Origin of the sequence: Ralstonia sp. 1138 (assembly GCF_040544795.1) — a bacterium.
GTDB classification, from domain to species: Bacteria; Pseudomonadota; Gammaproteobacteria; order Burkholderiales; family Burkholderiaceae; genus Ralstonia; species Ralstonia flatus.
In genome coordinates, this window is the sequence record NZ_JBEPKQ010000001.1 from 227,827 (window position 1) to 285,497 (window position 57,671).

At 64.8% G+C, this 57,671-nt stretch carries 48 protein-coding genes (2 of these 48 only partly in view); 35 read left to right on the forward strand and 13 right to left on the reverse strand.

The annotated features are described in order from the left end of the window. The 4 genes from ABIC76_RS00990 to ABIC76_RS01005 all read left to right on the forward strand — a co-directional run. A protein-coding gene (locus tag ABIC76_RS00990; RefSeq protein ID WP_354532677.1) for an MFS transporter crosses the window boundary here: on the forward strand, nucleotides 1-1,238 show its 3' portion. Its footprint begins 148 nt before the window's first position; the window shows 1,238 of its 1,386 coding nt (coding positions 149-1,386); its start codon lies off the left edge, out of view; it ends in the stop codon at nucleotides 1,236-1,238. Between the two features lie 19 nt (nucleotides 1,239-1,257). Further along, a complete protein-coding gene (locus ABIC76_RS00995; protein ID WP_027679000.1) occupies nucleotides 1,258-2,091 on the forward strand; it encodes a shikimate dehydrogenase family protein in 834 nt (277 codons plus the stop codon). 3 nt (nucleotides 2,092-2,094) lie between these two features. After that, a complete protein-coding gene (locus ABIC76_RS01000) occupies nucleotides 2,095-3,285 on the forward strand; it encodes an MFS transporter (protein WP_354532678.1) in 1,191 nt (396 codons plus the stop codon). Between the two features lie 81 nt (nucleotides 3,286-3,366). Continuing rightward, nucleotides 3,367-4,440, forward strand: a complete 1,074-nt coding sequence (locus ABIC76_RS01005; RefSeq protein WP_102066339.1) for a 4-hydroxyphenylpyruvate dioxygenase family protein — start codon at nucleotides 3,367-3,369, stop codon at nucleotides 4,438-4,440. Between the two features lie 76 nt (nucleotides 4,441-4,516). Here the strand turns inward: ABIC76_RS01005 and ggt are convergent, their stop codons facing one another. Beyond that, nucleotides 4,517-6,247: a gamma-glutamyltransferase gene (gene ggt, locus ABIC76_RS01010; RefSeq protein ID WP_354532679.1), complete on the reverse strand. Its 1,731-nt coding sequence runs from the start codon at nucleotides 6,245-6,247 to the stop codon at nucleotides 4,517-4,519. A gap of 144 nt (nucleotides 6,248-6,391) precedes the next feature. After that, nucleotides 6,392-6,868 carry an Lrp/AsnC family transcriptional regulator gene (locus ABIC76_RS01015; protein ID WP_343547738.1) on the reverse strand — a complete coding sequence of 159 codons (477 nt, stop codon included), beginning with the start codon at nucleotides 6,866-6,868 and terminating at the stop codon, nucleotides 6,392-6,394. A gap of 110 nt (nucleotides 6,869-6,978) precedes the next feature. Between ABIC76_RS01015 and ABIC76_RS01020 the strand changes: the two genes are divergently transcribed. Then, complete coding sequence (locus tag ABIC76_RS01020; protein WP_354532680.1) at nucleotides 6,979-8,157, forward strand: cystathionine beta-lyase; 1,179 nt, start codon at nucleotides 6,979-6,981, stop codon at nucleotides 8,155-8,157. A gap of 11 nt (nucleotides 8,158-8,168) precedes the next feature. Here ABIC76_RS01020 and ABIC76_RS01025 read toward each other — a convergent pair whose 3' ends face one another. Further along, nucleotides 8,169-8,621 carry an Lrp/AsnC family transcriptional regulator gene (locus ABIC76_RS01025; protein WP_354532681.1) on the reverse strand — a complete coding sequence of 151 codons (453 nt, stop codon included), beginning with the start codon at nucleotides 8,619-8,621 and terminating at the stop codon, nucleotides 8,169-8,171. A gap of 134 nt (nucleotides 8,622-8,755) precedes the next feature. Here ABIC76_RS01025 and ABIC76_RS01030 point away from each other — a divergent pair, with 134 nt between their 5' ends. From ABIC76_RS01030 to ABIC76_RS01065, 8 genes are all read left to right on the forward strand, one after another. Continuing rightward, nucleotides 8,756-9,658, forward strand: a complete 903-nt coding sequence (locus ABIC76_RS01030) for a DMT family transporter (protein ID WP_354532682.1) — start codon at nucleotides 8,756-8,758, stop codon at nucleotides 9,656-9,658. 155 nt (nucleotides 9,659-9,813) lie between these two features. Beyond that, nucleotides 9,814-10,083, forward strand: a complete 270-nt coding sequence (locus ABIC76_RS01035) for an H-NS family nucleoid-associated regulatory protein (RefSeq protein WP_354532683.1) — start codon at nucleotides 9,814-9,816, stop codon at nucleotides 10,081-10,083. Between the two features lie 122 nt (nucleotides 10,084-10,205). Next, on the forward strand, nucleotides 10,206-10,724 hold the full coding sequence (locus ABIC76_RS01040) for a DNA-binding protein (protein WP_354532684.1): 519 nt from the start codon (nucleotides 10,206-10,208) through the stop codon (nucleotides 10,722-10,724). A 240-nt stretch (nucleotides 10,725-10,964) separates the two neighbouring features. Then, nucleotides 10,965-11,231, forward strand: coding sequence for a BufA1 family periplasmic bufferin-type metallophore (locus ABIC76_RS01045; RefSeq protein ID WP_027679010.1), 267 nt, complete (start codon nucleotides 10,965-10,967; stop codon nucleotides 11,229-11,231). Between the two features lie 22 nt (nucleotides 11,232-11,253). Further along, nucleotides 11,254-12,123: an MNIO family bufferin maturase gene (gene bufB / locus ABIC76_RS01050; RefSeq protein ID WP_102066364.1), complete on the forward strand. Its 870-nt coding sequence runs from the start codon at nucleotides 11,254-11,256 to the stop codon at nucleotides 12,121-12,123. Continuing rightward, complete coding sequence (locus tag ABIC76_RS01055) at nucleotides 12,110-12,868, forward strand: HvfC/BufC family peptide modification chaperone (RefSeq protein WP_354532685.1); 759 nt, start codon at nucleotides 12,110-12,112, stop codon at nucleotides 12,866-12,868. The genes bufB and ABIC76_RS01055 overlap by 14 nt, the downstream gene beginning before the upstream one ends. Continuing rightward, entirely contained in the window at nucleotides 12,865-13,335 is a 471-nt protein-coding gene (locus ABIC76_RS01060; protein ID WP_102066331.1) for a DoxX family protein, read from the forward strand. Before ABIC76_RS01055 ends, ABIC76_RS01060 begins: the two co-directional genes overlap by 4 nt. Before the next feature lie 61 nt (nucleotides 13,336-13,396). Continuing rightward, the gene (locus ABIC76_RS01065; RefSeq protein ID WP_102066330.1) at nucleotides 13,397-13,813 is read left to right on the forward strand and encodes a BON domain-containing protein; all 417 of its coding nucleotides are present in this window, start codon (nucleotides 13,397-13,399) and stop codon (nucleotides 13,811-13,813) included. Nucleotides 13,814-13,826: 13 nt separating this feature from the next. Here ABIC76_RS01065 and ABIC76_RS01070 read toward each other — a convergent pair whose 3' ends face one another. After that, on the reverse strand, nucleotides 13,827-14,249 hold the full coding sequence (locus tag ABIC76_RS01070; protein ID WP_102066329.1) for a hypothetical protein: 423 nt from the start codon (nucleotides 14,247-14,249) through the stop codon (nucleotides 13,827-13,829). Between the two features lie 97 nt (nucleotides 14,250-14,346). Here ABIC76_RS01070 and ABIC76_RS01075 point away from each other — a divergent pair, with 97 nt between their 5' ends. From ABIC76_RS01075 to ABIC76_RS01095, 5 genes are all read left to right on the forward strand, one after another. Continuing rightward, nucleotides 14,347-14,748, forward strand: coding sequence for a MerR family transcriptional regulator (locus ABIC76_RS01075; protein WP_051530863.1), 402 nt, complete (start codon nucleotides 14,347-14,349; stop codon nucleotides 14,746-14,748). 157 nt (nucleotides 14,749-14,905) lie between these two features. Next, the gene (locus tag ABIC76_RS01080; RefSeq protein WP_374220532.1) at nucleotides 14,906-16,276 is read left to right on the forward strand and encodes a TolC family protein; all 1,371 of its coding nucleotides are present in this window, start codon (nucleotides 14,906-14,908) and stop codon (nucleotides 16,274-16,276) included. Nucleotides 16,277-16,280: 4 nt separating this feature from the next. Further along, entirely contained in the window at nucleotides 16,281-17,429 is a 1,149-nt protein-coding gene (locus tag ABIC76_RS01085; protein WP_147217484.1) for an efflux RND transporter periplasmic adaptor subunit, read from the forward strand. A 2-nt stretch (nucleotides 17,430-17,431) separates the two neighbouring features. After that, nucleotides 17,432-20,527, forward strand: a complete 3,096-nt coding sequence (locus ABIC76_RS01090; RefSeq protein WP_354532686.1) for an efflux RND transporter permease subunit — start codon at nucleotides 17,432-17,434, stop codon at nucleotides 20,525-20,527. A 154-nt stretch (nucleotides 20,528-20,681) separates the two neighbouring features. Continuing rightward, entirely contained in the window at nucleotides 20,682-21,095 is a 414-nt protein-coding gene (locus ABIC76_RS01095; protein ID WP_354532687.1) for an Hpt domain-containing protein, read from the forward strand. Here ABIC76_RS01095 and ABIC76_RS01100 read toward each other — a convergent pair. After that, nucleotides 21,078-22,460, reverse strand: a complete 1,383-nt coding sequence (locus tag ABIC76_RS01100; RefSeq protein WP_354532688.1) for an APC family permease — start codon at nucleotides 22,458-22,460, stop codon at nucleotides 21,078-21,080. The two genes, ABIC76_RS01095 and ABIC76_RS01100, sit on opposite strands and share 18 nt — an antisense overlap. 341 nt (nucleotides 22,461-22,801) lie before the next feature. Here ABIC76_RS01100 and ABIC76_RS01105 point away from each other — a divergent pair, with 341 nt between their 5' ends. The 5 genes from ABIC76_RS01105 (at nucleotide 22,802) to ABIC76_RS01125 (ending at nucleotide 32,891) form a co-directional block, all read left to right on the forward strand. Then, nucleotides 22,802-24,457 (forward strand): OFA family MFS transporter, encoded by a 1,656-nt coding sequence (locus ABIC76_RS01105; protein ID WP_354532689.1) that lies wholly within the window; start codon nucleotides 22,802-22,804, stop codon nucleotides 24,455-24,457. 28 nt (nucleotides 24,458-24,485) lie between these two features. Beyond that, nucleotides 24,486-26,825, forward strand: a complete 2,340-nt coding sequence (locus ABIC76_RS01110; RefSeq protein WP_354532690.1) for an FdhF/YdeP family oxidoreductase — start codon at nucleotides 24,486-24,488, stop codon at nucleotides 26,823-26,825. Continuing rightward, nucleotides 26,825-27,070, forward strand: coding sequence for a MarR family transcriptional regulator (locus ABIC76_RS01115; protein WP_206274460.1), 246 nt, complete (start codon nucleotides 26,825-26,827; stop codon nucleotides 27,068-27,070). Before ABIC76_RS01110 ends, ABIC76_RS01115 begins: the two co-directional genes overlap by 1 nt. After that, a complete protein-coding gene (gene fdhD / locus ABIC76_RS01120; RefSeq protein WP_354532691.1) occupies nucleotides 27,067-27,882 on the forward strand; it encodes a formate dehydrogenase accessory sulfurtransferase FdhD in 816 nt (271 codons plus the stop codon). Before ABIC76_RS01115 ends, fdhD begins: the two co-directional genes overlap by 4 nt. 86 nt (nucleotides 27,883-27,968) lie before the next feature. Next, nucleotides 27,969-32,891: a tetratricopeptide repeat protein gene (locus ABIC76_RS01125; protein ID WP_354532692.1), complete on the forward strand. Its 4,923-nt coding sequence runs from the start codon at nucleotides 27,969-27,971 to the stop codon at nucleotides 32,889-32,891. Nucleotides 32,892-32,913: 22 nt separating this feature from the next. On the opposite strand, the gene ABIC76_RS01130 is transcribed toward ABIC76_RS01125, so the two are convergent. Beyond that, nucleotides 32,914-34,809, reverse strand: a complete 1,896-nt coding sequence (locus ABIC76_RS01130; RefSeq protein WP_027679025.1) for a potassium transporter Kup — start codon at nucleotides 34,807-34,809, stop codon at nucleotides 32,914-32,916. A gap of 350 nt (nucleotides 34,810-35,159) precedes the next feature. On the opposite strand from ABIC76_RS01130, the gene ABIC76_RS01135 reads away from it, so the two are divergent. Next, a complete protein-coding gene (locus ABIC76_RS01135; protein WP_027679026.1) occupies nucleotides 35,160-35,363 on the forward strand; it encodes a cold-shock protein in 204 nt (67 codons plus the stop codon). A 177-nt stretch (nucleotides 35,364-35,540) separates the two neighbouring features. Next, nucleotides 35,541-35,747 carry a cold-shock protein gene (locus tag ABIC76_RS01140; protein ID WP_024978714.1) on the forward strand — a complete coding sequence of 69 codons (207 nt, stop codon included), beginning with the start codon at nucleotides 35,541-35,543 and terminating at the stop codon, nucleotides 35,745-35,747. Between the two features lie 76 nt (nucleotides 35,748-35,823). Here ABIC76_RS01140 and ABIC76_RS01145 read toward each other — a convergent pair whose 3' ends face one another. Continuing rightward, on the reverse strand, nucleotides 35,824-37,347 hold the full coding sequence (locus ABIC76_RS01145; RefSeq protein ID WP_354532693.1) for a CoA-acylating methylmalonate-semialdehyde dehydrogenase: 1,524 nt from the start codon (nucleotides 37,345-37,347) through the stop codon (nucleotides 35,824-35,826). Between the two features lies 1 nt (nucleotide 37,348). Continuing rightward, entirely contained in the window at nucleotides 37,349-38,686 is a 1,338-nt protein-coding gene (gene aptA / locus ABIC76_RS01150; protein WP_316891207.1) for an omega-aminotransferase AptA, read from the reverse strand. A 155-nt stretch (nucleotides 38,687-38,841) separates the two neighbouring features. Here aptA and ABIC76_RS01155 point away from each other — a divergent pair, with 155 nt between their 5' ends. From ABIC76_RS01155 to ABIC76_RS01170, 4 genes are all read left to right on the forward strand, one after another. Beyond that, nucleotides 38,842-40,245 carry an aminotransferase-like domain-containing protein gene (locus ABIC76_RS01155; protein ID WP_316898115.1) on the forward strand — a complete coding sequence of 468 codons (1,404 nt, stop codon included), beginning with the start codon at nucleotides 38,842-38,844 and terminating at the stop codon, nucleotides 40,243-40,245. 194 nt (nucleotides 40,246-40,439) lie between these two features. Further along, nucleotides 40,440-41,183 (forward strand): acetoacetate decarboxylase, encoded by a 744-nt coding sequence (locus tag ABIC76_RS01160; RefSeq protein ID WP_354532694.1) that lies wholly within the window; start codon nucleotides 40,440-40,442, stop codon nucleotides 41,181-41,183. Between the two features lie 47 nt (nucleotides 41,184-41,230). Continuing rightward, entirely contained in the window at nucleotides 41,231-42,016 is a 786-nt protein-coding gene (locus ABIC76_RS01165; protein ID WP_045220069.1) for a 3-hydroxybutyrate dehydrogenase, read from the forward strand. 32 nt (nucleotides 42,017-42,048) lie between these two features. Further along, a complete protein-coding gene (locus tag ABIC76_RS01170) occupies nucleotides 42,049-43,311 on the forward strand; it encodes a DUF3734 domain-containing protein (protein WP_102066315.1) in 1,263 nt (420 codons plus the stop codon). Nucleotides 43,312-43,317: 6 nt separating this feature from the next. Here ABIC76_RS01170 and ABIC76_RS01175 read toward each other — a convergent pair whose 3' ends face one another. Both ABIC76_RS01175 and ABIC76_RS01180 read right to left on the reverse strand, forming a co-directional pair. Then, a complete protein-coding gene (locus ABIC76_RS01175) occupies nucleotides 43,318-45,429 on the reverse strand; it encodes a cation:proton antiporter (protein ID WP_102066361.1) in 2,112 nt (703 codons plus the stop codon). Further along, on the reverse strand, nucleotides 45,426-46,502 hold the full coding sequence (locus ABIC76_RS01180; protein WP_102066314.1) for an oxidoreductase: 1,077 nt from the start codon (nucleotides 46,500-46,502) through the stop codon (nucleotides 45,426-45,428). The genes ABIC76_RS01175 and ABIC76_RS01180 overlap by 4 nt, the downstream gene beginning before the upstream one ends. Before the next feature lie 268 nt (nucleotides 46,503-46,770). Between ABIC76_RS01180 and ABIC76_RS01185 the strand changes: the two genes are divergently transcribed. The 3 genes from ABIC76_RS01185 to speG are packed head-to-tail and all read left to right on the forward strand — an operon-like array spanning nucleotide 46,771 to nucleotide 50,654. Beyond that, the gene (locus tag ABIC76_RS01185) at nucleotides 46,771-48,891 is read left to right on the forward strand and encodes a TonB-dependent receptor (protein ID WP_102066313.1); all 2,121 of its coding nucleotides are present in this window, start codon (nucleotides 46,771-46,773) and stop codon (nucleotides 48,889-48,891) included. A 22-nt stretch (nucleotides 48,892-48,913) separates the two neighbouring features. Then, on the forward strand, nucleotides 48,914-50,056 hold the full coding sequence (locus ABIC76_RS01190; RefSeq protein WP_102066312.1) for a PepSY-associated TM helix domain-containing protein: 1,143 nt from the start codon (nucleotides 48,914-48,916) through the stop codon (nucleotides 50,054-50,056). Between the two features lie 55 nt (nucleotides 50,057-50,111). After that, complete coding sequence (gene speG / locus ABIC76_RS01195; RefSeq protein WP_102066311.1) at nucleotides 50,112-50,654, forward strand: spermidine N1-acetyltransferase; 543 nt, start codon at nucleotides 50,112-50,114, stop codon at nucleotides 50,652-50,654. Between the two features lie 17 nt (nucleotides 50,655-50,671). On the opposite strand, the gene ABIC76_RS01200 is transcribed toward speG, so the two are convergent. Beyond that, on the reverse strand, nucleotides 50,672-51,388 hold the full coding sequence (locus ABIC76_RS01200; protein ID WP_354532695.1) for an ArsR/SmtB family transcription factor: 717 nt from the start codon (nucleotides 51,386-51,388) through the stop codon (nucleotides 50,672-50,674). A gap of 86 nt (nucleotides 51,389-51,474) precedes the next feature. Between ABIC76_RS01200 and ABIC76_RS01205 the strand changes: the two genes are divergently transcribed. The 3 genes from ABIC76_RS01205 to ABIC76_RS01215 all read left to right on the forward strand — a co-directional run bounded on the left by ABIC76_RS01205 (nucleotide 51,475) and on the right by ABIC76_RS01215 (nucleotide 54,314). After that, nucleotides 51,475-52,614: a cytochrome P450 gene (locus tag ABIC76_RS01205; protein ID WP_354532696.1), complete on the forward strand. Its 1,140-nt coding sequence runs from the start codon at nucleotides 51,475-51,477 to the stop codon at nucleotides 52,612-52,614. 48 nt (nucleotides 52,615-52,662) lie between these two features. Then, a complete protein-coding gene (locus ABIC76_RS01210; protein WP_103519081.1) occupies nucleotides 52,663-53,007 on the forward strand; it encodes an antibiotic biosynthesis monooxygenase family protein in 345 nt (114 codons plus the stop codon). Nucleotides 53,008-53,159: 152 nt separating this feature from the next. Further along, a complete protein-coding gene (locus ABIC76_RS01215) occupies nucleotides 53,160-54,314 on the forward strand; it encodes a Gfo/Idh/MocA family protein (protein WP_354532697.1) in 1,155 nt (384 codons plus the stop codon). A gap of 59 nt (nucleotides 54,315-54,373) precedes the next feature. Here ABIC76_RS01215 and ABIC76_RS01220 read toward each other — a convergent pair whose 3' ends face one another. Both ABIC76_RS01220 and ABIC76_RS01225 read right to left on the reverse strand, forming a co-directional pair. Continuing rightward, a complete protein-coding gene (locus ABIC76_RS01220) occupies nucleotides 54,374-54,664 on the reverse strand; it encodes a hypothetical protein (protein WP_009240655.1) in 291 nt (96 codons plus the stop codon). A 170-nt stretch (nucleotides 54,665-54,834) separates the two neighbouring features. After that, nucleotides 54,835-57,671, reverse strand: partial view of a bifunctional cytochrome P450/NADPH--P450 reductase gene (locus ABIC76_RS01225; RefSeq protein WP_354532698.1) — the 3' portion only. Its footprint extends 403 nt past the window's final position; the window shows 2,837 of its 3,240 coding nt (coding positions 404-3,240); its start codon lies beyond the right edge, outside the window — the gene reads right to left on this strand; it ends in the stop codon at nucleotides 54,835-54,837.

Below are 57,671 nucleotides of genomic sequence, written 5' to 3' on the forward strand. Positions count from 1 at the left end.
CCAAGGGCGACCCCAAGACGGCCATCATCGCCTCGCTGGCCACGTACGGCGTGGGTTACATCGCGCGGCCCATTGGCGCATTCGTGCTGGGCCACATGGGCGACACGCACGGCCGCAAGAACGTGCTGCTCTGGTGCATGTTCCTGATGGGTTTTTCGACCATTGCCGTGGGCCTGCTGCCGACCTACGACCAGGTTGGGCTGTGGGCGCCCACGCTTCTGGTCATCATGCGGCTGATCCAGGGCTTTGCCGTGGCCGGTGAAATTTCCGGGGCCAGCTCGATGATCCTGGAGCATGCACCGTTTGGCCGGCGCGGGTTCTTTGCGAGCTTTACGCTGCAGGGCGTGCAGGCCGGGCAGATCCTGGCGGCCGCCGTGTTCCTGCCGCTGGCGCACTACATGCCCGCCGAGCAGTTCAACACCTGGGGCTGGCGCATTCCGTTCCTGCTGAGTTTCGTGGTCATCATCGCGGGCTACGTGATCCGCCGCGAGGTGCATGAGACGCCCGCCTTCACGGCAGAAAAAGAGCAGCAGGCGCGCCCGCGTTCGCCGGTGATCGACGCCTTCAAACACAGCACGCCCAACATGCTGCGCGTGGTCTGCATGGCCCTGATGAACGTCATTCCCGTGGTAGCGACCATCTTCGGCGCGGCCTATGCGGTGCAGCCGGCTTACGGCATCGGTTTCGCCAAAGACATCTACCTCTGGATTCCGGTGGTGGGCAACATCGTTGCCGTGCTGATCATTCCGTATGTTGGCGATCTGTCCGACCGCGTCGGCCGCAAGCCGCCCATCGTGATCGGTTCGCTGCTCGCCGGCCTGCTCGCGTTTGCCTATCTGTACGCCATCAGCATCAAGAACGTGCCGCTCGCATTTGCCATGTCGATTCTGATGTGGGGCGTGGTGTACCAGGGCTATAACGCGGTGTTCCCCAGCTTCTATCCGGAGCTGTTCCCAACGCGCACCCGTGTGTCGGCGATGGCGATTTCGCAGAACATCGGCACTGCCATCACCGCCATGCTGCCGGCCATCTTTACCGCCGTCGCGCCGCCGGGTTCCACCAACATCTGGCTGACCGTGGGCGCCATTGCCTTTGGCGTGACCGTGGTTGCCGCCGCAGCCGCCATGAGCGCACGCGAGACCTACCGCATCCACATGGATGACCTGGGCCAGCCCGCCGCCCAACCCGTCGACAAGGCAGAATACGCCCGCCAACGGGCCGGAGCCCTCGTCGCCTGAAACACGCCTTCCCTGAACCATGATTTCTGGAAAAACCACGCTCATCGCCCACATCGGCTACCCGACCGAGACGTTCAAGTCGCCGATGATTTACAACCCCTGGTTCGACCAGAAAGGCATCGACGCCGTTGTGGTGCCGATGGGGGTCAAGGCGGAGGACTACGCGCAGAGCTTCGAATCGATCTGCCGTTTCACCAACCTGCGCGGCGCGCTGATCACCATGCCGCACAAGGTGACGACGGTGGATCTGGTCGATGAAGTCACGCCGGCCGTGCGGATTGCCGGCGCCTGCAATGCTGTGCTCAAGCGCGACGACGGCACGTTGCTGGGCGACCAGTTCGACGGCGCCGGCTTCGTGCGCGGCGTGCAGCGCAAGGGGCGTCAGCTGGAAGGCGCGCGTGTACTGCTTTCGGGGGCCGGTGGTGTCGGCTCGGCGATTGCGGCTTCGCTCGCGGCTGCGGGTGTCGGCGAGCTTGCCTTGTACGACACGCGCGCAGAATCAGCCGAATCGCTGGGCCGACGTTTGCGCGAGCATTACCCCGCGCTGGTGGTGCGCACCGGCTCGAATGATCCGGACGGCTTCGATGTGGTCGTCAACGCCACGCCGGTCGGCATGAAGGAAGACGATCCGCTGCCCTTCGATGTGGCCCGCATCGCGCCGAGCTGCTTTGTCGGCGAAGTCGTCATGAAGTCCGAATACACGCCGCTGCTGCGTGCCGCGCTCGACAAGGGTTGCGACGTCCAGGTCGGCACCGACATGCTGTTCGAGATGATTCCCGCGTATCTGGAGTTCTTCGGCTTCGGCACCGCCACCGCAGATGAACTGCGGCGCAGCGCCGCCATCGCCTATTGACCGATGACGCGTCGCCCTTTGAGCTTTGCCCTGCTGCTGCCGTTGCTGCTATCGGCACAGCCGGTCGCGACCGACAGTTACCTCCCCACCCTGCCCGCCATCGCCCAGACGCTGGGATCGGCCAGCACGAGCCTCACGGTCTTCGCGCTGGCCTTTGGCATTGGGCAGTTGCCGATGGGCAGCCTGGCTGACCGGTTTGGCCGGCGTCAGGTGCTGCTGATCGGGCTTGCGTGCTACGCCGCAGCGGCGCTGGCAGGCGCACTGGCGACAACCGCTTTCATGCTGACCGCCGCACGTGCCCTGCAGGGTTTCTCGATGGCGGCCATCCTGGTGTGCGCACGCGCTGCCGTACGCGATCTGCATCCGGCACGCGAGGGGCCACACGTCTTGGCGCGGGGGCTTACCGGATTGGGCTTCGTGGCGTTGGTGGCCCCGGTTCTCGGGGCCTTTGTCGCACAGCACGCGGGTTGGCGCTGGGTGCTGGCGGGCATGAGCCTTTATGCAATCGTGCTGTGGGCGATGTGCTGGTACGGCTTTGCCGAAACCCGGCAGGAGACCGGCAGCGAGTCAGGCGGCGTGCGGGAGATTTTCTCCAGCGCGGATTTTCGCGCCTGGGGACTGCTGGCGGCCTCGACCTATGCCGGCATCTTCTGCTTCCTGCTGCTCTCGCCGATGGTCTACATCGCGTACCTCGGCCTGTCGCCCGAGCTGTATGGCTGGATACCGGCCGGCGGCTCGCTCGTCTACATCCTGAGCACCACCGGGTGCCGGCGCCTGCTGCGTCGCCAAAGCCTTGTGCGGACGGTGCAGCAAGGCGCCACGCTCAGCCTGCTCGGCGCGGGCATCCAGGGCTTGGGCTGCTGGCTGCTTCCCGGGCACGCGTGGCCGCTGCTGCTCGGGCACGCCGTCTATTGCATGGGCCACGGCATTCACCAGCCGTGCGGCCAGGCAGGCGCAGTGGGCGAGCTGCCGCATCTTGCCGGGCGCGCGGTGTCATGGTCGGGTTTCATCATGATGCTGGCGGCCTTCTGCCTGGGGCAGACCGCAGCGGCCTTTGACGACGCATCGCACAGCTTGGGCGCCTGGCCCATGGTGGCGCCGATGATGCTTGCCGGCGGCGCGCTGGTGGTCATCGCGTTCCTCTGGCTGCCAAAGCTGCAGCATCGGGCGAATCCACAAAGGGCGGCCGCGTAGCGACTGGCGGTTGGGCATTGCCACGTGCGTGGTACACAATGCGGTGTCCTCATTCTTTGCTTCAGCCACAGGAGTTTCACCATGAGCCGCAACGCCGACCTGCCATTCAAGACCGCCGGCTTGGAGTTCATCGAATTCGCTACGCAAACACCGGCCGCGCTCGGCCAGGTATTCGCATCCCTCGGCTTCAAGGCCATCGCGCGGCATGTGAGCAAGGACGTCACGCTGTACCGGCAAGGCGACATGAACTTCCTCGTCAACGCCGAGGCCGATTCCTTCGCGCACCGCTGGGCGGAGGAATATGGCGTGGGCATCTGCGCCATCGGTATTCGCGTCGACGATGCCCAGCACGCCTACGACCGCGCCGTCGAACTGGGCGCCTGGCCGGCCGAGGCCGAGCCGATCGGCCCGAGCGAACTGGTAATACCGGCCATCCAGGGCGTGGGCGATACGCACCTGTATTTTGTCGACCGCTGGCGCGGCAAGCACGGTACTCGGGGCGGCCTGGGCGACATCTCCATCTACGACATCGACTTCCGGCCGCTGGATGCCGCCACCGCGTATGAGGACTGGCACCACGCCGGCGTCGGCCTGGCGCGCGTCGACCACCTGACGCAAACCGTCGGCCCCGGCCGCCTGCAGGATTGGATCGATTTCTATCGCAACCAGCTCGGCTTCAGCGAAATCCACGAGCTGCACGCCAACTGGCATGTCGCGGCGGATTCACGCGTGATGGTGTCGTCGTGCGGCACGATCCGCATCCCGCTCTATGAGGAAGGCACGCACCGCGCGCACCTCATGCACGCCTACCTGCCCGACCACCCCGGCGAAGGCGTGCAGCACATCGCCCTGGCCACTGACGACATCCTGCGCACAGCGACCGCGCTGGCCGCCAACGGCCTCACCTTCGTCGAGCCACCCGAGCACTACTACGACACCGTCGATGCGCGGCTGCCCGGCCACGGATTGGATCTGGACGCCTTGCGCCGATACGGCATCCTCGTCGACGGCGAGATCGTCGACGGCGTGCCCAAATTGTTCCTGCAAACCTTCATCAAGCGCCATCCGGGCGAAATCTTCTTCGAGATCGTGCAACGGCGCGGGCACCACGGCTTTGGCGAGGGCAATCTGCCGGTGCTGACCGCGGCGGCCTGACCCGGAAAACGTCGCAAACAAAAAGCCCGCCAAATTTCGGCGGGCTTTTTTCGTACTGCGGGTAGTGCAATGCCGATCAATAACCGGCTGCCAGGCCCGTGTTGCGGCGCGGATCGTTCGCGCCATAGAAGCGGTTGTTGCCGACCGGCTTGCCGCCCAGCGACGGCGCACCCACGATGATCGCCGCCAGATGGTTGGCCGGCTGCGGCGCACCGAGGTTGTGGCCCATCGACGTCAGGATCTTGCGCGTATCTTCCGACAGGGCATACGGCTCGACGTTGGTCACATCCGGCAGCCATTGCTGATGGAAGCGCGGCATGTCGACGGCTTCCTGCACGTTCATGCCGTAGTCGATCGCGTTGATCATGGTCAGCATGACGGCCGTGATGATGCGGCTGCCGCCCGGCGTGCCCACCACCATGACGGGCTTGCCGTCCTTGGTGACGATGGTCGGGCTCATCGACGACAGCGGACGCTTGCCCGGGGCGATCGAGTTGGCTTCACCCTGCACCAGGCCGTACAGGTTCGGCACGCCGACCTTGGCGGTGAAGTCGTCCATCTCGTCGTTCAGGATCACGCCCGTCTTGGCGGCCGTGACCTTTGCACCAAACCAGTCGTTGAGCGTGTACGTGACCGACACCGCGTTGCCGTACTTGTCGGCAATCGAGTAGTGCGTCGTGTTGCTGCCTTCATGCGGCTCGACGCCCGGCTTGATGTCCTTCGACACGCCAGCCTTCTTCGGGTCGATCACCGCGCGGATCTTGGCCGCGTAGTCCTTGCTCAGCAGACGGTCCAGCGGGTTCTTCACGAAGTCCGGATCGCCCAGGTAGCTGTTGCGATCCACATAGGCGTGGCGCATGGCTTCGATCTGGTAATGCGTCGCCTGCGCGGAATGCCAGCCCAGGTCCTTCAGCGGATAGCCCTCCAGGATGTTCAGCATTTCGCAGATGATCACGCCGCCCGAACTCGGGGGCGGTGCCGACACCACGTGATAGCCGCGGTAATCGCACTCGACCGGCGCCAGCTCGCGCGTCTTGTAGCTGACGAGGTCTTCTTGCGTGATGAGGCCACCACCGGCCTTGCTCGATGCAGCAATGGCCTGCCCGACCCAGCCCTTGTAGAAGCCGTCGGTGCCCTTGTTGCTGATCTCCCGCAGCGTCTTGGCCAGATCGCGCTGCACCAGCTTCTCACCCACCTGGAACGGCTGGCCCTTGTTCAGGAAGATCGCGCCCGATGCGGCGTCTTCCTGGAAGTCCTTGGTGGAGGTGTGCAGCATGTCGACATCGCCCTGATCGAGGGTGAAACCCTTCTCGGCCAGCGCGATGGACGGCGCGATCAGTGCAGCGCGTTGCATGGTGCCGTACTTCTCGCGGGCGTATTCCATGCCGGACACGGTGCCCGGCACGCCCACGGCCAGATGGCCCTTGGTGGACGCGCCCTTGATGACGTTGCCGTCCTTGTCCAGGTACATGTTGGCGGTGGCGGCCTTCGGGGCGACTTCACGGAAGTCGAGGAAGGTCTTGCGGCCATCGGCCAGCTGGATGGTCATGAAACCGCCGCCACCGAGGTTGCCGGCAGCCGGATAGACCACGGCCAGGGCGTAGCCCACGGCCACGGCAGCGTCGACCGCGTTACCGCCGCGCTTGAGCACTTCCACGCCGACCTTGCTGGCCAGGTGCTGTGCCGAGACGACCATGCCGTTCTCTGCGGCCACGGGGGCGACAGACGCCGCGTGTGCGACAGTCGTGATGCTGATCGATGCGATTGCGGCGGCGATCCACCGCATGCCTGTTCTGGGATTCTGCATAGGAGCTCCTTTGGTACCTTCATGGACGCCGGTCGTGCCAGCGTACGTGTTATGGCGCGCGAACCTTATCAGGCACGGCGCTGCGGCACTATAGCCTCATCCCCGTATTGACGCATTGCGCAGGCGGTGGAACGGCACGCATCGCTAGCCCAGGGGCACTTCGAGCCCGACCTTCACCCGATTGAGCACCACGGCCGTGTGGTACCACTTGATGTTGTCGTTGTCGTCGAACAGGCGTCGCGCGAGGGCTTCGTACTCGGTCATCGTGGCCACGTTCAGGATGAGGACGAAATCGGCTTCGCCCGTCACGTAATAGCACTGCTGCACCTCGGGGCCGGAGAGTGCCTTCTTGAGCGCAGCCATCGCCGCGGTATTGGTGCGCTCGGCATGCACCTCAACGATCACGGTGATGGGTTTGCCCACCCGCTCGGGGTCGACCACCGCCACGTTGCCGACGATGATGCCCGCCTCCTCCATCCGCTTGATGCGCCGCTGCACGGCGGCGGTCGATAGATTGACCTGCTCCCCGATCACACGCAGCGGCGTGGTGTAGCACCGCTGCACAGCATTGAGGATGGCGATGTCGAAGGCGTCGAGTTCGAGCGATTTCTGAGGGGCCATGGCCGGGCTTTGGGCGAGAAATTTTTGCGTCTGGCTGGGCAGAATAGCGGAAATTGCTCTGCCGACGTGACATAGGATTTCGTCATCATTTCGTTCGCACAGGCCATCCAATGCATTGGCAATCCCAGCTCGTCAGCCCGGAAACACTCGCCCCTGGCGGCTTTCGTTCATTGGTGACACCGGTCTACCGCGGTTCAACCGTGCTGTTCGACAACGCGGCGCAGGTCGTGGACGACTGGCGCCATGCGCAGCACGGCTATACCTACGGCCTGTACGGCACGCCGACGGCCATCGAACTCGGCGCGCGGATTGCGCAACTGGAGCGCGCACGCCACAGCTTTATCGTCCCGGGCGGGCAGGCTGCCATTGCGCTCGTCTACCTGGCCTGCTGCGGCGCGGGCAGCCACGCGCTGGTGCCGTTCAGCGCGTACGGGCCCAACCGCAGCATGGCTGAGGGCCTGCTCAAACGCATGGGCATCGAAGTCGAAACCTACGACCCGCTCATCGGCGCGGCCATCGCGGGGCGCATCCGGCCAAATACCGCGCTGGTGTGGACCGAAAGCCCCGGCTCGGTCACGATGGAAATCCAGGACGTGCCGGCCATCGTGGCGGCGGCGCACGCGCGCGGCGTGCCGGTGGCGCTCGACAACACCTATACGGCGGGCGTGTATTTCGATGCCTTTGCGCACGGCGTGGATATCAGCATGCAGGCGCTGACGAAGTACGTAGGCGGCCACAGCGACCTGTTGCTTGGCTCCGTCTCCGTCAACTCAGAAGCGATGTTCGAGCGCGTGGGCAGCGCGTTTGCCGACCTGGGCATGGGCGCCTCGCCCGACGATTGCAGCCTCGCGCTGCGTGGCCTGCAAACGCTGGGGCTGCGGCTGGAGCGCCTGCAAGCCTCCACGCTGGCGGTGGCGCGCTGGCTCCATCTGCAGGATTGCATTGCCACCGTGCTGCATCCGGCGCTGCCGTCATGCCCGGGCCATGAACTCTGGAAGCGCGACTTTACCGGCGCAACGAGCGTGTTTTCGGTGGTCTTCCAGGAAAGCGTCTCGGCCGAGCAGGTCAACGCGTTCATCGATGCGCTGCGCATGTTCCGGATCGGCATGAGCTGGGGCGGCACGAACAGCCTGGTGATGCCTTATCCGGATCTGGCGCGGCCGAATCGCCACTACCGTGGCCGTCTGGTGCGGCTCAATGTCGGGCTGGAGGCACCGGAAGACCTGATTGCCGATCTGCGACAGGCCATGGCTCTTGCAGCCATCCAGGAGCCTGCTGTCGCCGCATAACGGCCGGCACGTCAGTCAGCGGGGGCAAACGGCGGCGCGCGCCGCTTCACCGTATGCGCCTTGACGATGGCGGTATTGGTTTCGGCGTGATAGGCCACGCGATCGAGAATCTCATCAAGCTGGTCGATCGAGCGCACGTACAGGCGTGCGATGAAGCAATCCTCGCCGGTGACCTTGTCGCATTCGCCGATCTCTGGAATCTCCTCGATCAGCTGCTGCACGATATGCAGCTTGCCCGGCATGGGCCGCACGCGCACGATGGCCTGCAGCGTGTAGCCCAGCGCCGCCGGGTCGATGTCGACGGTGTAATTGCGGATCACGCCTCGTTCTTCCAGCCGGCGCAGGCGTTCCGACACGCTCGGGGACGACAGCCCCACCTGCTCGGCCAGCTGCTTGAGCGAGATGCGGGAATCGGTCAGCAGGACGTCAAGAATGCGTTGGTCCAGGGCGTCAATCGCGTTCATTTTTTCTTCCGTGGTCCGGTCTGGCGTTTCGCCTTATTTCATGAGAAGCAACGTGGATTTTGCCTTAGAAAAGCAATGGAAGTCCGGTCATCCGCGTGCGATCCTTCTTGCATCCAACGCTCAAGGTGGTTCGCATGAACGATAAGACGCGCGGCACGGTCGAGATGACCGCCGCAATGATCATCTCCGGGACGATCGGCTGGTTTGTCGTCCGCTCCGGCCAGCCCGTGGCCGACGTTGTGTTCTGGCGCTGCGTGTTCGGCGCGCTGACGCTGCTGGTGGTATGCGCAGGGCTGGGGCTGTTGCGCGGCGCGATCACGTGGCGGCGCGCCGGCATTGCCGCGCTGGGCGGTGTGGCCATCGTCATCAACTGGCTGCTGTTGTTTGCGGCGTATCCGCGCGCGTCCATCTCGATTGCCACGGCGGTCTACAACACCCAGCCCTTCATGCTGGTCGGGCTGGGCGCGCTGTTCTTGTCGGAAAAGCTGACGGCGGCCAAGCTCACATGGCTGGCCCTCGCCTTTATTGGCGTGGTGTTGATTGTCCAAGTCGGCCCCGCCGCCAGCGCGGGGACGGATTACCTGACGGGCATTGCGATGGCGCTGGGCGCGGCGTTTGCCTACGCGGTGGCCGCGCTGCTGATCAAGAAGCTGGCCGGAACGCCGCCGCATCTGATTGCGCTCATCCAGGTGTGCGTCGGCGTGTTGATGCTGGCGCCGCTGGCCAACCTGTCGCATCCGCCAGCCGATGCCCATGCGTGGGTGATGCTGGTCACGGTGGGCGTGGTGCACACCGGGTTGATGTACATCCTGCTCTACGGCGCCATCCAGCGGCTGCCGACGCATCTGACGGGCTCGCTGTCGTTTATTTATCCAATCGTTGCGATCGCCGTGGACATTGTTGCGTTCGGACATCGATTGCAACTGGCGCAATTCCTGGGCGCCGCGGCGATCCTGCTGGCGGCGGCCGGCATGAATCTGGGGTGGTCGCCATATCGGTGGCTGCGGGCGCGGACCGAATCCGCCGTTTCCAAATAACGCAATACGCGCAATGGGCCACCCCACCGGCAACACGAATGGGCGGCCCAACTGCTGTTATTCTTGTGCGTTTTCCGCTGGCGCCGGCGCGCCCTGCGCCTGCCTCTCTCTCCCTTTGGCAGCCAGCGGACAGAAACCCCAAAGATACGTACAAGATGAAGGAAGGTCACCCGCCGGAGCCGGGTCGCGACACCGCGATCGCCTGGATCCTGGAACAGATGCAGATGTACGGCCTGTCTGTCGAAGACCTGCAGACGCATGGCTGCTTTGACGCGCCACCGCCGCCGCCCGCACCGCCTGCGCCCATCGGCCCCGTCTACATGAGCGCAGACGGCCAGCACTGGGACGGCTCGGGCGACATGCCGGACTGGCTGCAACGCGCCGTCAACGCCGGACAGAGCATCGAGCATTTCCGCGTGGGCTGACACGCAGACAGCGCAGGTACGCCGGTTGCGTGGTTGTGGGCGTAAGCGCTGCCGGTTCGCTGATCTGTGAGTTGATCCACTGCATTGCCGGCCGGCGCTCCAACCCAACGGAGGACGTCATCATGCCGGAACGCAAGACCGTAGAACGTGCGCGCGCCGACAAGCGCCACGGCAAGGCCGCCTCAACACAGGCAGGCAACTTCGTGAAGGAAGAGATGGATCACATCCGCGAAGGCAAGCACGGTGCGAAAAACACCAAGCAGGCCATTGCGATTGGACTCTCCAAGGCACGCCGCTCTGGCGTTGCCGTTAAGCCGCCGGGGGAAGGCAAGGCGTCAGCCGCCACCCGAAAGAAGGCGGAAAAGGACGTCAAGGCCGGCAGCAAGAAAAGCAGCCACGCCAGCGCCAGCAAGGAATCCACGACCAAGCGCAGCAAGACCACGACACGCACGCTGAAGAAGGAAGGCCATTCGGCGGCATCCAAGTCGTCATTGTCCAAGCAGGCGCATAGCGCGGCTTCGAAGCGTTCGACCAGCGAGCGCTCGGCGGCGGCCAAGAAAGGCGCCGCCACCAAGGGCGCGGCGGGCCGTTCCGCCGCCGCAAAGAAAGGGGCACGCACGCGCGCCTCGCACGCCCGGTAAATTTTTCCTGTCCAGCCTGAAGGCGGCCCATCGGGGTCGCCTTTTTTCTTGGCGGTTTGCCGCGCTTCCTCCCGTCCTAAAAAAAACTCAAAAAAATTTCTGTTCTCCGTGTCAGGAACGCAGCCATGCGCCGACGAAGGTGCACGGAACACATCTGCGCGATGCCGCAGTGCACCGTACGGCGAGGGATTTCGCCCTGCCAGCCGTTCAACGACACCTGTTCAATCAAGGAGAACACAAATGAAACAACACGCCATGATCGCCGCCGCTCTGGGTAGCCTGCTCGCGCTGGGCGCATTGTCGACGCCGGTGCAGGCCGCCGACGCTGCCGGCAAGGAAAAGTGCTACGGCGTCGCCAAGGCCGGCCAGAACGATTGCGCCAGCCCCGGCAGCGCCCACGCCTGCGCAGGCCAGTCGAAGATCGACAAAGACCCGATGTCGTGGAAGTACGTGCCGGCCGGCACCTGCGCGCAGATGGGCGGCACGATGCAGCCTGCGTCCAAGTAACGCGCGACGCCGGGTGACCGCCATGCAGACCGCTCTGCCAACCTGCGCCGGCGCAGGCCTGCGCGCACCGCACTTTCCCGCCCTGCTGCACGGGGAAGCCCGCTTCCCGTGGGCGGAGGTGCACAGCGAGAACTATCTGTATGGCGGCCCCGCACGTGCAGCGCTGCTGGCTGCGCGAGAGCACCAGCCGGTGAGCCTGCACGGCGTGGGCATGGGGCTCGGTAACGCAGATCGCTTGGACGTCGAACACGTACGCGCCATTGCTGCCCTGGCCGACGCCGTTGCGCCTGTCGCCATTTCCGAGCACCTGTGCTTCAACCGCAGCGGCGCACAGGTCGTCAACGATCTGCTGCCCCTGCCCTATTCCCGCGAATCGCTCGAGATCGTGTGCGCCAACGTCATGCGCGCACAGGACATCCTCAAGCGGCCGCTGCTGATCGAGAACATTGCCGCGTACATCGACTGCCGCACGCTGGTCGATGCCAACGACGCCGTCTCGGAAGGTGCATTCCTGACCGCCCTCGCCCGGCGCACGGGCTGCGGCATCTTGCTGGACCTGAACAATCTGTACGTCAACAGCGTCAACCACGGCGTGACGGTCGAATCGGTCCTCGCCGATATCGACCCTGCGCTGGTCGGCGAGATTCACCTGGCAGGCTTCAGCGTGGAAGACGGCATGCTGATCGACACGCATAGCGCGCCCGTCCATGCGCCCGTCTGGGCGTTGTACGACGCGTGGATTGCCAAGCACGGCCCGCGCCCGACGCTGATCGAATGGGACGCTGAACTGCCGCCCGTGGAGGTGTTGCTCGGCGAAGTGGCTCGCGCCCACGCGACGCTCGATCGCCACGCCAACGCCGTCATGCAGGAGCCAGGCCATGCGACTGCCTGACTGGGAAGCGCACCTCATTGGCGCACTGACGGCCTCCGCAACGAACGAAGAAACACACGGCATCGCCATCTACCGCAACGCGCGTCTGGCCATTCTGCGCAACGCGCTGGCGGGGGCCTACCCCGTCTGCCGCGCGCTCGTCGGCGAGGACTGCTTTGATGCACTCGTGCGCGACACGCTTGCCGTGCAGGCATCCACATCACCGAATCTGCATCACTACGGGAATGCGTTGCCGGACGTCATTGCGCAATCGCCATTGGCGCACAGCGTGCCCTATCTGGCCGATGTCGCGCGTCTGGAATGGGGCGTGCATTGGGCGCATTACGCCCCGGACGCGCACGTTGAAACGGCGGACGCCACGCTGCTCGCGCAGCCTGCGGACACCATCCGCGCGGGGCTGATCGAGGGGGCGCAGTGGGTGGCGTCGCGGTGGCCCGTGGTGTCGATCTGGCGCGCGCACCAGCCTGGCGAAACCATTGCGCTCAATGCAATCGACCTGGGCGTGGGCGAAGCCGCCGCGATTGCCGTGCGCGGGCACCGCGTTGACGTGTTCGATCTCGATCCCCCGACCGCCACCTTCCTCGCCGCTTGCGAAGCTGGGACCTCGCTTCAGGCCGCGCTCGAAACCACCCTGGCCGAGCGGCCGGATTTTGATCTGACTGCATGCCTGTCCGGCCTCTATCGCTCGGGGCTGCTCGCACTGTCTGCCTGCCCAACAACCGCGTCTACTGGAGACACGCCATGAACACCCTCACCACGACGTTTGCCCCGCTTACGCGCCTGCGCGCGTCGTTCGATCGGCTTGCCGGTCCGCAAAGCACGCTGTGTTCGGTCATTTTGTTGATCGCACGGGCGTATCTCTTTTACGTGTTCTTCCGCTCCGGCCTGACCAAGCTGCACGACTGGGACACGACGGTGCTGCTCTTCACCGAGGAATACAAAGTGCCGCTGTTGCCCCCCGCACTGGCAGCAGCGCTCGGCACGTTCGGCGAACTGGTTTTCCCTTCGCTGATGCTGGCCGGCGTCGTGCCGCGGCTGGCGGCTGCCGGGCTGTTCTTCGTCAACGTGGTGGCGGCGGTGTCTTACTGGGCCAATCTGTCGGCATCGGCCATCGAATTTCATTTTGTGTGGGGCGTGCTGATTGCGCTCGCGGCAACGGTGGGACCGGGTTGGCTGGCGGCGCAGACGCTCTGGCAGCGCCGCACGCGTTAAGCAGATTGGGTGGGCGGCGGGCTTATCATGTCGGCTTGTCGCCCTCTCTTCAGGAGCATCGATGCGCTTCCCTCAGTTGTCCGTCGCAGCCTCGGTCGGTGTATTGGCCGCAATTGGCGCCGCAGCATTGCTTACGGCTTGCGCGTGGGGCGATAGCCCGAACAGCACCGGCGCGCACATGCTCGACGATTCGCTGCTCTCGTACCAGGTCAAGGCAGCGCTGGATCAGGACACCGCGCTCAGCACACGCCAGATCCGCATCCGCTCCACCCCAGACGGCAAGGTCACGCTGACAGGCTGGGTCGATACGCCCGAGATGGCCCGCCGCGCCGGTGACGACGTCAAACGCTTTGTCGACGCGGCCAAGCTCGACAACCAGCTGCGCGTGCTGTCGCGCATGCAGGTGCTGGGCGGCGGCCCGTACATCCCGGCCGGCTTGCCGCCCGAGGCACCGGCCAGCGCCCCGGTCGCGCGCTAAACCACGCAAGCGGTTACGCTGCCCGCGCACCTGCTCGCCCGGGCACGCGGCCCACGGGCAGCGATTGCAGCAGCCCGAAGCCAATCTCCGCGATCAGGAACGGCACCACCAGCAGCGTAGCGCCCGATGCCAGCGCGTATGCCTGCCACGCCGCAAACAGCCAGCGCGCCACGGCGTCGTACCGGCCGAGCGCCACACTGGTCTGTCGGAGACGCAGCACCGACCACACGCACACCACCGATCCCATCAGATTGGCCATCAGCAGATGCGTCGGCTCAAATGCAGGCAAGCTGCCGATGCCCAGCACATGCGCCAATGCGCTGAGCGCCTGATGCAACAGCGCAAATGTCCACGGCGTGGCAAACGGTGCGGTCACGATCAGGTCATACCAGGCGCTGGCCCGCACGATACGCAGGAAGGTCGATTCGGAAACCATGGGGAAACTCCAGACGTGAAGTGAAGGAGCCGCCACGGTAAAGCTTGGTGTACGCTCCAAGGTCAAGCCCCGACCGTATCCCCCGTTCCAAACGACCATGCCTGCCGCTCTGCCCGCTCCCATTTCCAATGCGCATGCCGGTGACCTGTCCATCGGCGACCTGGCCGCCGCCACCGGCGTCTCACGCGATGGCCTGCGCTTTTACGAGGCACGCGGGCTGATTCGTGCGCGGCGCCGGAGCAACGGCTACCGTGCCTATCCGCCCGAAATCGTGGAACTGGTGCAATACGTCCGCACGGCCCAGCAGCTGGGTTTCACACTGGCGGAAATTAAGGAAGGCATGGCCCAGGTGTGGCAGCAACCCGACACCGATGCCGCCGTCACCGCGTTGCTGCGCGAGAAACTCGCCACGATCGACGCCCGGATCGCCAGCCTTCAGGCCATGCGCGATGCACTTGCGACCCGCGTCGGCATGGCATGCCCGCTTGCACCGGCCTGAGACGGCCGTCATGTCTTGTCATATAACTGTCGCAGACTGCCGCCGCAGGGCGCGTTTTTTCGCGTTTTCTAGCGCCCTGACGGCTCGCTGAGTCGTGAAAGGCGCTTGAAAGTTCGCGTCGGTAAAAACGCTCCCGTCTCAAGGGGAGTCTGCTGCAGTGAAACATCGGGGTGCGTTCCATTCACGGGCGAGGGCCGTGCTGTGCGCGGCGGCCTGCCTGCCACTTGCCGCTGCCTGGGCAGCCACGCCGGCAACGGGCCCGGCCGCGGCCAGCATGCCGGTCGCCACCATGCCGCCGATCAAGCCTTCCGTGCCGGGCGTGACGGGCGCCGGCTTCAACCTGGTCGAACTGTTGCAGGAGCTGAAAGGCAGCAACCCGCAGCTGATCCAGGCGCGCCATAACTACCTCTCTGCCAAGTCGATACCGCCGCAGCTTGCGTCGCCCAACAACCCGCAGCTCGGCTACATCTGGAACAGCATCCCCAAGGGGTTTCCGCTGGCGGTCAACCGCGCAGGCGGCAGCCAGTACAACCTGACGCAGCAGATCCCGTTTCCGGGCAAGAAAGCGCTGGCCGCCGAGATTGCCGATCGCCAGGCGGAATCGCTGAACGCGCAAAACGATGCGCTGTACCTGCAGCTCTACGCACAGCTTTCCACCACGTACTACCAGGCGATCGCGCTGCAGAAGCAGATCGACGTACAGAAGCTGACCATCACGCGCCTGGAGCAGGTCAAGCAGATCACGCGGGTGCGCTACGCCAACAACGCCGCCGCCTACGCCGACTTCCTCAACGCGCAGGTCATGCAAAGCAGCGCGCAGAATGACCTCTTCGCCGCACAGCGCCAGTACGACACCACGCTGCAGACACTGAACACGCTCATCGGCAAGGAGCCGAGCTTCCCGCTCGTGCTGCGCGCTGACGACGAGTCCGTGCACCTGCCGGAGGAACCGCTGCCCGAGCTGGAAAACCAGGCGCTGCGCGAGCACCCGTCGATCAAGGCATCGGCCGAGCTGATGGACGCCGCGCGCAAAAGCGTGACGCTGGCGCGCAAGGCCTATCTGCCCGACTTCCAGGTCATCGCCACCGTCACCACCGACAACCCGCCGTATGGCGTGCGCCCGAACAGCTACCAGATCGAGCTGGACGTGATCATTCCGTTCTGGTTCCTGACCAAGGAAAAGTACGGCGTGAACCAGGCGGTGGAAAGCCAGATTGCCACCGAGGCGAATGACGTGTCGGTGCGCCAGCAGACGTTATTGGCCGTCGATACCGCCTACAACACGCTGCGGCAGACACTTGCGCAGCTCGACTTCAACAAGCAGCGGCAACTGCCGCAGGCGCTGGCGGCGTATCGCGTCACGATGACCAACTACGCCAGCAACAACGCCGATTTCAACGACCTGCTCACTGCCCAGGGCGCGCTCAAGAACGCCGAACTGGCGGTCGCGCAGGCGCAGGCCACGGCCTTGCAGGCCTATCACGCGCTGCTCGCGGCCACCGGCCGCTCGCCGGTTCAAGCTCAATAACATCATGAAGAAGTTCTCTCCCGTTGTTGCAGTCATCGCCCTGGCCGCGGCCCTGGCCGTGGGCGTGGTGGTCGGACGCAAGTGGCCTGCCGCCGTGCCGGCCGAGACCGCGAAACCTGCAGCAGGTCCGGCCTCTGCGCCGGCTGCCGCGTCGCGCCCGAAGCCCGACTCCGTTGAAATTCCGGCCGGCGGCTTCGACCCCCAGCAGGTGAAGGTCGCGCAGGTCGGTCAGCTGTCCGTGCCGGTAGAACTGTCCACGCCGGGCAAGCTCGCCTACAACGCCGAGCGCACCAAGCTGGCCTCGGCGCGCGTGGCCGGGCGGCTGGACCAGATCCTCCTGTTCGAAGGTGCGCAGGTGCGCGAGGGCCAGCCGATTGCCCAGCTGTACGCGCCGGATTTCATCTCCGCGCAGAAGGAATACCTGCTGGCGCTGAATACGGCGCGCCAGCTCAAGGGTTCCAACATGAAGGATCTGCAGGACGATGCCGACGCAACGGTACAGTCCGCCGCGGGCCGCCTGCACGTGCTGGGCATGTCCGATGCCGATGTCGCGCAGATTGCCAAGCGCGGCACCCCCGCTGAACACCTGACGCTGCGCGCGCCCATCTCGGGCACGATCGTCAAGCGCAACATGGACCCAGGCGCCTTCCTGAACGTGGGCGACTCGTTCATGAGCATCGTCGATACGCGTGTGCTGTGGTTCACGGGCAATGTGTATGAGAACGACATTGCCAGCGTGCGCATCGGCCAGCCGATCTCGCTGCACACGTCGGCGTATCCGGACCGCGAGTTCACAGGCCGCGTGAGCTTCATTGCCCCGAACATCGACCCGGCCACGCACACGTTGACCGTGCGCTGCGACGTGCCCAACACCGACGGCCTGCTGCGCCCCGAGATGTACGCCACGGCGCGCATCCAGACCGGCAGCGGCCAGGCCACGGTGGTGCCGAAGTCCGCCCTGGTGAAAGACCACGGCAGCTACTTCGTGATCGTCCAGAGCGATGCCACACACTTCAAGCGCGTGGAAGTGCACGGCAAGGACACCGGCACCGACGGCAACTTTGCCGTGACGGCCGGACTTGAAGCTTCGTCGCAGGTGGTGGTGCGCGGCGCCGCGCTGCTCAACGAGATGATCGTCAAGGCAGGAGCGTAGGCATGGGCTTCAACCCCATCGCGGGCATTCTCAAGCGGCGGCTGCTGATCGTCTTCCTGGCGATCGCGCTGCTGGTGGCCGGCGTGCTTTCCTTCCGAGAACTGCCGCTGCAGGCGTATCCGGGCGTCGCACCGCTGTCGGTGCAGGCCATCACGCAATGGCCGGGCCGCAGCACGACCGAAGTCGAACAGCAGATCACCATCCCGATCGAAAACGCGCTGGCCGGCGTGCCGGACGTGCAGTCGTTCCGCTCGGTATCGCTGTTCGGGCTGTCGGTGGTGACGCTCAAGTTCAAGGAAGGCACCGATAGCTTCAAGGCGCGGCAGAACTTTTCGCAGTATCTGGCGAGTGCCAACCTGCCGACGGGCGTGCAGCCGTCGCTGAGCCCCGACTCGGACGCGACCGGTGAAATCATGCGCTTCCGCCTCGTGGGCGATGGCGTCGACCTCACCACGCTCAAGAGCTACCAGGACTACGACATCTCCAAGGGGCTCAAGCACGTGCAGGGCGTGGCCGATGTCAGCTCCTTCGGCGGCAAGGTGAAGGAGTATCACATCGTGCCGTCGCCCGCGAAGCTGCAGTCGTACGGCATCACGCTGTCGCAGCTCATCACGGCCATCGGCAACGCCAACAACAACACGGGCGGCAATCTGCTGCGCGACGGCGAGCAGCAGTTCGTCGTGCGCGGCGTGGGTCTGCTGCAGACAGTGGACGACATCCGCAACGTGGTGATCAACGCCAATAACGGCGTGCCGGTGCGCGTGCGCGATATTGCCGAAGTGGAAGTCGGCAACGTGCAGCGTCTGGGCCAGGTGCAATACAACGATCAGCCCGACGTGGTGGAAGGCATCGTGCTCCTCAAGCGCGATGCCAACGCCACCGAGGTGCTGGCCAAGGTGCGCGAGAAGGTGGCAGAGCTGAACAACGGCGTCCTGCCCAAGAGCATTCAGATCAAGCCGTTCTATGACCGCCAGGTGCTGCTCGACATCACCATGGGCACGGTCGAACACACGCTGGTGGTCGGGATCTCGCTGGTGCTCGCCGTGCTGTTCGTCTTCCTGGGCAACTTCCGTGCGGCAGCTGTCGTGGCGGCGGTGATTCCGCTGGCGCTGTGCGTGTCGTTCATCAGCATGGAGCACTTCCATGTGCCGGCCAATTTGATCTCGCTCGGGGCGATCGACTTTGGGGTGATTGTCGATGCGGCCGTGATCGTGATGGAAAACATCATGCGGCACCTGGAAGAAGGCGCCGAGAAGCTGGATGACGCCATCGTCAAGGCGACCAGCGAAGTACAGCGCGCGATGATCTTTTCCACCGGCATCATCATCGTGGCGTATTCGCCGCTGTTCTTCATCGGGGGCGTGGAAGGCATCATCTTCAAGCCGATGGCGTTCACGATGGGCTTTGCCCTGATGGCGTCGATCGTGCTGAGCCTGACGTTCGTGCCGGCCACCACGTCGTTCGTCTTCGGCAAGACGCTGCATCCGCACTCGCCGGCGTTCATCACGGCGATCCTGCGCTGGTACAAGCCCCTGCTGCGCAAGCTGATCGCGCGGCCGATGGCCGTCTTTGCCACGGCCATCACGGCGCTCTTGCTGACGCTGTACAGCGCCACGTTCCTCGGCACGGAGTTCCTCCCGACGCTGGAAGAAAACAACCTGTGGCTCCGCATTACGCTGCCCAATACGGTCGACCTCGATTACTCGGCGTCCGTGGCGAGCGACCTGCGCGCGTACTTCGTCAAGCAACCCGAGATCAAGCAGGTTTCGGTGCAGATCGGCCGCCCGGACGACGGCACGGATTCCACGGGCGTGTTCAACCAGGAGTACGGCCTGTATTTCGCACCGCCCGACCAATGGCCTGCCGGCATGACGAAGGGGCAACTCGTCGAACGGCTATCCAAGCATCTGGAGAAGATCCCGGGCATCGAATACAACTTCTCGCAGTACATCCAGGACAACGTGGACGAAGCGCTTTCGGGCGTGAAGGGCGAAAATTCGGTCAAGCTGTTCGGCAACGACCTCAACATGCTCGAAGCCAAGGCCAACGAAATCCAGGCGCAGCTCAAGAAGGTCTCGGGCCTGGTGGACGTGGGCATCTTCCGCGAGCTGGGCCAGCCGACGCTGAACGTTTCGATCGACCGCCAGGCAGCTGCACGCTTCAACATCAACGTGAGCGACGTGCAGAACCTCGTGCAATACGCCATCGGTGGCGCACCGGTCACGCAGATCCTGGAGGGCGAAAAGTCGTTCGGCCTGGCGGTGCGCCTGAATCAGCAGGCACGTGCCTCGTACGACGCCATCCGCGAACTGTTGATCGATACGCCCGACGGCCAGCACATTCCGCTGTCGATGATCGCCAAGGTGGAAATGACGGACGGCCCGTTCTTCATCTACCGCGAGGAAGGCAAGCGCTACATCGCCATCAAGTTCGGCGTGCGCGGCCGTGACCTCGGCGGTGCCGTGGACGAGGCACAGCGTGTGGTGGGCAGCAGCGTGCAGCTGCCCGAGGGCTACACCGTCAAGTGGGACGGCCAGTTCAACGAGATGAAGGTCGCGCAAGGCAAGCTGATGGTGATCGTGCCGTTGACCATCCTCGTGATCTTCCTGCTGCTGTACAGCACCTTCGGCAACTTCAAGGATGCGCTGATGGTGGTGCTCAATGTGCCGTTTGCCGCCATCGGCGGACTGCTGGCGCTGCATATCGCACATGAGACGCTGTCGATTTCGGCGGGTATCGGCTTCCTCTCGTTGTTCGGCATCGCCATCCAGGACGGTGTGATCCTGATCTCGTACGTCAATCGTCTGGCGCAATCCGAAAACGTGCGGGAAGCCACCGTCGACGGTGCCGCGCTGCGCCTGCGCCCGGTGATCATGACCGCCATGCTGGCCGGCCTGGGCCTGTTGCCGGCGGCGCTCTCGCACAGCATCGGCTCGGAAGCGCAGCGCCCGCTGGCGCTGGTCATCGTCGGCGGCATGGTGACGACGACGATCCTCACGCTGCTGGTGCTGCCGGTGGTCTTCACCTGGGCGCACCGGAACCGCCGACCGCCGTCGCGCGATTCGGACGTCAGCCCGACGGCTGCCATGCTGCCTTAAAGCACACTCGCGTCAAAAGCAAAACGGGCGCATCGCCTCACCGGCGGTGCGCCCGTTTCGCTTTGGATCGGCATCAGAAATCGGACCAATCTCATGGTTGCGCGCGCGCCCGACATGCAGAGTGCACCTCTGACTTCATCCCCGCACCGCCACCATGCAGACCACGCCCAACGTCGACGCCAGCATTACCGCGCAGTTCCCGCCGCAGGTCGTCGCCACGCTCATCGACCTCTTTGGCACCGATCTCCGGCAATGGCGCTTTATCGTCGATCTGTTTTCCCAGACGATGGAACAGGATCTCGCCAACCTGGAGAGCGCTCTCCACAGCGGGGGCGACGCGCAGATCGTTGAAGCGGCACACCGCATCGTCGGCTCCGCACGCATGCTGGGCCATCAACCGATCGCGGATGCTGCCCGCAGCATCGAGCGCACCGCACAGAGCGTAGGCCCCTATCCCGAGCGGGCGGCGGACATGCAAACCGCTCTCGCCCGCCTCCGCACGCTGGCCGATGATTTTCGCCAGCGCGCAAGCAGCTGCCCGTGGCCGGCCTCATCGGTGACGGGCTAACCGCGCCCCACGCTGCGCAGACCACCGGTTGAACAGCAGCGGCACCACCCCCACAGCGATGCCGCCCAGCCCGACCAGGTTTGTCGTCAGATCGAACGTCGGCACGCTGTAGGCGGCGATCAACCACAAGAACAACGCGCTGCCCAACGGCCAGCCGACCAGAAACACCGCATTGAACATCGAGCGCAGGGCTTCGCGCCGGTAGTGCCACGCGCAGGCGAAGCCCGCCAGCCCGTAGTAGAACGCCACCTGAAACCCGATCGCATTGACCGAATCCTTGATGATGGCGTTGATGCTCGGGAAAAACGACGCACCAAACAGCAGCACCAACCCGATCGCGGCAATCACGACGGTCGCCACCCATGGCGTGCGCCAGGTCGGGTGCAGCGTGGCATAGCGTGCATGCAACATGCCGTCGCGGCCCTTGGCATACAGCGTGCGGGTGAATTGCAGGATGGACGTCTCGAGGGTGCCGACCGTGCTCAGCATGACGGCCACCACGGCCACGTAGCTCCACGGACGCGGCAGCAGCTTGTCGGCCACGGCAAAGATGACGTTGGTGCTGGACTGGTCGATTTCCGCGTCGCTCAGCACGAGCAGAATCACGGCGCCAAAACCCATGAAGAGCGCCAGCACAATCACCATGGCCCATAACGCGCCACGACCGGGCGCGCGATTGGCGTCACGCGTTTCTTCCGTCAGGTTGACCGTCACGTCCCAACCCCAGAAAAAGAACAGGGCCGTCAGCGCACCGGTCGCAAACAGCTGCGGTGTAAATGCCGCGGGTGACAGCAACGCCCACGACAGCGCATGGGCCGGATGCGCGCCGAATTTCACCACCGCCAGCACGATCAGACCGACGAGGATGAGCGTTTCCGTCACCGTCATGGCGATCTGCGAATAGCTCGTCAGCTTGATGCCCTTGATGATGACGGCGGTCACCACCAGCAGCCACGCTGCGGCCATCAGCGCCACCACGGCGGGCTGCGCAGACAGCGACGGGGCCACGAGTGTGAGCGTGGCCGTTGCGGCTGGAATCGTGCCGGACACCATGAACACGCCCGACGCCACCAGCAGTGCCCACCCGGCAAAGAACCCCAATGTGCGATTGAAGATGGCGCCCACCCAGGCATACGCCGCACCGGCATGCGGGTTGACGCGGTTCAGGTGCAGATAGGCAAAGGTCACGCCAAACATGATCAGTCCGCAATACAGAAGGCTGGCCGGCGTGAGGGCCCCCACCGCGCCGATCAGCGTGGCCGTGGTAGCGGCAATGCTGAACGCGGGCGCCGTGCCCGCCACCCCCATGACAACGGATTCGCTCACACCCAGCGCGTGGGCCTCAAGTTGCGTATCGACTGCCATCCGCCACCTCCAAGATTGCTTGCCGCCGACATGGCGCGCGCCTGGATTCGTCAATCCAGTATTGGCGCTCGCCATCGGAACGCCAATGGCGGCGATCCCGGCACCGGTTTGTTTATGTTTTTGGTCACATAAATTAAGCAATTCGGTTGTAAGTTGCGTAATTCGCAATACAACGGGTGCCTACAACTATTGATCTAGAACACGCTGCCCCACTATCTTTCGCGGGCAACGTCGGCGCAGTCCCACTGCAGCCGGCTGGCACGCACCGGCCATGACCGGCGCGGCCGCACCGTTTCACCACGTACGTCACAACACGGGCTCAACTTATCCGGGGGGATTCGATGTCCGAAGCAGTCCTGCATCCATTTTTTTCACGCGAGCGCACCGTCGCCGCGGTTGGCTTCAACCGCTGGCTGGTTCCGCCTGCCGCGCTGGCCATCCATTTGTGCATCGGCATGGCCTACGGTTTCTCCGTCTTCTGGCTGCCGCTTGGCCGCGCGCTGGGCATTACCAAGCCACTCACCTGCGGCGCCGACGTCTCGCTGATCGCCGAGCTGTTCACCACCACCTGCGACTGGCGCGTCTCCAGCCTTGGCTGGATGTTTACGCTGTTCTTCGTGTTCCTGGGCGCATCCGCTGCCATGTGGGGCGGCTGGCTTGAGCGCGTTGGCCCGCGCAAGGCCGGCGTCGTCTCGGCCGTGTGCTGGTGCGGCGGGCTGTTGATTTCCGCGCTCGGCATCCAAATGCACCAGCTGTGGCTGCTGTGGGTGGGCTCGGGCGTGATCGGCGGCATCGGCCTGGGGCTGGGCTACATCTCGCCCGTGTCGACGCTCATCAAGTGGTTCCCGGACAAGCGCGGCATGGCCACGGGCATGGCCATCATGGGCTTCGGTGGCGGCGCGATGATCGGCGCCCCGCTGGCTGACCGCCTGATGAAGCTGTTTGCGACGCCCGAATCTGTGGGCGTATCGCAAACGTTTATCGTGCTGGCTGGCATCTACTTCGTCTTCATGATGGCCGGCGCGCTCGGTTACCGCGTGCCGCCCACGGGCTGGAAGCCCGCCGGCTGGACGCCCTCGCCCGCCAAGGCGAAGGACACGATGGTCACGCAACGCCACGTCCACGCAAATGAAGCCCTGAAGACGCCGCAGTTCTGGCTGATCTGGGCCGTGCTGTGCCTGAACGTGTCGGCCGGTATTGGCGTGCTCGGCATGGCTTCGCCGCTGCTGCAGGAAGTGTTTGGCGGCAAGCTGCTGGGCGTGACGACGTCGTTCATGGACCTGACGGCCGCGCAAAAAGGCCAGATCGCAGCCATCGCTGCGGGCTTCACGGGTCTGCTGAGCCTGTTCAACATTGGCGGCCGTTTCTTCTGGGCATCGCTGTCGGATCGCCTGGGCCGCAAGATGACGTATGCGATCTTCTTCGTGCTCGGCTTCGTGCTGTATGCATCGATTCCGTGGACGTCGCACACCGGCAATATCGCGCTGTTCGCGCTGGCCTTTTGCGTAATCCTGTCGATGTACGGCGGCGGTTTTGCGACCGTGCCGGCCTATCTGGCCGACATGTTCGGCACGCAGATGGTGGGCGCCATCCACGGCCGCCTGCTCACGGCGTGGTCGACGGCGGGCATTCTGGGCCCCGTGCTGGTGAACTACCTGCGCGAATACCAGATCGCCCATGGCGTGGAACGCGCAGCCGTGTACGACATCACGATGATGATCCTGGCCGGCCTGCTGATCCTCGGCTTCATCTGCAACCTGCTGGTACGCCCCGTCAACGCGAAGCACTTCATGACCGAAGCGCAACTCGACGCGCTGCGTCACGCTGCGGCAAGCAAGAGCCCGACGCCGTCGGTGGCTGCGCCGGAAACGTCGCTGGAATGGAAGGCGCATCCGGGTTCGGCCGTGGCCGTGGTGCTGGCCTGGGCTGCCGTGGGGCTGCCGTTGGGCTGGGGGGTTTGGATTACACTCCAAAAAGCTGCCGTTCTGTTCTCCTGACCTCTGATCCAACGCCGCCCCGCCACCCATGAAGCACCAGAAGATCGAGTTTTACCGTCACCCGGCCGGTGGCTGGGGCGCGCTGAAAAGCGTTGCGCATCAATTGCTGTCGCAAGGCATCGCGGCCAAGGGCGCCAAGACGATGCTGTCGGCCAACCAGCCTGACGGCTTCGACTGCCCGGGCTGTGCATGGCCTGACCGCGACCACGCATCCACGTTCGAGTTCTGCGAAAACGGCGTCAAAGCCGTGGCTGCAGAAGCGACCTCCCGCCGCACCACGCCGGAGTTCTTCGCACAGCACACCGTGCGCGAACTCGCCGAGTGGTCGGACTACGCGCTGGAAGACCAAGGGCGCCTGACGCATCCGATGGTCTACGACGCGGCCAGCGACAAGTACGTCCCGATCGACTGGGACGCCGCCTTCGCGCTCATCGCGCAGCACCTGCGTGCGCTGCCCGATCCGAACCAGGCGATCTTCTACACCTCCGGCCGCACCAGCAATGAGGCGGCCTTCCTCTACCAGTTGTTCGTGCGCGCCTATGGCACGAACAATTTCCCCGACTGCTCCAACATGTGCCACGAGCCTTCCGGCACGGGCATGCGGAGCAGCATCGGCGTCGGCAAGGGCACCGTCACGCTCGACGATTTCACCAAGGCCGACGCGATCTTCATCTTCGGCCAGAACCCGGGGACGAATCACCCGCGCATGCTGGGCGAATTGCGCGAGGCATCGAAGCGCGGCGCCAAGATTGTTTCGTTCAACCCGCTGCGCGAGCGCGGGCTGGAGCGCTTTGCCGATCCGCAAAGCAAGATCGAGATGCTGACGCTGGGCTCCACGCGCATCAGCACCGAATACCACCAGGTGCGCATCGGCGGCGACCTGGCGACGGTCAAGGGCATCATCAAACACGTGATCGAGCGTGACGACGTGGCGCGCAGCCGCGGCGAACCCGCCATCATCGACCACACCTTCATCGTCCAGCACACCGGCGGCTACGACGCCTTTGCGGCTGACGTGCGCGCCGAGTCGTGGGCGACGATCGAAGCGGAATCCGGCTTACCCGAGCACGAAATCCGCCAGGCCGGCGACACCTACATCAAGGCCGGCAGCGTCATCGCGTGCTGGGGCATGGGCATCACGCAACACAAGCATTCGGTGGCGACGATCCAGATGATCGTCAACCTGCTGCTCCTGCGTGGCAATATCGGCCGCCCGGGCGCCGGTGCGTGCCCGGTGCGCGGGCACAGCAACGTGCAGGGCGACCGGACGATGGGCATTTACGAGAAGCCCGCGCCTGCGTTCCTCGACCGTCTTGAGCACGTCTTCGGCATCCAGGTGCCGCGCGAACATGGCTACGACACCGTCGGCGCCATCGAGGCGATGCAGCAAGGCGCCGCGCGCGTGTTCTTCGCCATGGGCGGCAACTTTGCGGCGGCCACGCCCGACACCGCCGCCACGTGGGCCGGCCTGCGCCAGTGCGACTTGACCGTACACGTGACCACCAAGCTCAACCGCAGCCACATCGTGCACGGCAAGGCCGCGTTGATCCTGCCGTGCCTGGGCCGCACCGAGGTCGACCAGCAAGCCGGCGGCACGCAAGGCGTGACGGTGGAAGATTCGATGAGCATGGTGCACATGTCGGCAGGCATCAATCCGCCGGCCTCGCCGCATCTGCTCTCGGAGCCGGCCATCGTGGCGCGCCTGGCCGAGGCGACGCTGCCCGAGAGCACGATCCCGTGGCGCTGGCTGGTCGAGGACTACGACCGCATCCGCGAACGCATTGAAGCCGTGTTCGACGACTTTGCCGGCTTCAACGAGAAGATTCGCGTGCCGGGCGGCTTCCGCCTGCGCAACACCGCATCCGAACGTGTCTGGAACACGCCGTCGGGCAAGGCGGAATTCCACGCGCATGCCGTGCCGACCGACACGCCCGTCCACCGCGCCCGCGAGCGCCATGCCGATGCGACCGTCTTCACGCTCGCCACGGTCCGTTCGCACGACCAGTACAACACCACCATCTACGGCATGGACGACCGCTACCGTGGCGTGTTCGGGCAGCGCCGTGTTGTCTTCATCAACAAGGAAGACCTGCACACCATTCGCATGAAAGACGGCGAGTGGGTGGACATGGTGACGCTCTCCGAAGACGGCACCACGCGCCGCGCTGACGGCTTCCGCCTCGTGGCGTATGACATTCCGCGCGGGTGCCTGGCGGCGTATTACCCCGAGACCAATCCGCTGGTGCCGCTGTCTTCCGTGGCCGACCAGGCCCGCACGCCGACGTCCAAGTCGATTCCGGTGATGCTGGTTCCGAGCCAAGTCGAACGCACCGCTGACGCCACCGCGGCCAACACGGCGGAAGCCTGATGCCAACCGAGCCGGCGTGGTCTGCGCTGCAACTGGCGCTGCTGGCCGCATTGCGCGAAACCGAGGCCAGCAAGCCTGTGTCGCTGCCCTGGCTGACCAAGCGCGTGGGTGAGCGCGCCAGCACGGTGCTGCGCGCGCTGCATCCGCTGGCCGACGCAGGCCTGTTGCGCGTTGCCATGGACGACACGCGCTGGCTCATTGTGCTGCTCGACGCCGGCCGCGCCCTGCCCGATTTCCCTGCATGACTGCCCTTCCCCAACAACCCACCGGCTTGCCCGTCGTTTCCACCTCCGCGACGAAACGCACGCGCGCCGGCGCACAAGACGACACCGCCACCGCCGTCGCCGAAGAAGCGCCGGTGGCGCTCGTCTTCAACGGCATCACGCATGCGGTGATGATGGCGTCGCCCACGGATCTGGAAGATTTCGCGCTGGGCTTTGCGCTGTCGGAAGGCATCATCGACGGTCGCGCCGATTGGCGTGGCGCAGACGTGGAAACGCATCCGCATGGGCTTGAGGTGCATGCGGAAATCGCCTCGCATTGCTTCGTCCGGCTGAAGGAACGCCGTCGCGCGCTGGCCGGCCCGACCGGTTGCGGCCTCTGCGGCATTGAAAGCCTGCAGACCTTTGAAGACGCACCGGCGCCGCTGACGCCGCCCGCATGGCTGGCGTCTCTTGCCGACGCGCAGGTGCTGGACGCCATGCAGGCGATGACGGCGCATCAGCCGGCCAACGCCCTTACCGGTGGCTTGCATGCCGCCGGCTGGGTGCCCGCAGCTGGCAACGCACCGCTGCATGTGCTGGAAGACGTGGGCCGCCACAACGCGCTCGACAAGCTGATCGGCCGGCTGGCACGACTCGGCATCCGCCCCGCAGACGGGTTCATCGGCATGACGAGCCGTGCGAGCTACGAGCTGGCGCGCAAGTGTGTGCAAGTGCAGGTGCCGCTGCTGGCGACGATCTCCGCGCCGTCTTCGCTGGCGATCCGCCACGCCCAGGCCGGGCAGTTGGCGTTGCTGGCGTTCTGCCGTGGGGATAGCGTGACGCGGTTTGCCTGAGCAAGGCCCCTCTCTCGCGGGGATATTGAGCGTTGCGAGCCCTGTGCTCTAATCGGAATCATTGCTCGCAAACCTTCAACGCCCGCATGAATCAAGCTGCCCCGCTGGATCTGGTCGACCATATCAGCACGTTTGCAGACACCGGCAATAGCTATGCCGCATATCCTCTGCTCGATGCATTGCGAGCGGACCCGCGCCCGGAGGCCCAGTCCTTGGCCGTGCGCATGGTGCGGCATCTGGGCGGCAATCGGTTGTCGGACGCCATCGGGCTGCGCTTATGGCGCAAGCACCCTAACCACCCCGAAGCCATGGTGGTTTATGCGCGCATCCTAGCCGATCGCAAGGGTCCCTATCGCGGCTGGCGATGGATGGAATCCGCATGCATTCCTGACGACGCACCTCCGGCAGTGCTCGCAGAATGGCACGCATCGCGTGCCACCTTGGCCGGCGCGCTGCGTGATTGGGAGACGGCAACTAGCTTGTTTTCGGCGGCGCTGTCGCTGGCATCGGAAGACCCTTGGATCCACGTGCTGCAAGCCCATGTATTCGAGCGGCAGGATCGATACGACGAAGCCATTGCGGCCTGCCTTGAAGCGCTCCGACTCTACCCAAGCCATCGTGCAGCCATCCAGGGGCTTGCACATCTGCATACGCTTACCGGTAATGACGCGGAAGCCATACGTCTGTTGCAGACCGCTTCGGCAAACATGCAGAGCGCCGACGTGGAAGCTCAACTGTTCGGCCTGCTGTCGGAACACCGGCAGTTCGACGAGGCCGCCGCCGCGCTTACGCGCTGCCGGACATACACACCATTGGCCGACAAGGGCTGGCGCCGCTGGCTTGACGCACAAGAGGTCGACAACCTGCTTGCCCGTAAGCTATTCGATGAGGCGGCCCATCGCTGCGGCGCGCTCAACGAACCCTTCTATGTCGACATTAGAGCCCGCCTGGCCGAGCCTGCATCGAGCACCGACCTCCAGCGCGTCCAACTCGACGTTGGCTTCGTGCGCCAACACCACCTCACATGCGCGCCTGCCACGCTGAGTGCGTTGAGCCACTACTGGGGCTACGCCGCCGAGCACCTCGAAATTGCAGAACAAATCTGCTACGACGGCACCCCGGCCTCAAGCGAACGCGCCTGGGCTGAACGCAACGGTTTCTTTGTGCAGGAGTTCACGGTCGACTGGCCGGTCACGCGCGCCTTGATCGACGCAGGCGTGCCCTTTACGCTGACCACCGAATTCACCAATGCTGGGCACTTGCAAGCCGTCATCGGGTATGACGCCTTGCGGGGCACATTGCTCATACGCGATCCTTCGCAGCGCATTTACGCAGAGCACTACGCAGTTACGCTGTTTAGCGAACACCGTGCCAGCGGCCCACGTGGCATGTTGATGGTCCCGTCGAAAGAGCGTCACCGGCTGAACGGAATCACGCTGCCCGATGCAGCCGACTGGGACAGCTACTACACCATCATTCGGGCGTTGGAAGCCCACAACCGGGGAGCGGCGGACGCGGCAGCACAAGCACAGCAGTCCCGCGCGCCCGATCATTGGCTCACCCTGCGCGGCCTGCGTGCCCTCGCACATTACGATGGTGACCTCACGCGCGCACTGGCACTGACAGACCAATCCCTCGAGCATTTCGGCGATCATCCCAGCCTGCTGCTGCACCGGCAGCAACTTCTGGCGACCATCGGGACGCGGCGGGAAGCTTTGGATGCAGCACAAGCGGCCGTTGCCAAACACCCGTGGAACCCGCCATTGCTGACGCGGCTCTCTCGCTTGCTGAGCGACGACGCCCGGCAGATACCGGAAGCGATCGACTACGCCTCACGCGCGCTGCGTGTCAACATCAACGAGTCCGAAGCTTGGCGCGCTATGGCCGACGCGCTGTGGCTGTCGGGCGACAAAGCCGATGCGTTGGTGCACTACCGCATCGCAGCTTGCCTACACCCGCATTCCGAAGACCTGGCCATCACCTACTGCCAAGCATGCTTCGGCCTCGGGAAGATGGATCAAGGCTTGGCTTTCCTTCAAGCACGCATTGACCAGTTGGGCGGCCAGTCGTCCGCACCGTCCATCAGCGCCTTCGGGCAATTCGATATGCTGGGCCGCACCAACGAAGCGTTCGCTTTGCTGGAAAATGCGCTGCAACAGCGTCCGAACGACGAAACACTTCGTCTCTTCTACGCGGAAAAAGCACTTGCCTACGCCCAACCCGAAAAGGCGCGCGCCCTGTTGACCGGGCGCACGGGGCAGGCACGGCACGCAGAACAGCTTCGCGTGGAAGCACTGATTGCCCGCCATGAAGGCCGCATCGACGATGCTTGGGTTGCAGTCAGTGCCGCTTGCGAGCGGGAACCGCTGCATATTCCCTTGCGTCGTATGGCGGCTGACATCCGCGCCCAGCAGTCGGGGCGAGCCGCCGCCGTTCAGTTTCTGAAGGACGCGTGCGCCCAACACCCCACCTATCTTGCCCTGTATGAAGCGCTCCTTGAATGGATGGCGGATGCACCGCCCACCGAATCCGAGACGATCATTCGGCAAGCACTGGCTCTTCACCCTCACTACGCATTTATGCAACGTGAGCTGGCGAACAACTTGGCTAGCCAGCGCAAGTTAGAAGACGCGTGGAGCGTAGCTCGCGAGGCGCAGGCCCTCGCCCCGCGCCATGCATCGACTTACGCCATGCTGGGCGGCCTCTATTTGACGGCCGGCGATGTCCACGAGGCACAACAGCAGTTTCGGGAGGCACTCCTACTCAACATCGATCACGGCTACGCCTTGCACAGGCTTGTTACCACGTGCAACAGCCATGAAGCCCGGAGAGAAGCCCTCGCCTTCATTGCGCGTCAATTGCAAGAACAATCGACCCAGGGCGACCCGATCTTCACCTATCAGGTGCTTGCACGCCACACATTGCCCGACGATGAACTGGAAGGTGAACTCCGGGCGCTGCACACGCGCAGGCCCGAGCTGTGGCAAACCTGGGCCGCGCTCGCCGTTCAACTGATCGATACCACCCAGTTTGCTGCCGCACAGACGTTGCTCGATGGTGCCATCGACCGATTCCCGCTTATGCCGCGCTTGCATTACGAATTAGCTCGGCTTGCGACCAACCGGGGCGACTTTCCACGGGCCCGTACAACCGTGCAGCGCGCGTTGCAACTATCACCGTCATGGACATGGGCGCTGCGGCTGGCCGTGCATCTGGCGATGAACGAGCCCGGCCAACTCGAGGCGGGGCTTGCACTTGTGGCCGCACCACGTTCGCGCTGCCAGGAAAACCCAGAAGGTCATGTGCTGCGGGCTCGGCTGCTATGGAAACTGGATCGCCGAGATGAAGCCCTCGCGCAGGTGGAAACCGCACTACACCGCTGGCCCGCGCACACGGAGGCCTGGGACTTCTTCATTGACGCCGCGCGACAGATGGAGCGCGCGCATTACGTAGCGGAATTCACTGCGGAACTTGCCCGCCAACGACCGGACAATATCGACGTCCTCATACGGCAGGCCGACCACGCCGCCACCTTAGACGACGCACTTGCTGCCGTGGACAAGGCAACGGCGATCAACCCGCTGCATCAGCCCGCCTATATCGCACGCATCAACGCGCTGAACCGGCATGGTCGGTTTGCTGAAGCACTGGAGACCGTGCACAGCACACCGTGGGGTCAACACACACCAACGGCCATTCTCCGATGTGGTCCACGCTTGCACTGGCAGCATGGCGACACAGACAAGGCGATCACCGCGTTACAGCAACTACTCAAGAGCGAGGTCAATTCGTTCGACATGTGGCGAGAACTGGCCGACTGGACGTTCTCAGCCAAGCGGCACGACGAATGTTTGGCGGCAGCGCGTGAAATGGTTCGCATCGACTCCACGGTAGCCGTTGGTTATGGCTATCTAGGTCACGGGTTACGTGAACGTGGAGAAACAGCCTCCGCGATTGAGGCCTTGCGCACCGCGTTTGAATTGGACCCGTTCTACGTCTATGCCGGCCTTGCCCTGACCGACCTGCTGCTGGCGTCCGACTGGAATGCGGCCAAGCAGGTGCTGGTTACTCTGCGAGCCAATGTTCCCGGCCCGGCAGTCGCCCTGCGCGAAATTCAGTACGCCGTACGCGCCGGCGACAAAGAAGGCGCCGCCGCGCCGCTTGCGGAAATCGTGCGCGTCTCCGAGCACGACGCCGGCACGTTCGACAAAGCCGTCGAAGCATTGCCCCGCGGTTCATGGCGCGAGTTGCTCTTCCAGGCGACAGAGCAGGCTAGCCTTTGCGGCGAAGTGTCAGAGGCAGCGGCCCGATATTGGCTGGAAAGGGAATTCGATGTCGCCCACCCGGCATTTCTGGACAAGGTTGAGCCCTACCTGAAGGCCGATCATCACCAGCGCTTCAAGATCGCCGTGATCAACTGTGCAACGGCGGTCCGCATGTTCCAGCACGTCAGCGCGCTAGTCGCACAATACAGCCGCGAAATGCGCGCAAATGCTGAATGCTGGGCCTTGGTCGGCTACGCATACCTGGAGGCCAAGCGGTTTCAAGAGGTCGTTGATTGGATGCACGATTGGCAGCGTGCGGACGCGCCATGGTGGGCGCTGGACAACCTCGCTGTTGCACTGCGCACCGATGGCCGACATGGGCTTGCCAATCAGGTATCTGAAATGTCCCATGGCAAGGAGCCCCGTAGCCCGGATGCGATGGTGTGGCTGGCGTGCGACGCCGCTCGCCACGGGCAGACCCGGACCCTCCTCGCATGGCTTGAGCGCGTGCGCCCGATGAAAATGCGTCCTTACTACCAGGGACTGCATCAGGTCCTTGAGGGATATTGCGCAGCAGCCACAACGGGCAAAGCTGCCCCACTTCGCACAGCCTTGCGCCAGTGGGAATTTGCCTCCCGAAAGCAAAGCACTCTCGCTGACCTCATGGTCGACGTACGTCGCCGGTGGATTCAAGACGCACCTACAAGTTGGGAGCGCTTTTCGCGCGTACTGCGTCTTATTTAAGGCTTATAAGGCAGCAAGACCGCTAAATCTCCACCTTGCTCCCCAACTCAACCAGCCGGTTGGCAGGAATCCGGAAGAAGTCCGACGGCTTGGCGCTGTTGTGCTGCATCCAGGCAAACAGCGACTCGCGCCACATCGCCATCCCAGGCAGCGGCGACGGCACCACCGTGGCGCGCGTAATGAAGAAGGATGTTTCCATATCTTCAAAAACGATGCCCAGACGCTCACCCACGCTGCGCACGATCTCGTCCACGGCGGGGGTTTCCTTGAAGCCGAAATCCACCACTGCGGTGTGGATGTCGTCGCCAATGGTTTTGATGACGAGGCGCTTAGCGGGGTCCACATACGGCACGGCCAGCGTGCGGAAGTGGATGAACAGCACGCGCTTGTGCAGCACGTGGTTGTGCTTGAGGTTGTGCAGCAACGCCAACGGTACAAACTCGATGCTTGGCGTGAGATACACGGCCGTGCCGTCCACACGATACGGTGGATGACGCAGCAGCCCTTCCATGAACGGCTCGAGCGGAATGCCGCCCTCGACATTGCGCGCCTTCAGCAGTTGCGTGCCGGTGTGCCACGTCACCATCAGGAAGAAGATCAAGCCGCCCAGCAGCAGCGGGAACCAGCCACCCGCGGCAATCTTGAGCAGGTTGGCGGAGAAGAACGACAGATCCACCGCCAGGAACACCGCGCCGATGCAGGCCACCAGTGACAGGCGCCACTTCCAGGCGTTGCGCATGACCACCGTCACCAACCCGGTCGTCAGCACCATGGTGGTCGTCACCGCAATACCGTAGGCGGCCGCCAGGTTGTCGGACTTGCCAAAAGCCAGCACCACGGCCACCACCAGCACGAGGAGCATGTAGTTGACCACCGGCACGTAGATCTGGCCGATTTCCACATCCGACGTGTAGAGAATCTTCATGCGCGGCGCATAGCCCAGATGCACCGCCTGCGCCGTCATCGAAAAAGCGCCCGAGATGACAGCCTGAGACGCAATGACGGTAGCCGCCGTGGCCAGCACCACCATCGGGCCAACAGCCCAGTTCGGCATCAACAGGAAGAACGGGTTCTGCACGGCGCTCGGCTCACGCAGCAGCAAGGCGCCCTGGCCGAAGTAATTCAGCAGCAGGCACGGCATGGCAATGTAGAACCACGCATAGCGGATGGGGCGGGCGCCGAAGTGGCCCATGTCGGCATACAGCGCCTCGGCGCCGGTCAGTGCCAGAAACACCGAGCCGAACACGATGAACGCCAGCACGGTATGCCGGAATCCGAATTCGATGGCGTACAGGGGGCTGAGGGCCACCAAGATCTGCGGCGACTTCACCACGGAGGCCAGCCCGATCAGCCCCAGCAGCACGAACCAGATCACCATGATCGGCCCGAACAGGCGCCCCACCACGTGCGTGCCCTGCTTTTGGATGAGGAACAAGGCGATCAGCACAATCAGCGCCAGCGGCAAGACCCATGTCTGCAGCGCGGGCGCCATGATCTCCATGCCCTCAATGGCGGAGAGCACGGAAATGGCCGGTGTAATGACGGCATCCCCGTAGAACATCGCGGCGCCCAGCAGGCCCAGCAGCATCAACGTGCGCGTAAACCGGGCGCTGCCGCTGCTTGCGCGCATGGCCAGCGCCGTCAGCGCGAGGATGCCACCTTCGCCGTTGTTGTCCGCCCGCATGACGAACAACACGTATTTGACCGACACCACCAGCGTCATCGCCCAGAACAGCATCGACAGGATGCCGAAGACGGTCTGGTCGGAAAACGGTACCCCATGCTCGGGGTTGAAGCATTCCTTCAGGGCATACAGGGGGCTGGTGCCGATGTCCCCGAAGACCACGCCGATCGCGCCCACCATGGTGGCCATCAACGCGGGATTTTTCTTGGTGTGACTGGCTGCGGCTGTCGTCATGGGTAGGCTGCGACTGGAACGACGGGGGCGCACGCAATTTTCGTGCACCTCTGCGGCACCGGTTTTGCTGCGGGCCCCGAGTGCGGCAGAAGCCACTAAAGCTTAGGTGAAAACGCCCGGTTTTGCGCGGGTGTTTGCACCGATGGCAAGACCGCGCCAACCCTGATGCAGCCCCGAAAACAGCGGCTGCGGCCGCTCCAAACGGAAACCTTAAAAAAACAGACTTTGACGGGGCGACGCGCCAAGCATATATTCACCAAACGATCGTTTGGCCGGTTCGGCCGGGTCTGCCTGCTGTGTTTGTATTTGGCCGGCGGCCGATCGATTTCTCAACTTCACGACTCAAAATCATGGCTACTGGTACCGTCAAGTGGTTCAACGACGCAAAGGGTTTCGGCTTCATTACCCCGGATGATGGCGGCGAAGACCTTTTCGCTCATTTCTCCGCAATCAATGCCGCAGGCTTCAAAAGCCTGAAGGAAGGTCAGAAGGTGTCGTTCGAAGTCACGCAAGGCCCGAAGGGCAAGCAAGCTTCGAACATCGTGCCCCAGTAACACGGAGCACGCGGGCGCGGTAGCCCGGTTTTGGCTTGCCGCGCGAGGTTTCCTCGCGCGTGTATTGGCCGGGATATTCCGCCAGGCAGGTTGTTTCAGTACGTGTTTGCCATCAAGCAGTCGGATGGCCGCCGGAAGCGGTGGCCTGGTTTGACGAACCCCTTTTGGGAGCATGCAATGGCCAGCCGAATTGAAGAGAACGCCGTTCAATATGATCCGCCCGCCGGGGCAGCTGCAGAAATGCATGCTGCCCCGAGTTTTATTCGGGATTCGGAGATCCAGTTTTCGCGCTCGCAGACATTCCACGAGGGCCAGCGCGTCAGCTTCGATGTAGAGATCGGGCCCGATGGCGAACTCATCGCCGTCAACATCAAACCAATATGACACGCCGGTTTCACCTCGGCATGTTCAAACGATAAAGGGAGGCATTGCCTCCCTTTCTCATGAGCGATACGTCGGCTTACTTGGCTGTCGGCATCACGAATTCAGCGCCCTTGGCGATCGAATCCGGCCAGCGTTGCATCACGCTCTTGTAGCGCGTGTAGAAACGCACACCTTCTTCGCCATAGGCATGGTGGTCTCCGAACAGCGAGCGTTTCCAGCCGCCAAAGCTGTGCCACGCCATCGGCACCGGAATCGGCACGTTGATGCCGACCATGCCCACCTGGATCTGCCGCGCAAATGCACGCGCCACGCCGCCATCGGTCGTGTAGCACGACACGCCGTTGCCGAACTCGTGGGCATTGATCAGCTTCACCGCCTCGGCAAGATCGTGCACCCGCACCACCGAAAGCACGGGCCCGAAGATCTCTTCCTTGTAGATCGTCATCTCGGGCTTGACGTGGTCGAACAACGTGCCGCCCGTGAAGAAGCCTTCGGCGTGGCCGTCGACCGTGTGGCCGCGGCCGTCCACCACCAGCTCGGCACCCTCTTCCACGCCCTTGGCGATATAGCCTTCCACCTTGGCCTTATGGGCAGCCGTGACAAGCGGACCCATTTCGCTGTCGGCCTGCATGCCGTTGCCGATCTTGAGTGCGCGGGCGCGTTCGGCGAGGCGCGGGACCAGCTTGTCGGCCACGTCACCCACCGCCACGGCCACGGAAATCGCCATGCAACGCTCGCCGGCCGAACCGTAGCCGGCGCCGATCAGCGCATCGACGGCCTGGTCGAGATCCGCATCCGGCATGACGACGAGGTGATTCTTTGCACCGCCCAAGGCTTGCACGCGCTTGCCGCGCTTGGTGCCCTCGGCGTAGATGTATTCGGCGATGGGCGTGCTGCCGACGAACGAGACGGCCTGCACATCCGGATGCTCGAGCAGCGCATCGACGGCATCCTTGCCGCCCTGCACGACGTTGAACACGCCGTCGGGCAGGCCCGCCTGCTTGAGCAGGTCGGCAATCATCAGGCTGGGGGTCGGGTCACGTTCGCTCGGCTTGAGGATGAACGTGTTGCCGCACGCCAGCGCCACGGGCGCCATCCACATCGGCACCATGAACGGGAAGTTGAACGGCGTGATGCCGGCCACCACGCCCAGCGGCTGGCGCAGGTTCCAGTTGTCGATGCCGCCGCCGATGTTGTCGGTGAAATCGGTCTTGAGCAGGTTCGGAATGCCGCAGGCAAATTCCACCACTTCAATGCCGCGCGTGACTTCGCCCTTGGCGTCGGAGAACACCTTGCCGTGCTCGCGCGTGATGGCGGCCGCCAGGGCATCCTGGTTTTGATCGAGCAGTTCCTTGAACTTGAAGAGAACGCGCGAACGCTTGAGCGGCGAGGTCTCGGCCCAGTCGGCGGCGGCTGCGTGGGCAGCGGCCACGGCGGCGTCGACCTCGGATTTGCCGCCCAGCAGCACCTGCGCGCTCACGGCGCCCGTCGCGGGGTTGAACACATCGGCGGTGCGCGTGCCGCTGCCGGCATGGCGTTGCCCGCCGATGTAATGGCTGACGACGGAATCCGTCACGGCAGGATCAATCGGTCGGTTCATTTCAGGCTACCTCTTGCAGAACGGTACGAACGGTGTCGAAGATGCGCGCGATCTGCGCTTCTTCGATGATGAGCGGCGGCGAGAACGCCAGGATGTCGCCGGTGTAGCGCACCAGCACCCCGCGCTCCAGGCATTTCAGGAAGACTTCGTAAGCGCGCGCGCCCACGGCGCCGGGGCGCGATTCCAGTTCGATGCCGGCCACGAGGCCCAGGTTGCGGATGTCCTTCACGTGCGGCGCGCCCTTGACCGAATGCGCTGCCGCTTCGAACGCCGGCGACAGCGAACGCGCACGCTCGAACAGCCCTTCGCTGCGATACAGATCGAGTGCTGCCACCGCGGCGGCGGCGGCCAGCGGGTGCGCTGAATACGTATAGCCGTGGAACAGTTCGATCGCGCCCGGCGCACCGGCGTCGACGACGGTGTCGTGCACCGACTGGCGCACGGCCACGGCGCCCATCGGCACAGCGGCGTTGTTGATGCCCTTGGCCATCGTCAGCAGGTCGGGCGTCACGCCAAAGAACTCTGCCGCCGTTGCGGCGCCCAGGCGGCCAAAACCGGTAATGACCTCATCGAAAATCAGCAGGATGCCGTGCTTGTCGCACAGCGCGCGCAGACGCTCCAGATAGCCCTTGGGCGGCACCAGCACACCCGTGGAACCCGCCAGCGGCTCGACGATGACGGCGGCGATGGTCGATGCGTCATGCAGCGTGACAAGTCGCTCCAGCTCGTCGGCCAGATGCTCGCCCCAGGCCGGTTGGCCCTTGGAAAACGCGTTGTGCTCCGGCGCATGCGTATGCGGCAGGTGATCAACGCCGGGAATCAGGTTGGCCGAGAACGCCTTGCGGTTCGGCGAGATGCCGCCCACCGAGATGCCGCCGAAACCCACACCGTGGTAACCGCGCTCGCGGCCAATCAGGCGTGTGCGCTGTCCTTCGCCCCGTGCGCGGTGGTAGGCCAGCGCAATCTTGAGCGCCGTATCCACCGCTTCCGACCCCGAGTTGACGAAGAAGATGCGGTTCAGACCTTCCGGCATGATCTCGGCCACTTTTTCTGCCGCACGGAAGGCCATCGGGTGGCCCATCTGGAAGGTGGGCGCGTAGTCCAGCGTGCTCGCCTGCGCGGTGATGGCCTCGACGATTTCCTTGCGGCTGTGCCCGGCGTTCACGCACCAGAGGCCCGCCGTGCCGTCGAGCACTTCACGGCCGTCGGCGTCGCGGTAATACATGCCCTGGGCCGACGTCAGCAGGCGCGGCGCAGCCTTGTACTGACGGTTGGCCGTGAACGGCATCCAGAAGTAGGACAGATCGGTGGTTTCCAGCGGGTGCGGTGCGGGTTTCATCGGCGGCTCCGAAAAAACAGCGGAAGGGGAACGGACTGGCAAGCCAGCAATTGAAGCAAACTGTACAGAGTCATACGCAACGCGGACATGCACAGATGGCGGTTCTATAAGAAACTGTATAGGCGCCCACCACCCGCTTCGTGCCGCATCGCAACATGCAACTCGAACTCGATCCTTCTCATCCCCAGCGTACGTTGGTCGACCAGATCGTCCAAGGCATTCGTGCGGCGGTGGACAGCCATACCTTGCTGCCCGGCACTCGGCTGCCCTCCGTGCGCAAGTTGGCGCAGGCCCACGATGTGAGCACCTTTACGGTGGCGGAGGCCTACACCCGGCTGGCGGCGCTGGGCGCCATCGTCGCGCGGCCGCGTTCGGGCTACCTGGTGGCGGCTCGTACACCGGCCCAACCGGCTTCCGTGGCCCCACGCTGGGAGCCCCCGACGCTCAACGCGGCGTGGCTGCTGTCGGATGTCTTTGCCGATCGCTCCATCGCCATCAAGCCAGGCTGCGGCTGGCTGCCGAACGACTGGCTGGACGAGCGCGGTGTGCAGGAAGCCATGCGCGCGGTGAGCCGTGTGTCGGCGTTGCGGGTGGCGGGCTACGGACATCCGTGGGGCTATGCGCCGTTGGGCGACTACGTTGCGCAGTCGCTGGCGCTGCGCGGGCTGCCGGTGGAACGCTCGCAAGTGCTGCTGACCAGCGGCGCGACGCAGGCGCTCGACCTGATCGTCCGCACGTTGTTCAAAGCGGGCGACGTCGTCGCGGTGGATGATCCGGGCTACTGCAACGTGCTCCAGGTGCTCAAGCTGGCCGGCCTGCGCGTGGTCGGCGTGCCGCGCACGCCGGATGGACTCGACACCGTGGCGCTGGAAAACATCCTGCGCGCCGACGACGCCGACCGGCCGCGCGCCCTTTTCACCAGCTCCGTGCTGCAGAATCCCACCGGCTCCTCGATGACGGCGCAGAACGCCTATCGCGTGCTGCAACTCGCAGAGCAACACGGCCTTTGGATCGTCGAAGACGACTTGCACCGCGAACTGGCCGACCCCGCCGCGCCGATGCTGGCTGCGCTCGACGGCCTGCGCCGCACGCTCTACGTGAGCGGCTTTTCCAAGACGATCTCGCCCTCATTGCGCGCGGGCTATGTGGTGGCCGACGCCGCCATCACGCGCGAACTGGCGCGCACGAAGATGGCCGTGGCGCTCACCTCCTCTGAAATTACGGAGCGCATCGTGCATGCGTTCGTCACCCGCCCCGTCTATGCCGAACACGTGGCGCGACTGATTGCGCGGCTGGGCGAAGCCCACACACGTGTCGAAACCCTCATGCGCCAACATGGTGCCGAGCCGTTCGATACACCGGGGCGCGGTCTCTTCCTGTGGGCGCGCTTGCCAGGCCACGCAGATGCCGCGGCGCTCGCCAATCAGGCCATCGAGCACAACATCTGGCTCGCGCCGGGCCAATACTTCCGGCCGCATGACGAGCCGAGCCCGTGGTTGCGCTTCAACGTGGCGTACTCCGCCGAACCGGCGCTCTGGGAATTCCTCTCGCACGCCTGACAGGCGCAAGCTGCATGCGGCGCAATGACGTATTGCATGCAATCAATCACGTGGCCGGCACTCAAACGTGAACTTCGCTGGAACGGAACGTCGCGGCGTCACAGAAGCGCGACACGATGCGCTGTCGCCTACCGTTCTCCTGCGCTGTACCGATTCCCAACGCCACCTGCAGCCCAACCTGCACAAGGAGTGCCATGGACATCAAGACCGTCCGCGAAACCGCCTTCGCGATGCCGTTGACGAGCCCCGCGTACCCGCCCGGCCCGTACCGCTTCATCCATCGCGAATTCTTCATCATCACGTACCGCACCGATCCGGCCAAGCTGCGCGCCATGGTGCCCGAGCCGCTGGAAGTGCCCGAACCGCTCGTCGCCTACGAGTTCATCCGCATGGCCGATTCCACCGGCTTTGGCGATTACACCGAAAGCGGCCAGGTCATCCCCGTCACCTACGAAGGCAAGCCGGGCACGTACACGCTGGCGATGTACCTGGACGACCATCCGCCCCTGGCCGGCGGCCGTGAAATGTGGGGCTTCCCGAAGAAGCTCGCCTCGCCCAGATTGGTGACCGACAAGGACACGCTGATCGGCACGCTCGACTACGGCCCCGTGCGCGTAGCAACTGGCACCATGGGCTACAAGCACCGCGAGCTGGATCTGGCCGAACAGAAACGCCGCCTGGAGCGCCCGAACTTCCTGTTGAAGATCATTCCGCACGTGGACGGCAAAACCGCGCGCATCTGCGAGCTGTCGCGCAACTACATGATCGACATCGACATGAAAGGTGCGTGGACCGGCCCCGCATCGCTGGAACTGGCGCACCATGCGCTGGCGCCCGTGGCCGAACTGCCCGTGCTGGAGATTGTCGAAGCGCGGCACATCATTGCAGACCTGACCCTCGGCATGGGCGAAGTCGTGTTCGATTACCTGGCGAAGTAACGCCTGCCCAACGCCATTCCTTTCCCGCCAACCCTCGGAGTACACACATGTCTGATTTGAAAGGCAAAGTCGCCGTCGTCACGGGTGCCGCCAGCGGCATCGGCAAGCAGATCGCTCTCACGCTCGCTGGTTCGGGCGCGGCCATCGCCATCGTTGACCTGAACGAAGACGGCGCCAAGGCCGTCGCCAAGGAGATCACCGATGCCGGCGGCAAGGCTATCGGCCTGCGCATGGACGTGACCGACGAACAAGCGGTCGACAGCGGCATCGACCGCGTGGCCGAAGAACTCGGCTCGGTCGACATCCTCGTCTCGAACGCCGGCATCCAGATCGTCAACCCGTTCGTGAGTTATTCGTTTGCCGACTGGAAGAAGATGCAGGCCATCCACGTCGATGGCGCGTTCCTGACCACGCGTGCAGCGCTGCGCCACATGTACAAGGACGACCGCGGCGGCGTGGTGATCTACATGGGCTCGGTGCACTCGCACGAGGGCTCGCCGCTCAAGTCGGCCTACGTGGCGGCCAAGCATGCTCTGCTTGGCCTGAACAAGGTGCTGGCCAAGGAAGGTGCCGCGCATAACGTGCGTTCGCATGTGGTGTGCCCCGGTTTTGTGCGCACGCCGCTGGTCGAAAAGCAGATTCCCGAGCAAGCAAAGGAACTCGGCATCAGCGAAGAGGATGTCGTGAAAAAGGTCATGCTCGGTGATACCGTGGACGGCGTCTTCACCACCGTGGAAGACGTGGCCGAGACGGTGCGCTTCCTGGCCACGTTCCCGAGTGCCGCGCTGACCGGGCAATCGTTCGTGGTGAGCCACGGCTGGTTCATGCAGTAAATCTAAGCACCCGCAAGGAGGTTGGAGGAGATATGCCCGCACCCAAACTACGCGTGGCCGCAAGCAAGCGGCCCACGCCGGCAGAGTCGTCACGCCCCGCAGATGCGCCGCTCACTACAGCGCAGCGCATCGTGCTTCCCGAATACGAAAACATCGCGCTGGTGCTGCAAGGCGGCGGCGCGCTGGGCTCGTACCAGGCGGGCGTATTCGAAGGGCTGGACGAAGCCGGCATCGTGCCGAACTGGATTGCGGGCATCTCCATCGGGGCGCTGAATACGGCCATCATTGCAGGCAACGCGCCCAAGCATCGGCGAGAGAAGCTGCGCGAGTTCTGGCAGATCATCACGCAACCGACGTTCTCGCCGCCGCTGCCCGACATCCTGGAGAACGCCTGGTTTGACGGCAACGCGCATCTGCGCAAATGGCTGACAGCCATGCAGGCCGCCGACACCCTGCTTGAAGGCCAGCGCGGCTTTTTCACGCCGCGCTTTCCGGCACCGCTGCCGGCCAACGAGGTCGACCCGCTCGAAGCCAGCTACTACGACACAACGCCGCTCAAAGCGACGCTGGAACGCCTGTGCGATTTCGACCGCATCAACGACGGGGGCATCCGCGTATCGGTGGGCGCAGTGAATGTCCGCACCGGCAACCTGGAAGCGTTCGACAACACCGAGCGCCGGCTGACCGCCGAGCACTTCATGGCATCAGGCGCGCTGCCGCCGGGCTTTCCGCCCGTGCTGATCGACGGCGAGTACTACTGGGACGGCGGTGTCGTCTCCAACACGCCGCTGTCGTATGTGCTGGGCTCCAAGCCACGCCGCGACACGCTGGTGTTTCAGGTGGACCTCTGGAGCGCGCTGGGGCCCGTGCCCAATACGATGATCGGCGTGGCCAGCCGGCAGAAGGACTTGCAGTATTCCAGCCGAACGCGGCTCATTACCGACTGGATGGAGCGGTCGCAATCCACACGCCGACTGATGCGCAAGCTGCTCGATCATCTGCCGCCCAAGGAATTCGAGCGCACGCAGTGGTACAAGCACGCGCAGGAAATGGCCTGCACCAAGCGCTACAACGTCTTCCACCTCATCTACGCGGCCAAGGAACACGAAGGCCCCGGCAAGGACATCCAGTTCGGGCCGTCGACCATGCGCGACCACTGGGCTTCGGGCCTCGCGGACATTCGCGAATCGCTCTCGCACCCGGAGTGGTTGGAGATGCCCGATAACGACACGGGCTTCGTCACGCACGACATTCACCGCCACCCGAGCGTCGAGCGCGAAGACAAGCGGCTTTGATGCACGCTACTGCGCTGCGTCCGCCGCACGCAGCGCAGTCGACAGCGGCGGCCGCGGCAGCGCGGCCGTCCAGGCACGTCGGATCACCGCACTGATCTGCTTGTAGACCTCTTTCGAGATCACGGTTTCGGCCAGCATCGTGTCGATCTTGCTCTGGCCGATGTACAGCGCGAACAGCACCAGCAGACGTTTTTCCAGCGCGGCGCTGTAGTCGCCAAACTTCTCGCGCAGCTCGGCCAGGCCCTCTTCCGCAGCCTCGATCCGGGCGATCAACACGCCGTCGAGCAGGTCTGCCATGCGTTCGCCGAGCACCGGTTGCAACGAGGCGCGGTTGTACGCGCGCAAGCGCTCGAGCACCGTCTGGCGGCAAATGAGCAACTCAAAGCGATCGGCCAGCGCGTTAGCCAGCGGCCGGTCGATATGCGCCACGCGGTGCAGCCACACCGCAAAACGGTAGCCTGCATTCTTGGCCAGGATGCGCCGCGATGCGCGCTTGTAACCCAGCCGCCCCTCCGTGCGGGCCGCGTCGATCATGTCGGCGGTGTTGCGCATCATGGCGTCGAGGTTGCGGATCGAGACGAGGCCGTTGCCGTACTCGGGAATCAGTTCGCGCTCCCGCGTGGCGAGCGAAACGAGGCCGATGGTCAGGCGCTCACGTTCGGACAGCGCTTCTTCCAGGTTCAGCTCCAGCGCGCCGGCCGCGACCTCCCGCCGATACACCTCCGCCGCCTGATCGGTCGCGCCCGACGTGAAATGAAAATGCCCACCGATGCGGCGCATGGTCGATTCCACTTCTTCCGTCGACATGTTCAGCGCCTGCCCTTGCAACGCCTGCTCTTGTGGCGACAACTGATCCAGCCCCAACTGCCGCATCACCCAGCGCAAGGTCGCGCCGTTGAAGAGCACGCTCACCAGCACAAAGCCGGTAGCGAGGATGGTGACGAAATGACGATCGGCCTCGTGCACGGCCTGGTTTTCAGCCACCCCCAAGGCCAGCACCAGCGTGACGGCGCCACGCAGGCCGCCCCACGCAATCGCGAGCTTGTACGCATGACTGACCGGCGCGGAGAGCTTGAGCCACGCCAGCGCGGGCAGCAGGCCAAACAGCACGACAAGGCGCGCCGCCAGTGCCGCCAGCACGATCACCGCGAGCCACAGCGCGTCTTTCCACACCACGCCGTGCAGCAGTTCCGGCACGCGCACCGCCGCCAACAGAAAGACGACCGCCCCAGCCAGCGCCGCAATCTGCTCCCAAATCAATTGCAGATGCGACCAGTTGCGCGGCGTCAGGCGCGTGCGGCCCAGCGCGCCGATCACCAGCCCCGCACACACCACCGACACCACGCCCGACACGCCTAGCATGTTTTCCGCCACGAGATACAGCGGATACGGGAGCGCGAGCGTCCACGCGGCTTCGGCCTGGGCGATGCCGCGCAGCGCCGGCAGCAGGAATGCAGCGATGCGCCCCGCAATCAAACCGAACACCACGCCGCCACCAAACGCCCTGGCCAGCTCACGCAAGCCGCCGCCGATGGAGGCATCGCCGCCGTGCCCCGTCAACATGGCAAGCAGCACGCCCATGATCGCAATGGCGGCCGCATCGTTCAGCAGCGCCTCGCCTTCCACCAGGCGGATCAGCCGCGCCGGTGCGCCCACATCGCGAAACACCGCAATCACGGCGGACGGATCGGTCGTGGCGATCATCGCGCCGAGCAGCAGGCACGTGACGATGCCAAACGGCGTGACGGCGGCCGCTGCGAGTCCGATCACGCCCGTCGCGACCACCACGGCCACGATGGCCAACATCAGAATCGGCGCGGCATCCGGCGCCATGCTGCGCACATCGACCGACAGCGCCGCCTGAAACAACAGCGGTGGCAGGAACAACCACAGGTAAGCCTCCGCCGGCCAACTCGGATCGACGAGCGGCGCGAAGAACGTGGTGGCAAAGGCGGGCGCGCTGCTGCGCAAGATCACATAGGCACCACCGATACCGATGCCCGCCAGCGCCAGCAACGTCGATTCCGGCAACGTCAGGCGCGAGGCCAGCATCTGCACCAGCGCCACCACCGCCAGCAGACCGCCCGCCACCAGCAACAGGATCACGACGCCGTTCACGAGGCGGTCTCCCGCGCGGCGCGCCAATCCGCGCGTTCGGCATCGGTCAGGTCCGGCGCGACGGCCGTGCCGGTTTCGGCGGCGGCCACGGCGGCTTCGAGCACGGCCATGACGGCCACGGCCTGCACGGGCGGGACAGGATTTACGCGCTCGCCGAGGATGGCGTCGCGCACAGCGGCGTAGTACGCGCCCTGATCGCCAGCAGGCGTTGCGACGGGGGTTTCGGCGGATGTTGCGCCGTCGATGAGCAGGCCCGCGTCGTCGTCGGCGCCCCAACCTTGCGCGCCGGGTTGCATGCCGGCCAGCAGTTGCGCTTCCTGCTGATCCATCCGGCGCTTGATGAACGAACCGCGCGTGCCGTGGACGACCCAGCGCGGCGCGCCGCCTGCCACCAGCATGCTCGCGTGAAGGATGGCCCGGCGCTCGCCCATTTCCAGGACGACATGCGCCCAGTCAGGCGTCTCTGCGCCCGGCCGCTGCCGTGCGAACGAAGCGCTTACCGCATCCGGCAGGCCCAGCAGTTGCAGCGCCTGGTCGACCAGGTGCGGACCGAGATCAAACCAGATGCCGGTGCCCTGCCCCGCCTGCTCCCGCCAGCGTGCACGTACCTGCGGGCGATAGCGGTCGAAATGCGCCTCGATGTGCATAGCCTCGCCAATGGCGCCGCCCGCAATGGCGGCTTGAACGGCGAGGAAATCGCTATCCCAGCGGCGGTTCTGAAACACCGACAGCATGCGCCCCGTCTCCCGCGCCACCCGCGCCAGATGCCGCGCCTCTGCCAGGGTGACGGTAAACGGCTTGTCCACGACGACATGTTTGCCGGCGCGCAACGCAGCTTCCGCCAACGGCGCGTGGCGGTCATTTGGCGCGGCGATGACGACGAGGTCGACATCCGGGTGCGTTGCCGCCATTTCGGGCGCGCAGACCACGGCCTGCGGCCGATCCGCATGCACCGCCTCCGGCCGGTTGGAGCCGATGACCTGCAAATGCAGCCCTGGCGTGGCGTCGATCAATGCAGCGTGAAAGAGCTTGCCCGCATAACCGTAGCCGACCAAAGCGGCGCTCAATGGCATCTGATGTGATGAATGCGACATGTCGAAAAAATGGCAGAAAACTGGCGAGTCAGACGACGGCGCCGCAACTTGGTGCCCAAAACCTTAGGACATTGCATTAAAAAGTTGCTGGACACGCGGCCAGCAAACGTTGCGCATCGTCAAAAGCACGCTTTAACTCTCTTGTAAATAGGAATTGTTCTCATTATTATCTGCGCCTTCACATTCTGAAGGCGCCGCACCTCGGGGGAGGGAGTCGCGCCCTACTTTTCACTTTACGGGAACTGCAATGCCGCCGAAACGTTTGTGCCTGTCTCTGGCCGTCCTTGGAACGCTGCCATTTGCCCATGTGGCAACGGCAGCCGACACCGTTGCCGCAGCCGATGCGGGCACGTTGCCGACGTCCACGGTCAAGGGCACACGCAGCAGCACGAGCTACGACACGCCGATCGCGAACACCGCCACGAAGATTCCCGTGCCGCTGCGCGAGATTCCGCAGTCGGTGAACGTCGTGCCGCGCGCGGTGATTCAGGACCAGGGCGCGCTGTCGATCAACGACACGCTGCGCAACGTGCCTGGCGTGTCGGCCTCGCTGGGCGATGCGCAGCGCGATCAGGTGACCATTCGCGGTTTCTCGTCGATCAACGACCAGTACGTCGACGGCCTGCGCGACGACTCGCTCTACTTCCGCGACCTGTCCAACATCGACCGCATCGAAGTGCTGAAGGGTCCGGCTGCCGTGCTGTACGGGCGCGGTTCGTCCGGCGGCATCATCAACCGCGTGACGAAGAAACCACTGGCCACGCCGCTGGCCGAAGTGGGCGTCGTGGTCGGCACAGAGCGCCAGAAGCGCGCCGAGTTCGACCTGAACACGTCCATCAACGACGACGCCATCCGCGCGCGCATTACCGGTGCGGTTGAAGATTCGGGTGGCTTCCGCAACGACTACTTCCTGCGCCGTCAGGCAATCTCGCCGTCGTTCCTGTTCAACCTGGCGCCCGATACCAAACTGACGGTGCAGTTCGATTACCTGCACGACAAGCGCATCGCTGACCAGGGCGTGCCGTCGTATCGCGGTCGTCCGGTGAACGTTCCCATCGAGACGCGCTACGGCTCGGCCGATGCGGGTGCCGGCAATGTGGAATCCACCGTCAAGAGCGTGACCGGCACGCTGGACCACCGTTTCAACGACAAGTGGTCGTTCCACAGCGTGGTGCGCAACTACGAATACTCGCTCGGCCGCAACAACTACACGACGGTCAGCCGCGTCACCGATGGGCCGATCCCGACTGTCACGCTCGCCGTCAACCAGCGCAACCGCAACGACCGCGGCACGCTGTGGCAGAACGAGCTGACCCAGAAGGCCGAGACCTGGGGCATCCAGCACACGCTGCTGTACGGCATCGAGCTGGGCTATCAGGACAAGAGCGACCGCGTGGCCGCCGCGCCAGGCACCACGACCTACAACCTGTTCAACCCCACGCTGCAGGTGTTGCCGACCGTGCCGGGCAACGCGGTGCCGACCAACTACGGCCTCTCGCACAACGAGACCTATGCAGCGTACGTGCAGGACTTGATCAAGTTTTCGCCGCAATGGACGGTGCTCGCCGGCCTGCGCTACGAAATCCTCAAGCAGAGCCGCGACGACCTGACCCCGCGCAATGTCGATCTGTCACGCACCGACAAGCCGGTCAGCCCGCGCTTCGGCGTTGTGTATCACCCGATCGAGCCGCTCTCGCTGTACGCGTCGTACAGCCGCTCGTTCCAGCCGCTGGCCGATAGCTTCACCTTCTTCCCCAACAGCGGCGCACTGGCTCCGCAATCGACCACGAACTACGAGATCGGTGCCAAGTACGACCTCTCCGCCGGCGCGAGCGTCACGGCCGCGCTGTTCGACATGAAGCAGACCAACCTGACGGCGGCGGATCCGGTCACGCTGCTGGGCGTGCCCATCGGCACCCAGCGCACGCGCGGGCTCGAGCTGTCGTTCACTGGCGAGATCGTGAAGACGTGGTCGCTGATGGCGAGCTATGCGTATCTGAATGGCCGCCTGGAAAACCCGAACGACCGCAGCGGTGGCGTGGCCGTCAACGGCAACCAGCCGTCGCTCACGCCGCGGCATAGCGGCTCGGTGTGGCTCAAGCACGATCTGCCGAACGGCTTCTACGTAGCCGGTGGCGTGCGTGCGGAAGCTGCGCGTTACGCATCGCAGTACAACCTGACGACGCTGCCCGGCTACATGACCGTCGACCTCGGCGCCGGCTATCGCAGCAAGCACCTTGATGTCACGCTGAACCTGCAGAACCTGTTCAACCGCGCCTACTACGTGTCGGCGCATGGCGGCGCGGAGAACTACAACATGCCGGGCGCCCCGCGCATGGCGCTGCTGGGCGTGCGCTACAAGATGTAAGCGTCGAACAGGCGAACGCGCGATGCTGCGACGGGTGCTCTTCCGCTTGCACTGGCTGATCGGGTTGTCAGCCAGCGTGGTGCTGGCCATCGTTGGCGCCACCGGCGCGCTGATGGCCTACGAAGACGAACTGCTGCGCGCGCTCAATCCCGGCGTGCTCACCCTGCCGGCGCGCAGCGGCCCGGCATCCACGCTGCCGCAGGTGGCTGCGCAGGCGCGCGCTGCCATGCCGGATCGCCCCGTCACATTCATCACCGCCGCATCCGACCCCACCCAGCCGTGGCGCGTCTGGTACGCCTGGCCGCCCGGCAAACACGGCGGCAGCGGCCGGGGGGAGCTGCGCTACATCGATGCCGCCACCGGCACGCTGCTGCCGGAAGCGCGCGCACAGCGCTTCTTTGCCACCGTCAAGCTGCTGCATCGAACGCTGCTGGCTGATGAGATCGGCAAGCAGATCGTCGGGGCCAGCACGGTGGGGCTCGTCGTGATGGCGCTGTCGGGGTTGTACCTGCGCTGGCCGCGTCGCGTCACGAACTGGCGAAGCTGGCTCGTGATCCGATGGAGCCGCGCCGGTCGCATCCGCTGGTGGGACGTGCACACCGTCATCGGCACGCTGGTGTTGCCGTTGTATGTGCTCGCCGCCTTCAGCGGCTTGTATTGGGCGTATGACTGGTACCGCGACGGCCTGCAGCGCTTGGCCGGCATGCCGGTTGTCGCCCAGGCAAAACCGGTGGAAGGCGCGCGACAACCGCTCGAAGGTGCGGCATTGGAGCGCACGTGGAACGTTTTCCTGGCCAACGCGTCGAACTACGGAACTGCCACCCTGCGTATTGACGATGCCCGCACGGGCAAGGTCGATATCAACTGGCTGCCGGCCGATGCACCGCATGACCGGGCCTTCAACCGATTGACGCTAGACGCCAGCACCGGCGTCGTCATCCGCAACGAATCCTTCGCCGACAAGCCGCCGATGCAACGCTTGCTGGCAGGCATGTTGCCGCTTCACAATGGACGCTACTTCGGACCGATCGGCGTCGTGCTAGTGTTGATTGGAGCATTGATGCTGCCGGTGTTTGCGGCAACGGGGTGGTGGCTGTATCTCGATCGGCGCCGACGCGCGCAACCGCAGCGCAAACACGCATCCGCAGCGACACGTCCTTGCTGAGAACGCAGGGGCGTCGACGCGATGTCGGGCGCCTCAACACAACAAGGACAACATCATGGTGATCGAAAAATCCCGCGACCTCTGCCTGCGCCCCCTCGAGCGCAACGACCTGCGTTTCGTGCACGAGCTGAACAACGACGCGAAGATCATGCGTTATTGGTTCGAAGAGCCGTACGAAACCTTTACTGAACTCTCGCAACTCTACGACCGCCACGTGCACGACCAGCGCGAGCGCCGCTTCATCTGCGAAAACGATGCCGGCGAAGCCGTGGGTCTGGTCGAGTTGATGGAGTTGAACTACATCCACCGCCGCGGCGAATTCCAGATCATCATCGCGCCCGGCTGGCAAGGTCACGGCTATGCGTCTACCGCGACGCGACTGGCCGTCGACTATGCGTTCATGGTGCTGAATCTGCACAAGCTGTATCTCGTTGTCGACGTGGTGAACGAACGCGCGATCCACGTGTACGAGAAATGCGGCTTCCAGCGCGAAGGCGAGCTGATCGAAGAGTTCTTCAGCAACGGCGCGTATCACAACGCGCTGCGCATGTGCGTGTTCCAGCGCGATTACGTCAAGTCTATCCGCGGCGCCAACTGACGCACAACAGCACAGCCCTACGCCGTGCGCAGCCACGCATGCAATTCGCGCTGCCCAACCTCGGTCATGTTGAGGGCCCGCGAATGCTTTTGCCGCGCCAGCCACCCCAGCGCGATGCAGCGCTCCGCCACGGCGGCCCCGAGCGCGCCTGCCAGATGCGGGCGACGTTCGCTCCAATCCATGCAGCCGTAAGCAAAGCGGCGTCGGCCATTGCGCAGTGCATTCACGTCGACGCCGATGGCGGCCAGCGCCTGCTCACCTTCGGGCGTGACGTCGTAGGCGCCATGCGTTTCATCGAGCTGCGTCAGCCAGCCGCGCGACAGCAATTTCTCCGACACCTCCGTGCCGAGCTGCCCGGCCAGGTGGTCATAGCACAGGCGTGCGGCACGCAGGTTTTCGGGCACGGCTGAGCGCCGCGGGTCCGCCGGTTTTTCAGGTGCGACCACCAGCAGCGATTCGATCATCTCCGCCACCGCCGGAGAGCGCAGCCCGAAGTACTTGTAGCGTCCGCTCGACAACGAGGTGATAAGCGCATCGGCCTCGAGCCGGCGCAAGTGCGCGCTGGCCGTGGCGGGCTCCACACCGGCGCCGTAGGCGAGTTCCTTGGCGGTGAGCGAGCGGCCTTCCATCAACAGCAGCAGCATGCGGATGCGGGTCGGATCGCCAATCGTGGCGGCCACGCGGCCGATGTCCGGCTGGGTTGTCGATGCGGAGGCTGGGGAAGATGCGGTCATGGTTCGATGGAGACCAAACTGTTGGCGCGTGACAGGCGGGCGGCCAGTCCAGAGAATGGGAGCCATCTTACTCCCGCCCCACGCTGATGACCGCCCTCGACACCGCCCCGCCCGCCGACGTGCTGCAAGCCATCGTGCATGCCGACCCCGCGCCCTACTACGCCGAACTGGCCGCCACGCGTCCGTTCTTCTTCGATGCCACGCTCGGCTGGTGGGTGGCCGCCGGCGCCGAAGCCGTCGATGCCGTGCTGGGCAGCGCCGCGTGTCGCGTACGGCCTGCAGAAGAGCCGGTGCCCCAGGCCGTGGCGGCAACGCCCACGGGCGCATTTTTTGGCCGCCTCGTGCGCCAGATCGACGGGCCGGATCACAGCACGCGCAAAGCCAAGGTGATGGCCGCGTTGGGCCGGCTGGATGTATCGGCGCTGGCCAGCCGCGCGCAGCGGCAAGCACGCGCTACTTTGCCCGACGCAGCGAGCCTGGATGCCGCGCTGGATACCGATGCCCACTTTCGTGTGCCGCTCGCCACGATGGCGCAAACGCTGCTGGGCGATCACGCCGATGCGCTTGCCTGCCAGGCTGACATTGCCGCCTACCTTGCCGCGTTGGGCCCGGGCGCCAGCGCAGGGGTCGTCGCGCAGGCCGATGCCGCCGTGGGCCGCTTGCAGCAGCGCTTTGCCGACTCGCCGTCCGCCGGCGGTGACGATGACAACGACGCCGACATCGCCAATCTCGCCGCCCTGCTCGGGCAAACCTACGACGCCTGCGCCGGGCTGCTTGGCAACTGCATCGTTGCGCTGTCGCGGCACGCTGGGCTGACTGCCCGGCTGCGCGCGCAGCCGCTCGCCATCGAGCCTTTTGTGCGTGAAGTCCTGCGCTGCGATGCGCCGGTGCAGAACACGCGCCGCTTCGTCGCGCACGATATCGCGCTGCTCGGCCAGCCGCTGCGCGCCGGCGACAAGATCCTGGTGGTGCTGGCCGCCGCCAACATGGATGGCACAACCAACCCGGACCCACTACGCTTCGACATCGACCGCGCAGCGCCGCGCTTGTGGACGTTCGGCGGCGGCCCGCACCGCTGCCCCGCCGACGCATTGGCCACCACCATCGCGCGCGAAACGGTGCAGCATCTGCTGAGCCTGCCGGGTGTCGACCGATGGCTCGCCGGCCTTGGCAAGGTGACATACCGCCCCTCGCCCAATGCGCGCATTCCCCGCTTTCAAGCTTGAAGTTGCACCCACGAACGCATCACGAAAACACCCCACAGGAGACTTGCCATGATCGCCGTCATCTTTGAAGTCGAGCCTGCACAAGGCCAGCGCGACACCTATCTCAACCTTGCTGCACGGCTGAAGCCCCTGCTCGAGCAGGTCGATGGCTTCATCTCGGTGGAGCGCTTCCAGAGCATCACCAATCCGGACAAGATGCTCTCGCTGTCGTTCTTTCGCGATGAAGAGGCCGTCAAGGCCTGGCGCAACATGGAGCAGCACCGCGGCGCGCAGCACGTCGGCCGCGACCGCGCGTTTGCCGACTACCGCCTGCGCATCGCCCACGTGGTGCGCGACTACGGCATGACCGAGCGCGACGAAGCGCCGACCGACAGCCGCGCCGAGCACGCCTGAGCGCAGGGCCGCGCACCTCTGCGGGCTCGATGTGACGCCTTTTGCGCCCGCCGGGCACCACCTTTGCTTAATCAGTCAGAACCCGCACGGCCGAGCACACCGCATAACGGCCCCGGCATGCTGCCGTGCGCAACGATTGCAAAGGAATTGTCATGAATACCGCTTCTCATGAGGCTGAACGTGAGCCGCAAGTCGCTCCAGCCCGTACCGTCCAGAGCCCGGTGCGTTATGCCGTGGTCGGCGCGGGGTGGATTTCCCAGGCGGCGTTTCTGCCGGGCGTAGCGCAAAGCGGCAACTCCGTGGTCACGGCGCTGGTCACCGGCGATGAGGTCAAGGCCACAGCGCTGGCTGAGCGCTACGGCATCGAGCATGTCCACGGCTATGCGGACTACGACCAGCTGCTCGCCTCGGGCGATATCGACGCGATCTACCTCGCGCTGCCCAACGACATGCACCGGCAGTACGCCCTGCCCGCCCTGCAGCGCGGCATTCACGTGCTGCTTGAAAAGCCCATGGCCACCAGCGAGGCCGATTGCGAAGCGATGATCGAAGCGGCCCGCAACGGCAATGCGAAATTGATGATTGCCTACCGGCTGCACTTCGAGCCCGCCACACTGGCCGCCATTGAACTGGTGCGAGGCGGCAAGCTGGGCCGCATTCGCGCGTTTTCGGCCGTGTTCAGCCAATCGGTGGCGCCGTCCAACCACCGCGCCAACCACGGCTATTGGGCCGGGCCCGTGTCCGACATGGGCGTGTACCCCATCAACGCGGTGCGCAATCTCTTTGGCGAAGAGCCGGTCGAGGTGTCGGCCTGTGGCGTGCGCGACCCGGACCTCCCGTTCAACTTCGACGACACCGTCAGCGTGACACTGCGCTTTCCCGACCACCGCGTCGCCCAGTTCGTCGTCAGCTACAGCGGCGCCAGCATCGACCAGTACCGCATTCTGGGCACGAAAGGCGATCTGGAAGTTTCGCCTGGGTTCATGTTTGGCGTGGGGCTGAAATACCGCGCCACCATCGACGGCAAGACGCACGAACAAGCGTTTGACGCAACCGACCAGTTCGGCGGCGAGCTGCAGTATTTCTCCGATTGCATCCTCAACAACCGAGAGCCCGAGCCGAACGGCGAGGAAGGCCTGGCCGACGTGCGCGTACTGGCCGCCATCGAGCGCGCACTCGAATCGGGCCAGCCGCAAAACCTGGGGCCGTTCCAGCGTCAAGGCCGCATGGAGACTGCGCAGGTGCGCAAGCTGCCGCCCGTGCCGTCGCCAGAACTGGTGGACGCGGCTGAACCCAGCCAGGGATAAGAAGAACCGAAAAAGAAAAACGCCCGCGACGAACGGCGGGCGTGGGTGGGATTCAGGATTTACAGATTGATGCGCTGCACGGCGTCGCGCATGCGCTTGCGGATCGAGACATCCGAATTGGTGTTGCTGCTGGAGCCGTCGGTTTCCATGGCGTTATCGCAACGCCATTCCGTGGCTTCGCCGTTGTCCGTCAGCGCACAGACGCGGTGGGTCCAGCGGTCCCACACAAACACATCGCTGCCGGCCTCGCCGGAAAGCAGCGGCTCAAAACGGTACATCCACAAGTACCCGACACCCAGCAGGGTGACCAGAAAGATCGCCATCCAGGACGCTTTGATTCGGCGCCACATTCTCATTTCTCCTCGTGGAGCCACTGCGCCGGACGCGCCTGACAGGGCGTCGCTGGGCCAAAAGCGCGGTACTCCAAGGGGCAAATCGTAACATGTGGCATCCCGGCCCCGGCTCAAGCGGGCAGCCGATGCGGCAGCGCCACAACACCAACAGCAACCTTATCGGAGCGTCAGTTGAAGACGTCCTGCCGGTAGCGGCCGGATTGCATCTGCGCCGCCAACCAGTCCGACGCGGTCGACAGATCGCTGCCGTAGCGCGCTTGGTGCATGCGGATGAGCGTGTCGCGCACCGCTGGCGCCATCGCACGGCCGTCGCCACAGACATACAACGTGGCGCCCGCATCGAACGCCGCCCACACGGCTTCACGCGCATCCCACAGGGCATGCTGCACGAAGCGATGCGGATGCTCCGCCACGCAGGAATACGCAGGAAAGACGCGCACCACGCCTGCGTCTTCCCACGCCCGCAAAGTGTCTCGGTAGAGAAAGTCGTGCTCGGGGTGGCGACAACCGAAGCACAGCAGCGACGTTGCCACCGCCTCGCCTGCCGCCTGCTGCGCGGCACGCTCCTCCAAGAAGCCCCGGAACGGCGCGATGCCCGTGCCGGCACCGATCAGCACCATCGGCTTGCTGGCGTCTGCGTCGGGTGCGAACGGCGGATTGGGCGTGCGCACAACGGCGGCGATCTCCGCGCCCGCATGCAGCGTCACCAGGTAGTTCGATGCCGTGCCGCGATACGTGCCGACGCCAGACCACGCCGGCCCCGACACCGTGCCCACCGTCAGCGCGGCCACACCCGGCGACACCCGCGCCGACGACGCGATGGAATAGAAGCGCGGGCGCATCGGCCCAAGCCGCGCGAGAAACGCCTCCAGCGTCAGCTCGATCGCGGGGAAGCGGATCAACAGATCCAGCACGCTGACATGCGCGACCTGAATCTCACGGTCGAAGCGCTCGGCCGCGTCATCGCCTTCGAGCCAGACGGCAAGCTGACCGCGCGTGAACGGACAGCGCGTGGCTGCATGCAGCGCGGTGATATCGCGCACGGTGGCGGTGTCCTGCAGCTCGACAAAATCGCGCAGCAGTTGGCGCACGGACACCGGCTGGTTCAACGGCAGGTGCCGCACGTGCGCATGGCGTGCGGTCAGCGTGACGAGCGCATCGCCCTCCAACGCAAGCCGCGCGATGGCCGCGTCGACACGCTCATCGGCATTGCGCGGGTAGACGGCGAGGTGGTCGCCAGTGGCGTAGGTCACGTCGTCGGGCAACTGCACCGTGAGATGACGCGTCGGGCCGCGCGGCGCCTCCCGAGCGAAATCCCACAGGCCGGTGGCGTCGCTGACGAGTTCCTCATTGGCGAGCACCGTCATTGCGCGTGCGGCCGGCGGCAGCGTGGCGGCGCGGAGGGCATCAGGCGCAACGTAGTCGACGTGGACGGACGGGCCGTCGGCGTGGGTTTGGCGGGCGCCGAGGGCACTCCACAGGCTGCGCGTCCAGGCGTCGACGGCGGCATCGAAGCCGGCATTTCCGTCCGCCTCGCCACGCGGCACGATGGCGTGTGCGCCGGCTGCGGCAAGCATCGCTTCCACCCGCTTCGGGAACGCCTGGAACGCGGGCCATTGCGAGTTGCCGCAACCCAGAACGGCATAGCGCAATCCGGTTGCCTGCCGGGTGAGCGCGTCGGCGGCATCGAGCCGCGCTTCCAAGGTGCGAGCGCTGTCCGGCGCACGGCCGTTGTAGGTGGCGGCTACCACAATCAGCGTGCCCTGCTGCGGCAGCGCGTCGGCAATGGCGTCGAGCGGGGCCACCTTGGCGTCGAACCCGGCCCGCGATGCGGTGGCCGCGAGCTGCTCGGCGATGTCCTGGCAGGTGCCCAGGCTGCCGCCATACAGCACGTGCATCGGCTCACCGCCGCCGGCAAGTGCAGATTCGGCGGCGTCTTGCGTGACGGCCTCGGTGTGCGCAGGCGTGGCGATCGACAGCCGCTCCCGCGCATTGCGCAGCCGCGCGCGCAGGCGGAAACCGTCCGGTTTGAGCGTCAGCGTTTCCTTGATCTGGAAGCCGTAGTCGTACGGGTCGGACAGCGCAAAGCGCTGCAGGATCACCGCCAGCGCCAGCTTGGCTTCGGTCAGCGCAAACTGGCGGCCGATGCAGGCGCGCTCGCCGTTGCCGAAGGGCTTGTAGGCGTGCGGGTGGAGCTTGGCTTCGTTCTCTGGCAGGAAGCGGTCGATATCGAAGACTTCGGGGCGATCCCACACCGCCGGATCGCGATGCAGCGCCAGCAGCACGGTCACCACGCGCTGGTCCTTGCGGATGGCGTAGCGGCCGCCAATGCGCGTGTCTTCATACGGCGCCACGCCAAAGCTCGGGGCAGTCGGCCACAGGCGCAGCGTTTCCTTGAGCACGCGCTCGATCACATCCAGCTGTGCGAGGTGCGCATACTGCGGCACGGTATCGCCTGGCAGCACGCGGTCAACCTCGGCATATGCCTGCGCCAGCACGGCCGGATGGCGCAGCAGCATGTACAGCGCAAAGGTCAGCAGGCCGCTGGTGGTTTCATGCCCGGCAATCAGGAAGGTGATGACCTGGAAGCGGATGTTGGTGTCATCCAGCGGCTCGTCCGACACGGGATCGCGCGCGTTGAGCATCAGCCCGAGCAAGTCGCTCGCGCCGATGCCGCCATCTTTTGCTTGACGGCGCGCGCGGATCACCTCGTCCACCAGTTGATGCATGGCGGCCACGTCCTGCTCGAACCGGCGATGGTGCTCGTGCATGAAGCGGTCTTTGAGCGGCAGGCGCGTGAGCTTGCCCATGGCTTCGGACAGCACGCCCACCATGGCCGCCAGGAACGGATGCAGCTCCGGCGTGTTGAACGAATCGAAGCGGTATCCGAAACCCGCCAGCGAGATGGTGTCGAGCGTGAGCCGCGTCATGTCGTCGGCCACGGGGATATCGGCGTCTGGCCCCTGGCGCGCCCATTTGTCGGCCAGCGCATTGGCGACTTCGA

Coding starts and splice junctions, on each gene's coding strand:
- ABIC76_RS01165 (WP_045220069.1), top strand. CDS start 41,231: ATGTCTGATTTGAAAGGCAAAGTCGCCGTCGTCACGGGTGCCGCCAGC.
- ABIC76_RS01105 (WP_354532689.1), top strand. CDS start 22,802: ATGTCCGAAGCAGTCCTGCATCCATTTTTTTCACGCGAGCGCACCGTC.
- speG (WP_102066311.1), top strand. CDS start 50,112: ATGGTGATCGAAAAATCCCGCGACCTCTGCCTGCGCCCCCTCGAGCGC.
- ABIC76_RS01060 (WP_102066331.1), top strand. CDS start 12,865: ATGAACACCCTCACCACGACGTTTGCCCCGCTTACGCGCCTGCGCGCG.
- ABIC76_RS01220 (WP_009240655.1), bottom strand. CDS start 54,664: ATGTGGCGCCGAATCAAAGCGTCCTGGATGGCGATCTTTCTGGTCACC.
- ABIC76_RS01170 (WP_102066315.1), top strand. CDS start 42,049: ATGCCCGCACCCAAACTACGCGTGGCCGCAAGCAAGCGGCCCACGCCG.
- ABIC76_RS01075 (WP_051530863.1), top strand. CDS start 14,347: ATGCCTGCCGCTCTGCCCGCTCCCATTTCCAATGCGCATGCCGGTGAC.
- ABIC76_RS01045 (WP_027679010.1), top strand. CDS start 10,965: ATGAAACAACACGCCATGATCGCCGCCGCTCTGGGTAGCCTGCTCGCG.
- ABIC76_RS01115 (WP_206274460.1), top strand. CDS start 26,825: ATGCCAACCGAGCCGGCGTGGTCTGCGCTGCAACTGGCGCTGCTGGCC.
- ggt (WP_354532679.1), bottom strand. CDS start 6,247: ATGCAGAATCCCAGAACAGGCATGCGGTGGATCGCCGCCGCAATCGCA.
- ABIC76_RS01210 (WP_103519081.1), top strand. CDS start 52,663: ATGATCGCCGTCATCTTTGAAGTCGAGCCTGCACAAGGCCAGCGCGAC.
- ABIC76_RS01095 (WP_354532687.1), top strand. CDS start 20,682: ATGCAGACCACGCCCAACGTCGACGCCAGCATTACCGCGCAGTTCCCG.
- ABIC76_RS01125 (WP_354532692.1), top strand. CDS start 27,969: ATGAATCAAGCTGCCCCGCTGGATCTGGTCGACCATATCAGCACGTTT.
- ABIC76_RS01005 (WP_102066339.1), top strand. CDS start 3,367: ATGAGCCGCAACGCCGACCTGCCATTCAAGACCGCCGGCTTGGAGTTC.
- ABIC76_RS01205 (WP_354532696.1), top strand. CDS start 51,475: ATGACCGCCCTCGACACCGCCCCGCCCGCCGACGTGCTGCAAGCCATC.
- ABIC76_RS01200 (WP_354532695.1), bottom strand. CDS start 51,388: ATGACCGCATCTTCCCCAGCCTCCGCATCGACAACCCAGCCGGACATC.
- ABIC76_RS01025 (WP_354532681.1), bottom strand. CDS start 8,621: ATGAACGCGATTGACGCCCTGGACCAACGCATTCTTGACGTCCTGCTG.
- ABIC76_RS00995 (WP_027679000.1), top strand. CDS start 1,258: ATGATTTCTGGAAAAACCACGCTCATCGCCCACATCGGCTACCCGACC.
- ABIC76_RS01000 (WP_354532678.1), top strand. CDS start 2,095: ATGACGCGTCGCCCTTTGAGCTTTGCCCTGCTGCTGCCGTTGCTGCTA.
- ABIC76_RS01160 (WP_354532694.1), top strand. CDS start 40,440: ATGGACATCAAGACCGTCCGCGAAACCGCCTTCGCGATGCCGTTGACG.
- ABIC76_RS01015 (WP_343547738.1), bottom strand. CDS start 6,868: ATGGCCCCTCAGAAATCGCTCGAACTCGACGCCTTCGACATCGCCATC.
- ABIC76_RS01055 (WP_354532685.1), top strand. CDS start 12,110: ATGCGACTGCCTGACTGGGAAGCGCACCTCATTGGCGCACTGACGGCC.
- ABIC76_RS01090 (WP_354532686.1), top strand. CDS start 17,432: ATGGGCTTCAACCCCATCGCGGGCATTCTCAAGCGGCGGCTGCTGATC.
- ABIC76_RS01130 (WP_027679025.1), bottom strand. CDS start 34,809: ATGACGACAGCCGCAGCCAGTCACACCAAGAAAAATCCCGCGTTGATG.
- ABIC76_RS01155 (WP_316898115.1), top strand. CDS start 38,842: ATGCAACTCGAACTCGATCCTTCTCATCCCCAGCGTACGTTGGTCGAC.
- bufB (WP_102066364.1), top strand. CDS start 11,254: ATGCAGACCGCTCTGCCAACCTGCGCCGGCGCAGGCCTGCGCGCACCG.
- aptA (WP_316891207.1), bottom strand. CDS start 38,686: ATGAAACCCGCACCGCACCCGCTGGAAACCACCGATCTGTCCTACTTC.
- ABIC76_RS01035 (WP_354532683.1), top strand. CDS start 9,814: ATGAAGGAAGGTCACCCGCCGGAGCCGGGTCGCGACACCGCGATCGCC.
- ABIC76_RS01100 (WP_354532688.1), bottom strand. CDS start 22,460: ATGGCAGTCGATACGCAACTTGAGGCCCACGCGCTGGGTGTGAGCGAA.
- ABIC76_RS01110 (WP_354532690.1), top strand. CDS start 24,486: ATGAAGCACCAGAAGATCGAGTTTTACCGTCACCCGGCCGGTGGCTGG.
- ABIC76_RS01085 (WP_147217484.1), top strand. CDS start 16,281: ATGAAGAAGTTCTCTCCCGTTGTTGCAGTCATCGCCCTGGCCGCGGCC.
- ABIC76_RS01020 (WP_354532680.1), top strand. CDS start 6,979: ATGCATTGGCAATCCCAGCTCGTCAGCCCGGAAACACTCGCCCCTGGC.
- ABIC76_RS01070 (WP_102066329.1), bottom strand. CDS start 14,249: ATGGTTTCCGAATCGACCTTCCTGCGTATCGTGCGGGCCAGCGCCTGG.
- ABIC76_RS01030 (WP_354532682.1), top strand. CDS start 8,756: ATGAACGATAAGACGCGCGGCACGGTCGAGATGACCGCCGCAATGATC.
- ABIC76_RS01190 (WP_102066312.1), top strand. CDS start 48,914: ATGCTGCGACGGGTGCTCTTCCGCTTGCACTGGCTGATCGGGTTGTCA.
- ABIC76_RS01145 (WP_354532693.1), bottom strand. CDS start 37,347: ATGAACCGACCGATTGATCCTGCCGTGACGGATTCCGTCGTCAGCCAT.
- ABIC76_RS01180 (WP_102066314.1), bottom strand. CDS start 46,502: ATGCCATTGAGCGCCGCTTTGGTCGGCTACGGTTATGCGGGCAAGCTC.
- fdhD (WP_354532691.1), top strand. CDS start 27,067: ATGACTGCCCTTCCCCAACAACCCACCGGCTTGCCCGTCGTTTCCACC.
- ABIC76_RS01215 (WP_354532697.1), top strand. CDS start 53,160: ATGAATACCGCTTCTCATGAGGCTGAACGTGAGCCGCAAGTCGCTCCA.
- ABIC76_RS01065 (WP_102066330.1), top strand. CDS start 13,397: ATGCGCTTCCCTCAGTTGTCCGTCGCAGCCTCGGTCGGTGTATTGGCC.
- ABIC76_RS01040 (WP_354532684.1), top strand. CDS start 10,206: ATGCCGGAACGCAAGACCGTAGAACGTGCGCGCGCCGACAAGCGCCAC.
- ABIC76_RS01140 (WP_024978714.1), top strand. CDS start 35,541: ATGGCCAGCCGAATTGAAGAGAACGCCGTTCAATATGATCCGCCCGCC.
- ABIC76_RS01185 (WP_102066313.1), top strand. CDS start 46,771: ATGCCGCCGAAACGTTTGTGCCTGTCTCTGGCCGTCCTTGGAACGCTG.
- ABIC76_RS01135 (WP_027679026.1), top strand. CDS start 35,160: ATGGCTACTGGTACCGTCAAGTGGTTCAACGACGCAAAGGGTTTCGGC.